Source organism: Dyella sp. 2YAF14 (genome assembly GCF_052114725.1).
GTDB lineage: Bacteria > Pseudomonadota > Gammaproteobacteria > Xanthomonadales > Rhodanobacteraceae > Dyella.
On the sequence record NZ_JBFRFH010000006.1, the window covers coordinates 1 to 55,221 of the forward strand.

58 protein-coding genes, 2 tRNA genes and 1 other RNA gene (1 of these 61 only partly in view) are annotated in these 55,221 nt (G+C 63.4%); 28 read left to right on the top strand and 33 right to left on the bottom strand.

The window, feature by feature from the left end:
• Positions 1-257: 257 nt before the first annotated feature.
• A complete protein-coding gene (locus AB4Y82_RS11155; RefSeq protein ID WP_430389347.1) occupies positions 258-557 on the bottom strand; it encodes a hypothetical protein in 300 nt (99 codons plus the stop codon).
• Positions 558-1,283 (bottom strand): RHS repeat-associated core domain-containing protein, encoded by a 726-nt coding sequence (locus AB4Y82_RS11160; RefSeq protein ID WP_441603999.1) that lies wholly within the window; start codon positions 1,281-1,283, stop codon positions 558-560.
• On the opposite strand from AB4Y82_RS11160, the gene AB4Y82_RS11165 reads away from it, so the two are divergent.
• The gene (locus AB4Y82_RS11165; RefSeq protein WP_441604000.1) at positions 1,212-1,751 is read left to right on the top strand and encodes a transposase; all 540 of its coding nucleotides are present in this window, start codon (positions 1,212-1,214) and stop codon (positions 1,749-1,751) included. The genes AB4Y82_RS11160 and AB4Y82_RS11165 overlap by 72 nt on opposite strands.
• Before the next feature lie 425 nt (positions 1,752-2,176).
• Here the strand turns inward: AB4Y82_RS11165 and AB4Y82_RS11170 are convergent, their stop codons facing one another.
• The 22 genes from AB4Y82_RS11170 to AB4Y82_RS11275 all read right to left on the bottom strand — a co-directional run bounded on the left by AB4Y82_RS11170 (position 2,177) and on the right by AB4Y82_RS11275 (position 24,959).
• The gene (locus AB4Y82_RS11170) at positions 2,177-6,766 is read right to left on the bottom strand and encodes an RHS repeat-associated core domain-containing protein (protein WP_441604001.1); all 4,590 of its coding nucleotides are present in this window, start codon (positions 6,764-6,766) and stop codon (positions 2,177-2,179) included.
• Positions 6,767-7,138: 372 nt separating this feature from the next.
• Positions 7,139-7,224, bottom strand: a tRNA-Leu gene (locus AB4Y82_RS11175).
• Between the two features lie 25 nt (positions 7,225-7,249).
• The gene (locus AB4Y82_RS11180) at positions 7,250-7,828 is read right to left on the bottom strand and encodes a cysteine dioxygenase (protein ID WP_121881108.1); all 579 of its coding nucleotides are present in this window, start codon (positions 7,826-7,828) and stop codon (positions 7,250-7,252) included.
• Between the two features lie 67 nt (positions 7,829-7,895).
• Complete coding sequence (gene metX, locus AB4Y82_RS11185) at positions 7,896-8,999, bottom strand: homoserine O-acetyltransferase MetX (protein ID WP_441604002.1); 1,104 nt, start codon at positions 8,997-8,999, stop codon at positions 7,896-7,898.
• The gene (locus tag AB4Y82_RS11190) at positions 8,996-10,045 is read right to left on the bottom strand and encodes a tetratricopeptide repeat protein (RefSeq protein WP_441604003.1); all 1,050 of its coding nucleotides are present in this window, start codon (positions 10,043-10,045) and stop codon (positions 8,996-8,998) included. The genes metX and AB4Y82_RS11190 overlap by 4 nt, the downstream gene beginning before the upstream one ends.
• Positions 10,042-10,533 carry a cytochrome c-type biogenesis protein gene (locus tag AB4Y82_RS11195; protein ID WP_441611276.1) on the bottom strand — a complete coding sequence of 164 codons (492 nt, stop codon included), beginning with the start codon at positions 10,531-10,533 and terminating at the stop codon, positions 10,042-10,044. The genes AB4Y82_RS11190 and AB4Y82_RS11195 overlap by 4 nt, the downstream gene beginning before the upstream one ends.
• Before the next feature lie 29 nt (positions 10,534-10,562).
• On the bottom strand, positions 10,563-11,105 hold the full coding sequence (locus AB4Y82_RS11200; protein ID WP_441604005.1) for a DsbE family thiol:disulfide interchange protein: 543 nt from the start codon (positions 11,103-11,105) through the stop codon (positions 10,563-10,565).
• Entirely contained in the window at positions 11,102-13,075 is a 1,974-nt protein-coding gene (locus AB4Y82_RS11205) for a heme lyase CcmF/NrfE family subunit (protein WP_441604006.1), read from the bottom strand. Before AB4Y82_RS11205 ends, AB4Y82_RS11200 begins: the two co-directional genes overlap by 4 nt.
• Positions 13,072-13,539, bottom strand: a complete 468-nt coding sequence (ccmE, locus tag AB4Y82_RS11210; protein WP_441604007.1) for a cytochrome c maturation protein CcmE — start codon at positions 13,537-13,539, stop codon at positions 13,072-13,074. The genes AB4Y82_RS11205 and ccmE overlap by 4 nt, the downstream gene beginning before the upstream one ends.
• A 21-nt stretch (positions 13,540-13,560) precedes the next feature.
• The gene (gene ccmD / locus AB4Y82_RS11215; RefSeq protein WP_441604008.1) at positions 13,561-13,746 is read right to left on the bottom strand and encodes a heme exporter protein CcmD; all 186 of its coding nucleotides are present in this window, start codon (positions 13,744-13,746) and stop codon (positions 13,561-13,563) included.
• Positions 13,743-14,501, bottom strand: coding sequence for a heme ABC transporter permease (locus tag AB4Y82_RS11220; RefSeq protein WP_441611277.1), 759 nt, complete (start codon positions 14,499-14,501; stop codon positions 13,743-13,745). The genes ccmD and AB4Y82_RS11220 overlap by 4 nt, the downstream gene beginning before the upstream one ends.
• A gap of 4 nt (positions 14,502-14,505) precedes the next feature.
• Complete coding sequence (ccmB, locus tag AB4Y82_RS11225; protein WP_441604010.1) at positions 14,506-15,192, bottom strand: heme exporter protein CcmB; 687 nt, start codon at positions 15,190-15,192, stop codon at positions 14,506-14,508.
• Positions 15,189-15,827: a cytochrome c biogenesis heme-transporting ATPase CcmA gene (gene ccmA / locus AB4Y82_RS11230; RefSeq protein WP_441604011.1), complete on the bottom strand. Its 639-nt coding sequence runs from the start codon at positions 15,825-15,827 to the stop codon at positions 15,189-15,191. The genes ccmB and ccmA overlap by 4 nt, the downstream gene beginning before the upstream one ends.
• Before the next feature lie 101 nt (positions 15,828-15,928).
• Positions 15,929-16,348, bottom strand: a complete 420-nt coding sequence (locus AB4Y82_RS11235; protein WP_441604012.1) for a DUF3293 domain-containing protein — start codon at positions 16,346-16,348, stop codon at positions 15,929-15,931.
• Positions 16,341-17,741 (bottom strand): FAD-dependent oxidoreductase, encoded by a 1,401-nt coding sequence (locus AB4Y82_RS11240; protein WP_441604013.1) that lies wholly within the window; start codon positions 17,739-17,741, stop codon positions 16,341-16,343. Before AB4Y82_RS11240 ends, AB4Y82_RS11235 begins: the two co-directional genes overlap by 8 nt.
• A gap of 96 nt (positions 17,742-17,837) precedes the next feature.
• Positions 17,838-18,599 carry an acetoacetyl-CoA reductase gene (phbB, locus tag AB4Y82_RS11245; protein WP_441604014.1) on the bottom strand — a complete coding sequence of 254 codons (762 nt, stop codon included), beginning with the start codon at positions 18,597-18,599 and terminating at the stop codon, positions 17,838-17,840.
• Positions 18,600-18,698: 99 nt separating this feature from the next.
• Positions 18,699-19,184: a polyhydroxyalkanoate synthesis repressor PhaR gene (gene phaR, locus AB4Y82_RS11250; RefSeq protein WP_046970103.1), complete on the bottom strand. Its 486-nt coding sequence runs from the start codon at positions 19,182-19,184 to the stop codon at positions 18,699-18,701.
• A gap of 147 nt (positions 19,185-19,331) precedes the next feature.
• A complete protein-coding gene (locus AB4Y82_RS11255) occupies positions 19,332-20,885 on the bottom strand; it encodes a DHA2 family efflux MFS transporter permease subunit (protein ID WP_441604015.1) in 1,554 nt (517 codons plus the stop codon).
• A gap of 12 nt (positions 20,886-20,897) precedes the next feature.
• Entirely contained in the window at positions 20,898-22,109 is a 1,212-nt protein-coding gene (locus AB4Y82_RS11260; RefSeq protein ID WP_441604016.1) for an HlyD family secretion protein, read from the bottom strand.
• Positions 22,096-23,601, bottom strand: a complete 1,506-nt coding sequence (locus AB4Y82_RS11265; RefSeq protein WP_441604017.1) for an efflux transporter outer membrane subunit — start codon at positions 23,599-23,601, stop codon at positions 22,096-22,098. The genes AB4Y82_RS11260 and AB4Y82_RS11265 overlap by 14 nt, the downstream gene beginning before the upstream one ends.
• Positions 23,598-24,116 carry a MarR family winged helix-turn-helix transcriptional regulator gene (locus AB4Y82_RS11270; RefSeq protein WP_441604018.1) on the bottom strand — a complete coding sequence of 173 codons (519 nt, stop codon included), beginning with the start codon at positions 24,114-24,116 and terminating at the stop codon, positions 23,598-23,600. Before AB4Y82_RS11270 ends, AB4Y82_RS11265 begins: the two co-directional genes overlap by 4 nt.
• Before the next feature lie 75 nt (positions 24,117-24,191).
• The gene (locus AB4Y82_RS11275; RefSeq protein WP_441604019.1) at positions 24,192-24,959 is read right to left on the bottom strand and encodes a TatD family hydrolase; all 768 of its coding nucleotides are present in this window, start codon (positions 24,957-24,959) and stop codon (positions 24,192-24,194) included.
• A 140-nt stretch (positions 24,960-25,099) separates the two neighbouring features.
• Between AB4Y82_RS11275 and AB4Y82_RS11280 the strand changes: the two genes are divergently transcribed.
• Complete coding sequence (locus AB4Y82_RS11280; protein ID WP_441604020.1) at positions 25,100-25,684, top strand: glycine zipper 2TM domain-containing protein; 585 nt, start codon at positions 25,100-25,102, stop codon at positions 25,682-25,684.
• 11 nt (positions 25,685-25,695) lie between these two features.
• Positions 25,696-26,148: a glycine zipper 2TM domain-containing protein gene (locus tag AB4Y82_RS11285; RefSeq protein ID WP_441604021.1), complete on the top strand. Its 453-nt coding sequence runs from the start codon at positions 25,696-25,698 to the stop codon at positions 26,146-26,148.
• A 78-nt stretch (positions 26,149-26,226) separates the two neighbouring features.
• Here AB4Y82_RS11285 and AB4Y82_RS11290 read toward each other — a convergent pair whose 3' ends face one another.
• Together AB4Y82_RS11290 and ygfZ are read right to left on the bottom strand one after the other, a co-directional pair.
• Positions 26,227-26,661: a cell wall hydrolase gene (locus AB4Y82_RS11290; protein WP_046970111.1), complete on the bottom strand. Its 435-nt coding sequence runs from the start codon at positions 26,659-26,661 to the stop codon at positions 26,227-26,229.
• Positions 26,662-27,125: 464 nt separating this feature from the next.
• Positions 27,126-27,896: a CAF17-like 4Fe-4S cluster assembly/insertion protein YgfZ gene (gene ygfZ / locus AB4Y82_RS11295; protein WP_441604022.1), complete on the bottom strand. Its 771-nt coding sequence runs from the start codon at positions 27,894-27,896 to the stop codon at positions 27,126-27,128.
• A 157-nt stretch (positions 27,897-28,053) separates the two neighbouring features.
• On the opposite strand from ygfZ, the gene AB4Y82_RS11300 reads away from it, so the two are divergent.
• The 14 genes from AB4Y82_RS11300 (at position 28,054) to lpxK (ending at position 40,977) form a co-directional block, all read left to right on the top strand.
• Positions 28,054-28,221 (top strand): DUF1674 domain-containing protein, encoded by a 168-nt coding sequence (locus AB4Y82_RS11300; RefSeq protein WP_204634504.1) that lies wholly within the window; start codon positions 28,054-28,056, stop codon positions 28,219-28,221.
• A gap of 82 nt (positions 28,222-28,303) precedes the next feature.
• A complete protein-coding gene (sdhC, locus tag AB4Y82_RS11305; RefSeq protein ID WP_441604023.1) occupies positions 28,304-28,699 on the top strand; it encodes a succinate dehydrogenase, cytochrome b556 subunit in 396 nt (131 codons plus the stop codon).
• The gene (gene sdhD / locus AB4Y82_RS11310) at positions 28,696-29,109 is read left to right on the top strand and encodes a succinate dehydrogenase, hydrophobic membrane anchor protein (RefSeq protein WP_441604024.1); all 414 of its coding nucleotides are present in this window, start codon (positions 28,696-28,698) and stop codon (positions 29,107-29,109) included. The genes sdhC and sdhD overlap by 4 nt, the downstream gene beginning before the upstream one ends.
• Before the next feature lie 4 nt (positions 29,110-29,113).
• Complete coding sequence (gene sdhA / locus AB4Y82_RS11315) at positions 29,114-30,901, top strand: succinate dehydrogenase flavoprotein subunit (RefSeq protein WP_441604025.1); 1,788 nt, start codon at positions 29,114-29,116, stop codon at positions 30,899-30,901.
• A gap of 21 nt (positions 30,902-30,922) precedes the next feature.
• Entirely contained in the window at positions 30,923-31,705 is a 783-nt protein-coding gene (locus AB4Y82_RS11320) for a succinate dehydrogenase iron-sulfur subunit (protein ID WP_109125947.1), read from the top strand.
• Positions 31,706-31,890: 185 nt separating this feature from the next.
• Complete coding sequence (locus tag AB4Y82_RS11325) at positions 31,891-32,139, top strand: FAD assembly factor SdhE (RefSeq protein WP_441604026.1); 249 nt, start codon at positions 31,891-31,893, stop codon at positions 32,137-32,139.
• On the top strand, positions 32,111-32,566 hold the full coding sequence (locus AB4Y82_RS11330; protein WP_441604027.1) for a protein YgfX: 456 nt from the start codon (positions 32,111-32,113) through the stop codon (positions 32,564-32,566). Before AB4Y82_RS11325 ends, AB4Y82_RS11330 begins: the two co-directional genes overlap by 29 nt.
• Positions 32,567-32,636: 70 nt before the next feature.
• Positions 32,637-33,884 (top strand): lipoprotein-releasing ABC transporter permease subunit, encoded by a 1,248-nt coding sequence (locus tag AB4Y82_RS11335; protein ID WP_441604028.1) that lies wholly within the window; start codon positions 32,637-32,639, stop codon positions 33,882-33,884.
• Positions 33,877-34,587 (top strand): lipoprotein-releasing ABC transporter ATP-binding protein LolD, encoded by a 711-nt coding sequence (lolD, locus tag AB4Y82_RS11340; RefSeq protein WP_441604029.1) that lies wholly within the window; start codon positions 33,877-33,879, stop codon positions 34,585-34,587. The genes AB4Y82_RS11335 and lolD overlap by 8 nt, the downstream gene beginning before the upstream one ends.
• A gap of 111 nt (positions 34,588-34,698) precedes the next feature.
• Positions 34,699-36,996, top strand: a complete 2,298-nt coding sequence (locus AB4Y82_RS11345) for a DNA internalization-related competence protein ComEC/Rec2 (protein WP_441604030.1) — start codon at positions 34,699-34,701, stop codon at positions 36,994-36,996.
• A gap of 148 nt (positions 36,997-37,144) precedes the next feature.
• On the top strand, positions 37,145-37,795 hold the full coding sequence (locus AB4Y82_RS11350) for a MotA/TolQ/ExbB proton channel family protein (RefSeq protein WP_441604162.1): 651 nt from the start codon (positions 37,145-37,147) through the stop codon (positions 37,793-37,795).
• Between the two features lie 3 nt (positions 37,796-37,798).
• A complete protein-coding gene (locus tag AB4Y82_RS11355) occupies positions 37,799-38,230 on the top strand; it encodes an ExbD/TolR family protein (RefSeq protein WP_121881045.1) in 432 nt (143 codons plus the stop codon).
• Positions 38,227-39,999, top strand: coding sequence for a lipid A export permease/ATP-binding protein MsbA (msbA, locus tag AB4Y82_RS11360; RefSeq protein WP_441604031.1), 1,773 nt, complete (start codon positions 38,227-38,229; stop codon positions 39,997-39,999). Before AB4Y82_RS11355 ends, msbA begins: the two co-directional genes overlap by 4 nt.
• Before the next feature lie 9 nt (positions 40,000-40,008).
• A complete protein-coding gene (gene lpxK, locus AB4Y82_RS11365; protein ID WP_441604032.1) occupies positions 40,009-40,977 on the top strand; it encodes a tetraacyldisaccharide 4'-kinase in 969 nt (322 codons plus the stop codon).
• Between the two features lie 71 nt (positions 40,978-41,048).
• Here lpxK and AB4Y82_RS11370 read toward each other — a convergent pair whose 3' ends face one another.
• Entirely contained in the window at positions 41,049-41,525 is a 477-nt protein-coding gene (locus AB4Y82_RS11370) for a glycine zipper 2TM domain-containing protein (RefSeq protein WP_441604033.1), read from the bottom strand.
• 165 nt (positions 41,526-41,690) lie between these two features.
• Between AB4Y82_RS11370 and AB4Y82_RS11375 the strand changes: the two genes are divergently transcribed.
• A complete protein-coding gene (locus AB4Y82_RS11375; protein WP_441604034.1) occupies positions 41,691-42,089 on the top strand; it encodes a DUF6165 family protein in 399 nt (132 codons plus the stop codon).
• A 152-nt stretch (positions 42,090-42,241) separates the two neighbouring features.
• On the opposite strand, the gene AB4Y82_RS11380 is transcribed toward AB4Y82_RS11375, so the two are convergent.
• The 3 genes from AB4Y82_RS11380 to AB4Y82_RS11390 form a co-directional block, all read right to left on the bottom strand.
• On the bottom strand, positions 42,242-43,861 hold the full coding sequence (locus AB4Y82_RS11380; RefSeq protein WP_441604035.1) for a hypothetical protein: 1,620 nt from the start codon (positions 43,859-43,861) through the stop codon (positions 42,242-42,244).
• 1 nt (position 43,862) lies between these two features.
• On the bottom strand, positions 43,863-44,798 hold the full coding sequence (locus AB4Y82_RS11385) for a glycosyltransferase family 2 protein (protein ID WP_441604036.1): 936 nt from the start codon (positions 44,796-44,798) through the stop codon (positions 43,863-43,865).
• Positions 44,799-45,093: 295 nt separating this feature from the next.
• The gene (locus tag AB4Y82_RS11390) at positions 45,094-46,137 is read right to left on the bottom strand and encodes a glycosyltransferase family 9 protein (RefSeq protein WP_441604037.1); all 1,044 of its coding nucleotides are present in this window, start codon (positions 46,135-46,137) and stop codon (positions 45,094-45,096) included.
• Positions 46,138-46,193: 56 nt separating this feature from the next.
• Between AB4Y82_RS11390 and AB4Y82_RS11395 the strand changes: the two genes are divergently transcribed.
• From AB4Y82_RS11395 to AB4Y82_RS11440, 10 genes are all read left to right on the top strand, one after another.
• On the top strand, positions 46,194-46,919 hold the full coding sequence (locus tag AB4Y82_RS11395; protein ID WP_441604038.1) for a 3-deoxy-D-manno-octulosonic acid kinase: 726 nt from the start codon (positions 46,194-46,196) through the stop codon (positions 46,917-46,919).
• Positions 46,916-47,674 (top strand): MBL fold metallo-hydrolase, encoded by a 759-nt coding sequence (locus tag AB4Y82_RS11400; protein ID WP_441604039.1) that lies wholly within the window; start codon positions 46,916-46,918, stop codon positions 47,672-47,674. The genes AB4Y82_RS11395 and AB4Y82_RS11400 overlap by 4 nt, the downstream gene beginning before the upstream one ends.
• Before the next feature lie 24 nt (positions 47,675-47,698).
• The gene (locus AB4Y82_RS11405) at positions 47,699-48,202 is read left to right on the top strand and encodes a DinB family protein (protein WP_441604040.1); all 504 of its coding nucleotides are present in this window, start codon (positions 47,699-47,701) and stop codon (positions 48,200-48,202) included.
• A gap of 101 nt (positions 48,203-48,303) precedes the next feature.
• Positions 48,304-48,396, top strand: a tRNA-Ser gene (locus AB4Y82_RS11410).
• A gap of 60 nt (positions 48,397-48,456) precedes the next feature.
• An RNA gene (gene ffs / locus AB4Y82_RS11415) (signal recognition particle sRNA small type) lies at positions 48,457-48,553 on the top strand.
• Positions 48,554-48,688: 135 nt separating this feature from the next.
• Positions 48,689-50,377, top strand: coding sequence for a DNA polymerase III subunit gamma/tau (gene dnaX / locus AB4Y82_RS11420; RefSeq protein WP_441604041.1), 1,689 nt, complete (start codon positions 48,689-48,691; stop codon positions 50,375-50,377).
• 20 nt (positions 50,378-50,397) lie between these two features.
• Positions 50,398-50,721: a YbaB/EbfC family nucleoid-associated protein gene (locus AB4Y82_RS11425; RefSeq protein ID WP_046970131.1), complete on the top strand. Its 324-nt coding sequence runs from the start codon at positions 50,398-50,400 to the stop codon at positions 50,719-50,721.
• A 136-nt stretch (positions 50,722-50,857) separates the two neighbouring features.
• Positions 50,858-51,451: a recombination mediator RecR gene (gene recR / locus AB4Y82_RS11430; protein ID WP_441604042.1), complete on the top strand. Its 594-nt coding sequence runs from the start codon at positions 50,858-50,860 to the stop codon at positions 51,449-51,451.
• A 4-nt stretch (positions 51,452-51,455) separates the two neighbouring features.
• Positions 51,456-51,863, top strand: a complete 408-nt coding sequence (locus tag AB4Y82_RS11435; protein ID WP_441604043.1) for a GNAT family N-acetyltransferase — start codon at positions 51,456-51,458, stop codon at positions 51,861-51,863.
• Positions 51,864-51,880: 17 nt separating this feature from the next.
• On the top strand, positions 51,881-52,225 hold the full coding sequence (locus AB4Y82_RS11440; RefSeq protein WP_441604044.1) for a histidine triad nucleotide-binding protein: 345 nt from the start codon (positions 51,881-51,883) through the stop codon (positions 52,223-52,225).
• A 61-nt stretch (positions 52,226-52,286) separates the two neighbouring features.
• Here AB4Y82_RS11440 and AB4Y82_RS11445 read toward each other — a convergent pair whose 3' ends face one another.
• The 3 genes in view from AB4Y82_RS11445 to AB4Y82_RS11455 are tightly spaced (at most 47 nt apart) and all read right to left on the bottom strand, a layout consistent with a single transcriptional unit that may run on beyond the window.
• Entirely contained in the window at positions 52,287-52,904 is a 618-nt protein-coding gene (locus tag AB4Y82_RS11445; protein WP_441604045.1) for a Slp family lipoprotein, read from the bottom strand.
• A gap of 47 nt (positions 52,905-52,951) precedes the next feature.
• The gene (locus AB4Y82_RS11450) at positions 52,952-54,919 is read right to left on the bottom strand and encodes a transglutaminase TgpA family protein (RefSeq protein ID WP_441604046.1); all 1,968 of its coding nucleotides are present in this window, start codon (positions 54,917-54,919) and stop codon (positions 52,952-52,954) included.
• On the bottom strand, positions 54,919-55,221 hold the 3' portion of the coding sequence (locus AB4Y82_RS11455) for a DUF58 domain-containing protein (protein ID WP_441604047.1). The gene runs 654 nt beyond the window's last position; the window shows 303 of its 957 coding nt (coding positions 655-957); the start codon falls outside the window, past its right edge; it ends in the stop codon at positions 54,919-54,921. The genes AB4Y82_RS11450 and AB4Y82_RS11455 overlap by 1 nt, the downstream gene beginning before the upstream one ends.

Sequence of the window (55,221 nt, forward strand, 5' to 3'; positions counted from 1 at the left end):
CGAGAACTCGACACATGGCCTGGATGCTGAACTCGTTCCTATGGGCTTCGATGAACTTGTATGCCTGTCTGACCTTACTTAGGGGCTTGCCTGGGGACATAGCCGAAACCCTCAGCGGATCGTGTGGATACTAGGACTTGTCCACTAAATCCTGGTAACTCCAGGCCATCTCAACCTGACCCCGTTACTGCGGCGCGTTACTGCGCTGACGTTGTAATTCAGCCCACTCTCGGCTTCGTAGTACTGGCCGGGAAGGCCTAGATTCCATCCTGAATTTCGATCTTCCCGCTAGCCTTTTTCATCGTGATAATCCAATGCGAACCCACGTTGGCCACTTCCGGCTTGGCCTCGACTCCAAAATAGACCTCATCGCCACAGTCTCTGCCGTGAGAGATTGTTACTTGATCGAGAGGGAGGCGATGCGCGTTGGCGAACGCCTCCTTTATGCGTGGCAATAGAGCGTCTTCTTGAGACTTTTGCATCGGAACGCAACCATCAACGTCAGCGTGACAACCGAAGCAGAAAAAACTAAGTAGAAAAAGGATAAGAATCTTCATTTACCACCCCCACGCATCACATTTATAGAGCTGAAGTTCTCGCTTGTCTCTCTTCACCTGTGCATCGGCGCCTGGGCATTTTGAATCGCACTGAAGAGACTTTCGGTAGGCCGAGCACTCACTCCGCTGCAGCGGATAGTTAGGCACAGTGGAGTTTGATTGTCTTGACATTCGGTCAAGATCGGCTCCCGGAGCATAGTTTTCAGGCGCACCTTTGCAGATATCTGGCGCCCATTTCTTGAAGTCATCGACATGACTTTGTTCGTGCTGCTGAGTGCATCCCCGTGTAGAGGTCTGATCGTTGTTAATGATCTTGAAGCCACCTTTGCCGTCGCAGAGAACTGTACCTACTGGATCAGCCAACCCTAATGCATCGATGTACGCCAGTGGATTGCCAGTCACATATCCATACGTGCTCATTCCACCATCAAGGCCGATGGGGTCGCTCTGGACGTAGCGCCCGGTTGCTGCTTCATAGTCACGATTGACGTTGTACGCGAGGCCACTTTCTGAATCAAAGTATTGGCCGGGGAACCGGGGGTTGTACGAAACTGGGGTCAGAGTGCACTTTTCCTTCGTGATCGGACGATCTGAGCCGGCATGCATGGTGCCTTGATTGGCTGACCATGAAAGCTCCGACTTATGGTGTCTGCCATGGCCCGACAACCTCGCATCGATCTGCCCGATATCCCGCAACACATCGTTCAGCGCGGTAACGATCGGCAACCATGCTTTTTCACAGAGCAAGACTACCAACGATATCTAATGGATCTTCGGGAGATCTGTTCTCGTGAAGGATGCCAAATCCATGCCTACGTGCTGATGACCAATCACGTGCATTTACTTGCCACGCCGTCTTTGCCGGGCCAGATCGCACGAATCATGCAGTCACTGGGGCGGCGCTATGTACGATATATCAACGACCAGTATCGCCGCAGCGGTACTTTGTGGGAGGGCCGGTACAAGTCGTGCCTCGTCGACAGCGATAGTTACCTCCTGCGTTGCTATCGCTATATCGAACTCAATCCAGTGCGGGCATGCATGGTCGCCACGCCCGCCGAGTATCGATGGTCCAGCTATCGGAGCAATGCCGAGGGGACGCAAAGCATCCTGCTACGCCCTCACGCCAACTATTTGGCACTTGGCGTGTCGCAGGAGGAACGGTGCGCCGCTTATCGCGCACTCGTAGCGTAGGCTCTCTCTGAGGATGACCTTGAGGCTATCCGCGGTCATGTTCAGCGACAGCATGCGCTCGGAACCCATCGATTCCGCGACGCAATCGAAGCGCAACTAGCGCGCCGCGTGGGACCGGCCAAGATGGGCCGGCCGCGCAAGGAGTCATGCTCCTAAATGTGTACTCTGACCCCAGTTTTGTTTCTTCGTTCTTGGGTTTTCCTAAAGCGCGAGAAGGTTCCGCGCCGTCGGTGAATCCATCAGCAAATCCTCACCGAGGCGCTGAGCAAGCCTAACCACATCATCAGTCCATCCGGGAGCATCACCCTTGGGAAGTTCTAGCTCGGTATAAAGAACTTTCTCTCCATCTGGCATGACGCGAAAAAGGCGCACGCATCGTTTATCTGGATCAATAGTTACTAGGTGGTCGTGAGCTGAGTTCATCGTTAGTTATTCCAAGTATTCAATGGGGGAATTGGCGCACCTCTCAAGCAAGCTGCGTAACGCTCCGATGCTGACGCATGACACGCTGCTCCAGCGGCTGCACCTCGCCTGCGCGATATGCCATTGCACGTCTGCGTATCGGTTGCATAGAGCGCATTGCATTTACTCTCATCGCCGCGTGGGCACTGCCCCGGAGGTGGATTCGGTTCATCCGCACATGAATCTGCCGTACTACGCGGAATGATGCACCCGGCAATTACGCATGCTGCACCAGAGAACGGGTTTGAGCCACAGAAGGTGGCGACCGCCGACATAACTCCAACGGGGCTCGGCACACGCGGCCCTGTAATCGGATCGGTGATTGGCACCGGACGTACACCGGGACTCATTGGCCCAGGCGAAGCAACTGGAACCGCAAACCCACCTTGTTGCGCAGTGGTTGCTTGTTGACCATCGGGATCGAAGTACAGCAACGGGTTGTTCAACCCGTAGACGTACAGTCCCATACCGCCATTGATGCCCGACGGATCAGGCTGCGGAAACTGTCCCGTCGTCGATTCGTAGTAGCGCGCGCCGTTGTAATTGAGGCCCGTCTCCACATCGAAGTACTGGCCGGGGAACCGCAGATTGTAGGAGTAGCCACTCGCACTTGAGGGCTGCTGCTCACCAAAGGCATTCCCTTGGTAGGCGAGCTGCCAGACAGAAGCCCCTGTTGCGTCCGCGACCGCTCTGGGCGTACTGAGTCCGTCAGCATGCACGTAGTTCACCGTGCTGACACCGCTGGTCGTGTCCACCACGGCGACAGGCAGATCACCGAGCCAAATATAGTCACGCGCGGTGCTACCGTACTCGCCAACTAGCTGACTGGCTTCGTCGTACGCAAAACGCTGGCTGCTAGCGGCAGGGAACGTCACCACCTTCGCCGTACGCTGCCCCAGCGCGTTGTACGTATACGTTCCCACCGTGCTGCCATCTCGCTGCACGACTGTCATGCGGTTACGACCGTTGTAGCCGTAACCAAACGTGCTGCCGCCGATCGCGCTGCCCGTGGTATTGCCATCGGCGTCATAAGCGCGCGAGGCGTTGCCGATGCTGGCCAGGTGATGTGTTCCGGTCTGATAGGTGTAGACGCCTGTTGCAAGGCCGCTGGCAGTCTTGCTCAAACGGTCGCCGGACTTTCTGTACGTATAGGCCTCTTCGACATTGCCGCTGCCATCGGTCAAGTCGGTGAGGCGATACAGCGGGTCGTAGTTGTAGGTCTCCAGGGGCGGATTGACGCCCGCGGCATTGCCGAGCGCCGTAATGTTGCCCATCGCGTCGCGGGCGAAATGCAGGTTCAGCGCCGGGCTTACGACGTCGGTGAGGGCGTAGTTGGCGTCGTAGGTGCGGGTGATGGTTTGGCCATTGCCCAGCGTGTAGCTGGCGATGGGGCCGAAGGGCAGGTAGCTGATGGCGGTGACTACGTTGCCGGCGCCCGCGCCGCTGGTGCCTGGGGGCAGGGTGGTGACGCCGCTGATACGGCCGGCTGCGTCGCGGCTGTACTGGATGGACGTGCCGGCGGGCGTCACCGTGCTGGCGAGGCGGTCGGCCAACGTGTAGCCGTAGCTGGTGACGTCGGTGACGGTGCCCTGCGTCTGGCTCTTGCGCGTGACGTTGCCGTGCGCGTCGTAGCAGTACACGGTGGTGACAGCTGTCTCGATGATGCGGGTGAGGCGACCGATCGGGTACGAGGCCGGGCAACCTGTGACGCTGTTGGGCTCGTCGTAACCATAGGCCACGTTGAGCGTGCCATCGGCATAGGTGGTGGCGGTGCGACGGTTGAGCGCGTCGTAGGTGCTGTTGCTTACCACGCCCTTGGCGTCCGTGCGCTGAGTGACGTTGCCCGCGGCATCGTAGACGTACGTGGTACCGCCCGTATCGGGGCTCTGCACGCCGGTCGCGTTGCCCAGGCCGTCGTAGCTGTAGGTGGTGTTGAGCCCGTCCGGATCGCCCACGCCTTCCAGGCGATCATTGGCGTCGTAGGCAAACACGCTTTGTGTGTTCTGCGTGGCGGTATCCGTGCCGTTGTAGTTGTCGATGGTGCTGACCAGGCGGTTCAGCCCGTCATAACCCTGTTTGCGCTGGACGCCCAGCGCATCGGCGGTGTGCACCAGGTTGCCGTTGGGGTCGTAGCTGTCGCTATAGGTGGCGTTGAACACGGCGTGGCTCAGGCCGTCCGTCACCTTGGTGAGCTGGCCCAGCGTGTTGTACGTGCGCGACAACATGCGACGTACCGTCCCACTGGGATCGAACGTCTGCTCCTGCGTCTTGTTGCCCGCTGCATCCAGCGTGTAGTGGATGCGATCGCCCAGGGCATCGGTGATGTCGGTGAGGCGATGGGCGGCGTCGTAGGTGTAGCTCACCTTGACTCCATCAGCATCGGTGATCGACGCTACTGAACCATAGGGCGTGTAGCCGATCGTGGTAAGCGCGTCGCTAGAGGAGGGCGTGCCATTAGTAGTGGCGCGAATTGTGCGCGTCAGCAGCCAGCCGCGCGGACTGTAGGTGAGGTCGGTGATGACGCCGTTGGCATCTGATTGGCGAATGATGCGCCCGTTCTTGTCGTAAGCCGCAAGTGTGGTGACTTGGCCCAGCGCGTTGGTTACCTGATACAGGTCACCGGCGCGATGGCAAGCGGCGCCAGGCGTGCCGCAGCCAGATTCGTCAGTGGCCAGGTAGTAGTTGTAGTTGGTGATGTCGGAGACATCGGTGCGCGGACCATCGACGGAGAGCGGCAGGCCGACGAGCGGACATTGCGTGGTGTCGACGGTGGCACAGTAGGTGTAGCGCCATTGGCGCACACCGGAAGGCGCATTGGCGCTGCTGCCGCAGGTGTAACTGGTAGCTCCGGCGATGGAAGGATCAGCCGTGCAACGGGCGGTGGCTTGACCCGCGTTGTTGTAGACCCATGCGTCGTAGGCGACGGTGTTGCCGTTGTTGTCAAGGACGCTGCGATTGAGTGGGACGCGGAGCGTCGCGTCCCAAGTGAAGTTAGTCGTACGCTGCGTATTCTGTCCTACGGCCTCGATCTGCTGAGACAACAATCCTGAGGAGCTGTAGGTGGTATTGGAGACGCCGTTGTTGAAGTCTGTTGTTGCCGCCGGATAGCCGTTAACGTCGAGAGTTTGGCTGCGGTAATTTTGGCCGCAGTTCTTTCCACAGAGCCCGCTGACTGTGTCCAAATGAGCTGTGCCCTGAGGGGCGCTGAAGTTGGTAACAATCGACTGACCAAGTGGATACGTCACAGTGGTCACGCCGGCGTTCCCGTAGTGCACTGACAATTGCTCTGCGCCTCCGGCGCGTGAGCTCGATATGGCCCGGCCGTCAGCCTGGTAGCTGTAGGTCGCAAAGCGAGCGTTCGCTTCGTCTACTATCCCTGTAAGCTTTCCGCCGCTTGATCCGGCGGCGCTATAAGCCGACTCATCGTAGACATATTGCCGCACGGACTGATCGGGAAACGTGATGTTGGAGATCAAGTTATTGGCGTTATAGCCGTAGTGAATGATCCCGCCATCGGGCTGCGTTGCAGAGGTAATGCGAAAATGGTTGTCATAGCCAAACGTCAGCGAACGGCCATTCGCATCGGTAGCCTTCCACAGCAAAGCAGGAGGCAAAGCGGTGCCGCTATCCGAAGTCTGGGATCCGTCCGTGTAGGTGAGACTCACCAGGATACGACTCTCGTCGCTTATCGTACGAAGAACGCCTGCGGCCGAGTACGCCTCATAGCGACGCACGTCTGCGTCAAAGTAGAGCCAAGATGCGACAGTTCCATTGCTGTTATCCGTTTCGATGAGAGATGCGGGGACATCTTTGTCGCTGACCCAAACGCCATTTGACTTTGAAAACGACAGTTCTTGCCCATCGGGGCGCGTCACCGTGACTTGGTTCGGCGAAGGGATTGTGCCGTTCGTCGAAGTGTTGCTGATGGTGATGCTTCTATCGAAGGTATTTAGCCAAGCGATTCCCATATGCGACGACCGTACTGATTGGTCGCTGTTGTAGTACCTCACGAAACTGAGATCACCTCTGGCGAAGTCCTCTTCAGCCTGATATTCACTGCCGGTAGCGATGTTGATCGGGTCGCCCGCGAAGTTTGGACCGTTTTTGTTGTTGCAAGGGCAACCCAAACTTTTGGGGTGAGAAAAGAAGTCGCAAGTTGCGCCTCCTGGTAGATTCGGATCGCCACACCAATAGGTTTTGAAGTAGTACAGCGACAGTACGTTCAGAGTTATGTAACCGGCGACCTCTTGTGGGTTGGGCACAAAGAACCAAGTTGTCTGGACAGTGAAGGCGTTTTCCCAATTGCCGGCGGAGACTTCGTAGCAGGCTTGTCCAGTGACGATGTAGCCTGCGTCTGGATGAGGAGCAGGGAAGTTAAAATATGCAATGGCCCAGGGTTTGTCGCCTTCGCAGGCTGCGGTGGCTGCTGCGCGGCTAGGATAGGTGGCTGTCGGATAGGGGGGGGAACCTTGAGCCGATGCTTCGATGTCTTTACTAGCCAGCCATACACAGCACAAGATCATCATTAGCATGGCGATGCGAAAGAGCTTCATGCATTTCCCCTGTAAGACTTCCAATCTGTCTTCGCTCGCGTTCTTTTGAACGCAGTCATTAGGGTTCTATCAAATTAAGTCGGATGCCCACCAGCTTGCTTGCGTGAGCAAGTTCACATTTTGCGCCGCAATACTCCTTAGGGATGATGGTGACATACACCTTAGATCCGGATTGCTCACGGCAAATGAACGGGGATGAGAATCCAGTAGGTCCCGCGAGGCCAGGTTGGTCACTCAGCGTGGTGCTGGCAAAACGGGGTCAGAGCGGACTTATGCCGTGATCGACAGATGTCCGAGAGGAAGTGGCCCGAGTAAACGCCGTAAAACAAAAAAAGGCCCGACATAGTCGGGCCTTTTCTTTGAAATCAAATCTGGTACCGGTGATAGGACTCGAACCTACACGACATCGCTGCCAGTGGATTTTGAGTCCACCGCGTCTACCATTCCGCCACACCGGCATTGCAGCGACGCATTATGCCGGGTTCAGTGGACCGGGTCGAGCCCCAGTTGGCGGTCGGAGCGCTGGTACTGGTTGTGGCCCAGGGGCTGGAACACGGCGCAGTGGGTCATGGCGCCCGAATAGATGTGCAGGCTCACGGCGACGGCGTCGTCGCTGGGGTTGCGGATGGTGTGGTACTCGTGGGGCGGGATCAGGCTGCCGGCGGAGCCGGGGCCGGCCTGGATGGAGCCCACGGGCTGGAAGCAGTAGTTGCCGTCTTCGTCGGCGAGGCGCTCGTACTGGACCACTTCCAGCGCGCCGCTCCAGACGCCTTCCACGCACCACATGCCGCAGTGGTCGTGGATCGGGGTGCCCTGGCCGGGCCCCCAGGTCATGGCGACCACGCAATAGCCGTGATCCTCGCTGCGGTAGAGCTCGCGGCGGGCGTAACGGCCCTCGGCGGTCTCGAAGACGCACTCGGGCAGCGTCACCTGCTGGCTGCGGATGAGGCTGCACAGGCTGTTGCGCAGGCTGTCGGTGACGGCGCGCGTGGTGTCCTGAGACACGGCCGCGTCGATGGCGTCGATGAGCTTGCGGGAGCCGGGGAAGTCCAGGGTAAGCATGGTGTTCTCGAGGTTCGTGCTACGCGGCCATCTTAGCAGCGCCGGCGGGGCGCCGCAGGCGGCTCGTTCAGAGTCCGCCGAGGAAGCCGCCTATGGCACGGCTGTAGTTGGGGATGTCAACCAGGAATGCATCATGTCCCTGCGGCGAATTGAGCGCCACGAATTCCACCGCGGCGCCGGCCGCGCGCAGGCCATCGGCGATCTGCTCCTGCTGTTCCAGCGGGAACAGGATGTCGGTGCTCACGCCGATCACCATGGCCTTTTCCACGCTGATGCGCTTGAGGCCTTCCATCACGTTGCCGTTGCCGTACTCGGCCATGTCGAACCAGTCGCTGGCGCGCGAGAGGTAGAGATAGCTGTTCGGATCGAAGGTGTGCACGAAGCGTTGAGCGTGGCCTTCGAGGTAGGACTCCACCTCGAATTCGAGACCGAACGGATTGTCGTCGCGCTGCTCGGGATCGAGCCGGATGCGTGCAAAGCGGCCGTTCCATTCCATCGCGGAGCGGTAGGTGATCACGCCGAGTTTGCGCGCGATGCTCATGCCGTCGACGGGATAGTCGTCATCGGCATAGCGACCGTTGTTCCAGTGTGGATCGAGCCGGATGGCTTCGCGCTGCAGCGAGCGGATGGCGATGGCGAACGGCTGCGCCTGCGGGGCGGTGTCCACGCTGATGTGCGCACGCACGCTGCCCGGGTGCAGCACCATGTACGCCAGCGCGCTCATGCCGCCCATCGAGCAGCCGATCAGACAGGCAAGCTGTTCGATGCCGAGGCTTTGCACGGCGACGTGCGCGGCGTTGGCCACGTCTTCCAGCGACAGCTCGGGAAAGTCCAGGCGATAGGCTTCGCCCGTGGCGGGATTGATCGATCGGGCGCAGGTGGAACCCTTGTCGCTGCCCAGCGAGTTCACGCAGATGACGAACCAGCGTGAGCTATCGATCGCCTTGCCCGGGCCGATCATCGCTTCCCACCAGCCGTCGGACGGATCTTCCGCGTTGGATGCGGCGTGCGCGCTGGGCGAGAGGCCGGTGAGGATGAGCACGGCGTTGTCGCGCGCGCTGTTCAACTCGCCCCAGGTTTCGTACGCCACGCGGGCCTCGCGCAATACTCCGCCTCGTTTCATCGCAAAGGGCGAGGGCAGGGCGCAGTAGCAGCGGGCGTCATGTGTCATTCGTGAACCTTGTCGATGCTGATCTTGATCGGCGACTGCGTGCTTACCGCGACCACGCCGGCATCGCCTTCCAGGTCGCCCGGCTGGGCGATGGCCTGGCCGCTCTTGCTGATGCGGGCGCCCACGAACACGCGCGGCACCGAGGATAGTTTGAGTTGCGGCGTCATGCCCATCGCATCGTTCAAGGTGACGGTGGCGGGCAGGGCGTTGGCGTCCAGCCTGGCCACCGCCAGCGGCATTGGCGGACCGTGCTCGGCGCGCGCGTAGACGAACAGCGTATCGCCCGCTGCAAGCTTGCTCTTGAGTGCCGGCGACAACGCCACTTGCACTTGCAGCGAGGGCTGCGCAGCGGCTGCGGCTGGCGTTTCCGCCGCGGTCTTGCCCGGGCTGTTGACGCGCGCATCGGCGACGGCGATCTGCTCGGCCACGGCCTTGGCCACGCTGGAATCCGGGTCCAGTTGCGGCTGCAGCTGGCGCCAGGTGGCTGCAGCTTCTGCGTACTTGTCGTGCTGGAACTGGCTGATGCCGAGCAGCCACAGGCCACGCTGGCTTTGCGGGTCGATCTTCACCGCGCGTTCGAGCAGTTCCTGAGCGCGGCCTTCGATGCGGTGATCCTCGCGCAGCAGCGAATCGGCTTCGGCCCAGCCGACCATCGCGACGCTGTTGTCGGGATCGATGCGCAGGGCTTCGTCGTACGCATGGCGCGCATCGGAGGCGCGGTGCATCACGCTATAGGTCTGGCCCAACAGCATCCAGCCCTGCAGGTCGTCGGGTTTCTGCACGAGGTGTGCGTTCAATTCGTCGACCGCCTGGTCGATGCTCATGCCAGCGTCGGACTTGGGCACTCCATCGAGCACGACGGGCGTGCCTACGGCGAGGTAGAGGCCGATGGCAGCCACGGGCAGACAGAAGGCCACGATCATGGAGAGTGCGAAGAGGCCACGTGGGCGGCCGAGTCGTCGTCCGTGACGGACCAGTGGCAGCAACACCAGCAACAGCGCCGCAACGATCATCGCCGCGGCGATCAGATAAAAAGCCAGCCTCACCAGTCGTCCCCTTCATCGGTCGGCTTGTCGTTGGCGACGGCGAGCGCAGCGCGACCGCGCCGGCGCACTGTCACCACCACCACGGCCGCACCGGCCAGCAAGATCACCAACGGTCCAAACCACAGCAGCAGCGTGCTGGTTTTCACCGGTGGGTCATACAACACGAAATCGGAATAGCGATCGACCAGGTATTGTTTGATCTCCTCGTCGCTCTTGCCCTGTTGCATCAGGTTGAAGACCTCGTGCCGCAGGTCGCGTGCGAGGTCGGCGTTGGAGTCGGCGAGGTTTTCGTTCTGGCAGACCAGGCAACGCAGTTCGCGCGTGAGGCTTTGGAAGCGCACTTCCTGGGCGTGGTCTTTGAAGGGCAGGGGGTCGATCGCCTGGGCAAAGGCGACCGTCGCCATGAAGAACAACAGCAACAGCAGAACCTGTGGGAGCGCACCCTGTGCGCGACGCCAGGCTGGCCGCTTCGTAGGATAGTCACGCACAGGGTGCGCTCCCACAAAAAGGCGGCGGATCATGGCTGTTCCTTGGACAACGCCGCAATGGCCGGCTTCAATTCCTTCGCAATCACCTCAGGCGTCAAGGGTCCAATCCGCTTGTAGCGAATCACGCCCTTGCCATCGACCAGAAAGCTTTCCGGTGCGCCATACACGCCAAAATCGATCGCGGTGCGACCTTCGCGATCGACGATGATCATGTCGTACGGGTTGCCGTGCTTGGCCAGCCAATCCTTGGCATCGTCCGGCGCGTCTTTGTAGTTATAGCCGACCACCGGCACGCCGATGGTCTTGCCTTCGGTCATCAGCACGGGGTGTTCCTCGCCACATGCGATGCACCAGCTGGCGAATACGTTGATCAGGTAGGGCTTGCCAAGCATGGCGTCGCGGCTGACGGTCTGCGCGGGATCGTCCAGCTTGGGCAGCACGAACGCCGGCGCCGGTTTGTTGATCAGCGGCGACGGCACTTCGCGCTGGTCGTGCTGGGTATTCCACCAGATGCCGAAGCCAAACAAGGCCACCAGCAGCAGGAAGCCGAAGAAGGGAATCAAGCGGCTCATGCGCGCGACTCCTGCAGCGCGGTGGCGGGAATCGCTGCAGTTTCGGCCACACGCTTGGTGCGGAAGCGACGATCGGCAGCTGCGAAGAAGCCGCCCAGCATCATCAACAGGCCACCCGCCCAGATCCAGCGCACGAACGGCTTGTCGTAAAGGCGAAGTGCCCACGCGCCTTCCGGCTGCTTGGCATCCATCGGCTCGCCGAGCGCCACATACAGATCACGGAACAGGCCGGGGTTGATTGCCGATTCCGTCTGCACCTGGCCGCGCAGGTAGGTGCGCTTCTGCGGGTGCATCACGGCGACGGTGCTGCCGCCGCGCGTCACGGTGACCGTGCCTTGATCACCTTGCCAGTTCGGGCCTTGCGTGTGCTGCACGCCGTCGAAGCGGAATTCGTAGCCGCCGATGCTTTCGGTCTGCCCCGGCGCCACGCGCACGTCACGCTCTACGCTCAGCGCGTTGGTGAGCAATACGCCGGCAAGGAACACGCCCGCGCCGAAATGGGCGAGCAGCATGCCGGCCATCTCGGCAGGATAACGTCGGCCGGCGGGCATCTCGCGCCAACGCTTGAACACGTAAAGCAGGGTGCCGAAGCAGCACCACACTGCCGCCGCAGTGCCGGCGATCGCCTTGCTCTCGCCGCTGGTGACAAATGCCGCGACGATGGCGCAGGCGATGGCCGCAAGACCTGCACGCCACATCACCTTCTTCAGTACCGGCACATCGCTCTTACCCCAGCGCAGGTACGGGCCGAACGGCAGCAGCAGCACCACAGGCAGCATCAGCAGGGTAAACAGGAAACCGAAATACGGCGGGCCCACCGAAATCTTGCCGAGATTCAGCGCATCGCCGAGCAAGGGGAACAACGTGCCCAGCAGCACCATGGCCGCGGCAACGGTAAACATCAGGTTGCCGATGAGGATGGCTGTTTCGCGCGACACCACGGCAAACGGCTTGCCGCCCGCCACTTTCGGTGCGCGTATCGCATAGAGCAGCAGCGAACCGCCCACCACAATGGCGAGGAAGCAGAGGATGAACAGGCCACGACGCGGATCCGAAGCAAACGCGTGCACCGAGGTGAGTACGCCCGAACGCACCAGGAAGGTACCCAGCAACGAAAGCGAGAACGCAAAGATGGAAAGCAGGATGGTCCACGCGCGCAGACCGCCGCGCTTCTCCGTCACCGCCTGCGCATGAATCAGCGCGGCGCCGACCAGCCACGGCATGAAGCTCGCGTTTTCCACCGGATCCCAGAACCACCAGCCGCCCCAGCCAAGCTCGGCATACGCCCACCAGCTGCCCGCGACGATGCCGGCGGTGAGAAAGCCCCACGCCACGTTCGTCCACGGACGCGCCCAGCGCACCCAGGCCTGTTCCAGTTCGCCACCAAGCAGCGCGGCGATGGAGAAGGCGAACGCGACGGAGAATCCGACGTAGCCCATATAGAGCACCGGCGGATGGAAGGTCATGCCTGGATCCTGCAGCACCGGATTGAGATCGCCGCCATCGGGCGGCATCGGCAACAGGCGCGCAAACGGATTGGACGTGAAGATGATGAAAGCGAGGAAGCCGACCGCCACCAGACCCAGCACGCCGAGCACGCGCGCCACGAACACTTCGGGTAGGTTGCGGCTAAGCACCGCGAGCGCGAGCGTCCACAGGTTGAGGATGAAGATCCACAGCAGCAGCGAACCTTCGTGCGCACCCCACACGGCGGCGACGCGGTAGTACCACGGCAAGGCGAGGTTGGAGTTGTCGGCGACGTACTGCACCGAAAAGTCGAACGACAGGAACGACCACACCAGCAGTCCGAACGCGAGCGACACGAACACGGCCTGTCCAGCTGCGGCCGGGCGTGCCACCGACATGAATGCGCGGCTGCCGCTCCAGGCGCCGATCAGCGGCAGAACACCCTGCGCGAGCGCGAGCAGCAGCGCGAGGATCAGCGCGAGTTGGCCAAGTTCGGGCGTCATTGCGGTTTGTCCTGTCCGGCTTCCTCGTTCACTTTCTTGCCTACATGGGCTTTGGCCATGGCGTCCTTCAGCTCTTTGGGCATATAGGTTTCGTCATGCTTGGCCAGCACTTCGGTGGCGATGAAGCGGGCGTTGTCCATGTGGCCGGTGGCGATCACGGATTGGTTGTCGCGAAACAGGTCGGGCAGGATGCCGGTGTATTCCACTGGCATCGAGCCGCTTGCATCGACCACGGTGAAGGTGACCTTCAGCGATTCCTTGCTGCGCTGGATCGACCCGGATTTGACCATGCCGCCAAGGCGGAAGGTCTTGTAGCTGGTGGCTTGTCCGGTCTGCACCTGGCTCGGCGTGAACAGGTAGTTCATGTTCTGCTGCAGGGCGAACACGATCAGCGCCACCGCCACCACGGCGGCGGCTATCACGAGTAGAACAATGGTAAGCCTGCGCTTGCGTGTGGGGTTCATGCTCATTCGCGTAGGTGCGTCTTAGGGCGCTGAAGGGTTGCGTTGCTGGCGTGCCGCCTGGCGCGCCATGCGGCCGCGCAGCTCGCGCAGGTTGCGGCGGCGGCGCAGCCACGGATTGATGTAGTCGGCGATCAGCACGATGAAGAACACCGCGTAGGCAGGCCATACGTACATGGCGTAGCCGCCCATGGCGAAGAACGCGCTCATGCCTGTCCCTCGCGTTGTGCGATCTGCTTCACCCAGTCCTTGCCGCTCTCCATCGACAGCAGGTCGGTACGCACGCGACCGAACAGGCTGGCGACGTAATAGAACTTGGTGGCGGCCATCATGGTGAGCAGCGGCCACAGCATGGCGGTGCTGATCTTGGACGGACCGAGAATGCGAATCGTGGAACCCTGGTGCAGCGTGTTCCACCAGTTCACCGAGAAATGCACGATCGGCACATTGATGATGCCGATGATGGCGAGGAAAGCTGCGGCGCGCGCGCCCTGGCGACGATCTTCGAAGGAGTGATACAGGCCGATCACACCCAGATAAAGAAACAGCAGCACGAGCTCGGAGGTGAGGCGTGCATCCCAGGTCCACCAGGTGCCCCACATGGGCTTGCCCCACAGCGAACCGGTGACCAGCGTGATGAAAGTGAAGGCTGCGCCGATCGGCGCCGATTCCATCGCCACCACTTCGGCCAGCTTGATGCGCCATACCAGCAAAATAAACGAGGCCACCGCCATCAGTCCATAGATGAACAGGCTCATCCACGCGCAGGGCACATGGATGAAGATGATGCGGTAGGCGTCACCTTGCTGATAGTCGGCGGGCGCGAGCACCAGGCCGCCGTATAGCGCAACTGCACCCGTCAACAGGGCGAGGCCCAGGGCCCAGGGTCGCAGCGTGCCGGCAAACCGATAGAAGTTCGGTGGCGAGCTGAGCTTGTGTACCCACAAGGGTATCCAGTTGGCCATTGTCTTAAGCGTCCAGAGCTATGCGGAGGGCGGTGGCGCACGCCAGGGGGGCAAGCACCAGGGCCATGACCAGCGCGGCGCCCAGCCAGGCGATGGGCGCGAGCCACGGCAGCCCTTGTTGAGCCGCGGCGACAGCGCCGGCGGCAAAGATCACCACGGGTACGCACAGCGGCAGCAGCATCAGCGCCAGCAGCATACCAGAGCGCCTGCTGCCGGCCGTGAGCGCCACCAGCACGGCGCCGAGCAGGCTCAGCAGTGGTGTGGAGAGCAGCAGCGCGTAGACCAGCACGGGCATCACCGCGGTCGGCAGATGCAGCATGCCCGCCAGTAAAGGCGCGATGACGATGAGCGGCAAAGCCGTGGTGATCCAGTGCGCAAGAATTTTCATGCCAAGCATGAGTGCCAGCGGCTGGGGTGAAAGGATGAGTTGTTCGAGCGATCCGTCTTCGATATCGCTGCGGAACATGGCATCGAGCGCCAGCAGCATGGCCAGCAGCATGGTCACCAGCACCGCGCCGCCGGCAATACGCTGCAGCAGCGCCTCCTCCGGTCCCAGCGCGAAGGGAAACAATGTGATGACGATCAGCGCATACAGCACCGGCATGACGATGTCGCCACGACGACGCCAGGCCAGGGTGAGATCGCGGCGCAGGACGGCGACGCAGGCGGGACCGAGCGGCGCGTGATTCATGCGTGCATGCGCACCCGTTTCGGCTCGCCGTTGAGAAAGCTCACCGCGCCATGACTGGTGACAAGCGCGGCGCCGCCTTCGGCAGCGTGCTGGGTGAGCAGGCGATTTACCAGTTCGATGCCGGTGCGATCGAGGTTGGCGTACGGCTCGTCCAGCAGCCACAGGGTGGCCGGCAGCAACAGCAGGCGCGCGAGCGCCGCGCGTTTCTTCTGACCGGCGGAAAGTCGGCGCACGGGTTCGTCTTCATAGCCGGCGAGGCCGATGTCGGCGAGCACGCCATCAACGCTGCGTCCATCGCGGGCGCCGTACAGGCCGGCCGCCACGGCGAGATTCTCCCGTGCGCTGAGATCAGACTTCAGGCCCAGGTGGTGGCCGAGGAACTGCGTGTCGCCCAGGTGTTCGTCGCGTCGCCAAGCCTGGCCGCGCCACTCCAGCGAACCTTCGTCGATATGCAGCAATCCGGCGAGGATGCGCAGCAAGGTGGTCTTGCCGCTGCCGTTGTCGCCCTCCACCAAGGCCACTTCACCCTCGTGGAGGCAGAAGTCCAGCGGGCCGAACACGGGTTCGTCCTGGCGGTAAAACGAGAGCGCCCGGGCCTCGAGCAGAGGCGGGGCGACGGCGGTGGAAGCGGTCATCCCTCGATTGTCCGCAATGCCCGGCAGGCTTGTCCATGCGGCGGGGTGACGCCAGCCAAATCAGCGATATCAGGGTGCATTTCTGGCGTGGCGGGCATGGCTCAGGCCGGCGGTGTGAGACGGAGCTGAGCCATCGTCGCGCCTCCGCCGTGGACGTAGCCCATTTGTCCAAATCGCCGGGCCAGCGTGTCGAGTGCCGGGACGCCCGGTCCGACCACCCAGAGGCTGGCCTCCTTCCACAGACCATCGGGGCTCGCGCCCGTTCCGGCGCGAATGACCACGATTTCGGGCAGCGCGCGCAACTCGAACAGCAGGGCGCGCTGCGCGATCCGGTTGTCCGGGCGAGGCACCCGCTTGGAAAATGGATGCCATGCCGTGATGAAACCCCATGGCAAGTTCCGCGCGAGATCGCGCAGTTCCGCTGGCAAGGATTGATCGATATGGATGGTCACCCAGCCGCCACGTGCCAGGCGCACCCGATAATCGGTGGCCCGGTACGCGGCAAGCAGTGCCTCATCCATGCCGCAGATCGGGCAGGGCGGGAAGCGTGGCGCGCAGGGCGGCGACGGCGGCGTTCAGATCGACCGATGCTGCGTCAGCCGAGCCACGCAGCAGCTGGTCCAGCAGCACGTCCTGCGCTCGACCGCGCTCATAGGCATATGCGTACGGCAGATGGGTGAAGGTGACCATGCGATAGCGCGCCATGAAATGTTCCGGTGCGCGCTCGGCCAGCAAGGCGCCCAGCGCGCGCTTGGCGAGATAGTGCGGATCGGCCACCGAGTCGCGCATTTCCACGTAGTTTTCCAGCGCCATCGCCGCGATGGCGTCGCTGTTTGGCTGGCGGATGCGCTGGAATTCGGCGAACACCTCGCCCGTGTCGTCCGGCGATTGGGCCAGCAACGAGGCGAGCACCACGGTGTCTTCAAAGCCGCAATTCATGCCCTGGCCGTGGAAGGGCACGATGGCGTGCGCAGCATCGCCGATCAGCAGCGCGCGACCGTCCAGATGCCAGCGTTGCAGGTAGAGCGTGGACAGCGTGCCGACTGGGTGGCCGTCGTAATCGTTGGCGAAATCCGGGATCAGCGGCAGCAGGTCGGGGAAGTCTTCCTCGAAGAAGGCTCGCGCATGATGAGCGTCGCCCAGCGTGGCGAAGCTCGGATGCGGGCCTTGCGCCGGCAGGAACAAGGTCACGGTGAAGCTGCCTTCGGTATTGGGCAGCGCGATGCACATATAGCCGCCGCGCGGCCAGATATGCAGCGCATGCGGCTCCAGGGCGAACTGGTCGTGACCGCCGCTGCGGTTGATCAGTTCGGCGCTGAGTCCGCCGGCGGAGGGGATTTCCAGCTCCTTATAGGCGTGACCCAGCGATTCCACCCGCTCGCCCAGCGGCGAGTACGCGTTCATCGCGGCACGCAGCGAGGAACCCGCGCCGTCGGCGCCGATCACGATCGGGGCATCTAGCTCGCGCGATACGCCTTGTTCGTCGACCAACTGCAGGCGCTGCCGATCAAAATCGGCATTGGCCAGCGACTGTCCGAAATGGAATTTGACGCCCGCGGCTTCGGCAGCATCCAGCAGCAACATATTGAGCGCGCCGCGAGAGACGGACCAGATCACTTCGCTGTCGTCGACGCCGTAGCGTTGCAGGCCGGAGCGACCGTCGGTGGTGTGCACCATGCGGCCGCGCATCATCACCGCACGCTGCAGCACGTCGTCGGCGAGGCCGGCCTTGCGCAGCGCCTGCAGGCCACGCTCGGCCAGCGCGAGATTGATCGAGCGACCACCGGTGAAGCCGGCGATTCGTGGGTCAGGGCGTTTTTCGAAGACGTCGACGACGAAACCGCGTCCCGCCAATTGCTGCGCCAGCAAGGCGCCGACCAGGCCGCCGCCGATAAGAGTGAGGTGCTTCGCCATGGAGTCCCGCTGTCAGGTCGCAACGCTTAAAGGGCTGAGAGTAGCGTGTCGCGTTCGGGTGGGCGATGCGCAGTGCGGCAAGGCGGTGGCGACCCCTCAGAAACTCATGAAATACCCGCCGTTGACCGGCAGGTTCGCGCCCGTGATATAGCCGGCGTCGTCGGCGGTCAGGAAGGCCACCGCGCGGGCAATGTCCCCCGGCGAACCAAGCCGGCCCACCGGAATATCCGAGATGATCTGCTCGCGGATATCCTGCGGCACAGCGGCCACGAGCGCTGTATCGCAATAGCCCGGCGATACCGTATTCACCGTCACGCCCTTGCGCGCCGTCTCGCGCGCCAGCGCCATGCCGAAGCCGTGCACGCCAGCCTTGGCAGCGGAATAGTTGGTCTGGCCGAACTGCCCGGTCTGCCCGTTGACCGAGCTCAGGTTCACGATGCGGCCAAAACCGCGTGTGGTCATGCCTTCCACCACGTTGCGGCACATATTGAAGACGCCATCCAGGTTCACGCGCATCAACTCATGCCATTGCTGCGGCGTCATCTTGCGCAGGCTGGTGTCACGGGTGATGCCGGCGGCGTTGACCAGGATGTCGACGCTGCCGTGTTGCCGTTCCACCCGCCCAATCAACTCGGCGCACCCGTCGAAATGGCTGACGTCGGCAGGCTCGAATTTCACCGCACCATTGAGGTCGGCCAGCTCAGTCTGGAATGCGTGCAGCCGTTCCTCGCGCCCTGCCAGGTCGACGGCAATGACCTGTCGACCTGCCTGAGCCAGCTGTCGGCAGATTTCGGTGCCGAGCCCGCCAATGCCGCCAGTGACGATGGCAACGCGTGAGTTGCGAGTGTGGGAATTCATGTGAAGGACTCGTGCACATGCCGCAGGGCAGCACGTGTTGTGCTGCAGCGGCGAATGAGACGGCAGGAAGGTCGGCGCGTCGGCGCCGACCGCAGCGGATTAACCGGGCTTCTTGGTGCCGCTGCGCGGCGGCTGGCCCTGCGTGGCGGCGTCGATCAGGCCGCGCTGCATGTTGCGCCAGGCATCCATGTTGCGCTCGGTCAGGTCATTGAGCATGGACCAGGGCGTCTGGCCCAGCAGGCTGTTCAGCTGGGTGCGGAACTGCTGCTGCTGGTCGAGGAAGACCTGCAGGCTGCGCTCCAGGTAAGGCCCCATGAAACCCTGCAGCGAGTCGCCGTAGAAGCGGATGATCTGGCTGAGCAGCTGAGGAGAGAGCATCGGCTGCCCCTTTTCCTCATGCTCAGAGATGATCTGCAACAGCACCGAGCGGGTGAGATCCTCGCCGCTCTTGGCGTCACGGACTTCGAAGGTTTCGTTGTCGAGCACGAGCTGACGGACTTCCTCCAGCGTGATGTAGCTGGAGATTTCCGTGTCGTAGAGTCGACGGTTCGGATACTTCTTAATGGTGCGCATCGTTTGTGCCATGCACACAAACTAACAGAAGGTATTGCGGCGCACCAGTCGCCCAAGTGGTATTAATTGCTGCACTGGCCAGTCGCAGCAATTCCTGTTAGATCAAATACCTGCTGGTTGTTGCAGGTTTGTGCCGGATTAAGAACGTTCCGGCACCGGTTAATGCCCGCCAGGGCCTCCTGCCGAGCCAAACGGCGGCTTGGCCAGCCATATCACCGGGATCAGCACCAGGAACAGGACGGCGCAGAGCAGGAAGATGTCGTTCACCGCCAGGGTGAGGGCTTCGCGGTTAACCAGCTGATCGACGATGCCCAGCGCCTGGGTCTGGCTGTTGCCGGCATGGGTGAGCTGCGACAGGACCTGGGTGGCCGGCTGGCTGGCGCTGGTCACGTTCTCGCTCAGCGTGGCGTGATGCAGGATGCCGCGGTGCTGCCACAGCGTCACCGTCACCGCCGTGGACACGCTCGAGCCCAGTGTGCGGAAGAAGTTGGCCAGGCCGCTGGCGCTGGCGATTTCATTTGCCGGCAGTCCCGCCAGATAAATCTGGTTGAGCGGGATGAAGAAGCAGGGGATGGCAATACCCATCACGAAGCGCGGCCACACCAGCGAGTTGAACGACGCCGAGCTGTCGTAGGTGGAAAACCAGTACGAGGTGGCGGCGAACACCACGAAGGCGAAGGTCACCACCGCCCGCAGTTCCAGCTTGTGCATATTGCGGCCCAGGATGGGCGAGAGCAGGAAGGCCAGGATGCCCACCGGCGCCGTGGCCAGGCCGGCCCACGTGGCGGTGTAGCCCAGGGTGGTCTGCAGCCACAGCGGAAACACCACGTTGATGCCGAAGAACGCGAACATGCCCAGCGACAACGCCACCACGCCCGCGGTGAAATTGCGCTCCTTGAACAGGCTCAGTTCCACCACCGGGTGTTTGGCGTGCAGTTCCCACACCACCAGGAAGACCAGGCAGATCAGCGCGATCAGGCCCAGCGTGGTGATCATGGGCGAGGAGAACCAGTCGTGGTCATTGCCGTTGTCCAGCATGAACTGCAATGAGCCCACGCCGACCACCAGCAGCACCAGGCCGATCACATCGATCGGCGACTGGTAGGTCTTGGTCTCGCGCTTGCGCAGCAGTGCCCAGGTGATCACACCGGCGAGGATGCCCACCGGCAGGTTGATGTAGAAAATCCACGGCCACGAGAAGTTGTCGGTGATCCAGCCGCCCAGGATCGGTCCGAAGATCGGCGCCACCACCACGGTCATCGCCCATAGCGCGAGCGCGACGCCTTGCTTGGTCTTGGGATAACTCGCCAGCAGCAACGTGAGCGACAACGCCACCATCGGGCCGGAGCCGGCGCCCTGCATCAGGCGCGCAAACACCAGCATCGGCATCGAAGTGGCCAGGCCGCACAACATGGAGAACACCACGAACAGGCCGACCGATACGACAAAGGTCTTCACCTCGCCGAAGCGGCGGGCGATCCAGCCGGTCAGCGGCTGCATGATGGCGCTGGCCAGTGAGTACGAACTGATCGTCCAGGTGCCTTCGCTCGCGCTCACGCCAAGGCTGCCTGCGATATGCGGCACAGCCACGTTGACGATGGTCATGTCCAGCACTTCCATGAAGGTGCTGAAGGCGACGGCGATGGTCAGCAAGACCAGCGCGGTACCGTGCAAAGGCGGTAGCGGCTTGTCTTCGGAGGGGTTGGCGGCCATGTGGGTGCTTTGTCAGTTCGCGTCTTGCTGGCCGAGGTTGGCCTTGATGATCTTCTCGGCCTCTTCGTCGGCCTTGCTGGCCATCTGGTCATACACGGAAGTTGCCGCGATCGGCTGACCGTTGCCGAGCGCCGCATTCATGGCGCCCTTGTCATCGCTGATATTGACGGTGACATCGGTGGACAGGCCTACGCGCAGCGGATGCTGGTCGAGTTCCTTGTCGTCCAACGCAATGCGCACAGGCACGCGCTGCACTACCTTGATCCAGTTGCCGGTGGCGTTCTGCGCCGGCAGCAGGGAGAACACGCTGCCGGTACCCGCGCCCAGTCCGATCACCTTGCCGTGGAATTCGACGCTGCCGCCGTAGACGTCTGCCTCGACCTTCGCCGGCTGACCCACGCGGATATGGCGAAGCTGGTTTTCCTTGAAGTTCGCGTCCACCCACAGGTCGTGCAGTGGCACCACCGCCATCAGCTGCTGGCCCGGCTGCACGCTGTTGCCCACCTGAACGCTGCGCTGGGCGACGTAGCCGGTGACCGGCGCGTAGATGTTGTTGCGCTGTGCAGCGATCCAGGCCGAACGGTAATTGGCGCGCGCCTGCTCCACCGCCGGATTGGTGGCGATGCGGGTGCCTTCGATGGCGGCGTGCGAAGCCGCGGCCTGTGCCTGCGCCGCGTCGAGCGAGGCCTGCGCCTGGTCGACGGCATCGCGCAGGTGCTGCACCGTTTCCGGCGCTTCGGCCTGGGCGGCCACCAGCGGTGCGCGACGGGCAAGATCCGCCTGCGCCTTCTTGAGATCGACGCGGGCCTTGGCCACCTGGGCGTCGGCGCTGGTCGCCGACTCGGTCTGCTGGCGCACCTGGCGCACGGCCTGCGCGAGCGCGCTGCTGGTCTGCTGCAGGCGCACGTCGGCGTCGGTGTTGTCGAGCTTCACCAGCACCTGGCCGGCTTCGACGCGCTGCGTGTCGTCAGCCAGGATCGCCACCACGATGCCGGGCACCTGCGCTGAAATCGCCACCTGGTTGCCGCCGACATAGGCGTTGTCGGTCTTCTCGCGGGTGGAGAACACGAACAGCCACAGCAGCAGCCATGCAACGGCGCCCAGCACAAAGACCGCGGCGACGATGAACAACGCGCGACGGCGCTTGGCGGGATCCTTTGCCGCCATGCCGCTGTCGTTGTCGTCGTTGTTGTTCTTCTTGACGTCGGAATCAGTGGCGCTCATTCGGGGCGTCTCCGGAAAGGTTCAAAGGGGAAGAGGGGCGATCGCTGGATGCCTGTGCCGGCAGGCTGGCGCGGTAACCGCCGCCCAGCGCCTTGATCAGCGAGATATCGGTGGAAAGCGCCTGGCCTTGCAGGGTCACGTCGCTGTCCTGCTGTTGCAGAAGGTCTGCCTGCGCACTCAGCGATTCGCGGCTGTCGCTCACGCCACGCTTGACGCGCGATTGCGCGTTGGCGAGCAGCTGCTGGTTGGCGGCGATTTCGCGGGCCTGTTCCTTGCGGCGATTCTGGATCTGATCCGCGGTCAGGCTTTGCGTGGCGACGTCGCGCGCAGCGCTCAGCACCGTGCTGTTGTATTGAGCCGCGGACGCTTCAAGCTGAGCCTTGCTCACCCCGTAGTTCGCCTCCAGCAGACCGCCGGTGAAGATCGGCAGGTGCAGGGCCGGGGTCAGGCCGAACACGCGGCTGCCGGCGTTGAACATCTTGTCGAGATCGATACTGGACAGGCCCGCCATCGCGCTGATGCTGATGTCGGGAAAGAATTCCGCACGTGCCACATCGGTCTGGCGCAGCGCCGATTCCACCTGCCAGAGACTGGCGGCGATATCCGGACGGCGCGCGATCAGGTCGACGCCGACGTTGTCCGGCAGTCCGGTGGTGACCTCCGGCAGCGCACGCGGCTGCAGGGCCGGCAATTGCGCGGGAGACACGCCACACAGGCTGGCGAGCGCGGCCTCACGAATGCGCGCGGAGCTTTCGAGCACCACCAGCATCTGCCGTGCGGACGCGGTCTGCGCCTTGGCCGACTGCACCGTGTCCGGACGATCCACGCCTTGCTTCACGCGCAGCTGCGCGATCTGCTCGAGCTGTTCGGCCGTCTTTACGGTTTGCCTGGCCAGGGCGATGCGGCTCTGATCGGCGAGCCAGCCGAAGTACGTGTCAGCGACGTTGCTTTGGATGGCGAGTGCCGCCGCGCTGTGCTGCGCTTCGGCTGCATGCGCCTGATCCACCGCCGACTCGATGGTGTTGCGTTTCTTGCCCCACCAGTCGAAGTCGTACTGCGCCTGCACGCCGATATCGCCCTGGTTGTACCAGGTGAAACCGAGGAATTTCGGCGGGATCAGGCCGGTTTCGCTGAGGCGCTGACGTTCCACCTGCGCGCTGCCGTTCACGCTGAGTCCGGCCTGTGCCGTGGCTGCACGGATATTCTGCTGCGCCGAATCGACGCGCGACTTGGCCTGGGCCAGATCCGGCGAATCCTGCATCGCCAGGTCGATCAGCTGATCGAGTTGCGGATCGTTGTACTGCTTCCACCACGCGGCATCGGGCCAGCCGGCGCGATGGCCGGTTTGAAGGCCGGCCAGCGGAACGTCGTCGCGCACCGGTGGGCGATTCAATTTGGCAGGGATGGAGCAGCCCGCAACAGCAACAGCGATCGCGCAGGCAAGCAGCGCGCGACGGCCGAGTCCGTGGCGTAAGAGGGAGTGAGGAGTCATGGACCAGCGTCCGGCTGAGTGAGCGAATCGATGTTGACGGCGATCTGGCGCAGCAGGCGGTCGAGCGTGCGCTTGTCGGCGGCACTGAGCGAGGCGAAAGCGCCATGAACGTTGGGGAAGAGCGGAGGGAGAATCTTTCGCACGAGACGCTTGCCGGCCGTGGTGATGCTGAGCACGACGCGGCGGCGATCTTCTGCGCTGGTGGCCCGCGTGATCAGGCCGCCCTTGACCAGCACGTTGGCGATGCGCGTCATATTGGTGGCGCCTTGCTGCGCGTACTCGCACAACTCGGTGGGCGTCGCGCTGCCGGTCGGGCTGCTGTAGATCATCATCAGCGTGCGGAAATCGCTGTCGTTCAAGCCGTGCGGCTTGAGTTTGCTTTCCAGCTCGCCGAGCAGGGTGCCGCCGACTAGCAGCAACAGGCGCGTGAGTACCACTTCCTGGACGGGAAGGTCCGGGAAGATCTCGCTGACGCGACCAATTCCCTCGTCCATATGGTCGAGGCATTCATGCATGCGCTTCATTTCACCAAAGAATAGTTCGCCAGTGAAGTAATTAGGCTAGCACTGGGTTCGAGCGACCCGCAAGGGTCAATCGAACCGGAACAGATTCCGGGCGTTGCGGGTGGTGGCTTCGGCGATGGCCTCGGGGCTGACGCCGCGGAGGTCGGCGATCACGTGCAGCACTTCGACCATGTTCGACGGCTCGTTGCGCTCGCCGCGATGGCAGGCGCCGGGCTGGTCGGGTGCGTCCGTTTCCAGCAGCAAGCGTTCGACGGGCATGGTCGCGACGATCTGACGAAGTCGTTGTGCGCGTTCATACGTAACCGGCCCGCCGATGCCCAGGTAGAAGCCCAGCTCCCATAGCCGCTCTGCCTGTTGCTGGCTGCCGGAGAAACTGTGAACCACGCCACGTAATCCGCCCATGCGGCGCATGGTGGAGGTGACTTCATCCATGGCGCGGCGCGCATGGACGATCACCGGCAGATCGAACTCGCGCGCTATCTGCAACTGCTGCTGGAAGTAAAACCGCTGCTGCTCGACGTCGAGTTCGGGCAGGAAATAGTCCAGTCCGATTTCGCCCACGGCCACAGCACGATGCGTCTTCAGCCAAGTGCTCAGCTCATCGAGATGCTCGGGACGATGTTCGTCGAGATAGATCGGATGCATGCCATACGCGGGGAGTACGCAGGTTTGGTCGGCCGCCAGCGAGGCAATGCGCGGCCATGATGTATGGTCGATCGCCGGAACCACGATGTGCCTGATGCCGGCGTCGCGGGCACGCTGGAACATGGCGTCCCGGTCGGATGCAAAACTCGCATCATCGATGTGCGCATGGCTGTCGGTGAGTTCGAGCACAGTACGGGGCTTCCTGAATTTGAAACAATGCGCGGCTTCGGTCTAAGCGAGCATTCAGTGACCCAGAGGTTCAATGATTGCGCTGGGATCGAATTCAAGCAGGAGCGGGGGCGCTCCGCTGGTCCCACTAGGAGAGCATTATGAACAGGTTGGTCGTTTCGGCGCTGCATGTCGGTTTCGCCGGTGTATTGGTGTTGGGTCTTTCGGCGTGTAATCGGGACGCGAATGCTGACGGTGGCGTGGGCGCCGCTGCGCAGCAGCAAGGGGCTGCCGATGGTGCCAAGTACGCGCGCGTGACGAGCGTGACGCCGGTCCGTGAGGCCGCGAGTGCGCCGCAGCAGGTATGTCATGACGAGGTGGTGACCACGCACAAGCCGGTGCAGGACACCCACCAGATTGCTGGTACGGCCATTGGTGCCGTGGCGGGTGGCTTGCTCGGCAACCAGGTCGGCGGCGGCAAGGGCCGCACCTTGGCAACGGTGGCGGGCGCGGTCGGTGGTGGCTATGCAGGCCATGAAATCCAGGCCAATCACCAGGCAAACGCCACCCAGCAAACCACGCAGCGTAAATGCACCACAGTGGCCGGCAGCGGTGGCGACAAGGTGGTGGCATACGATGTGAGTTACGAGTACAACGGCGTGACCCGCACTGTACGAATGGATCACGATCCGGGTGACAGGCTGCAGGTACAGGAAGGTGTGGTAGCCGTTTCCGACGCTCACTGAGGATTCACGCCATGCAAACACTGCTTAGACATTTGGCTGTCGTAGGACTTGTTTCCGCTGTTGCGCTGCTTTCCGGTTGCCAGACGCCACCGCAGCGCCAGGTGGCTTACAGCGGCGCTTCCAACCGTTGCGAGCAGTGTGGCGTGGTCAGTGACGTGCGGCAGATCCAGACCCAGAAGGAATCGTCGCCGCTGGGCATGGTCATCGGCGGCATCGCTGGCGGCGTGATCGGCAACCAGTTCGGTGGCGGCAGCGGCAAGGCCCTGACCACCGTGGCTGGTGCGGTGGCGGGCGGCGCCATCGGCAATCAGGTCGGCAAGAACAATAGCGGTCCCGATGTCGCATGGCAGGTCACCGTCAAGCTCGACGACGGTCGCTATGCCACGGTGACGCAGGCAGCTGATCCGCAGGTTCGCCCCGGCGACTACGTGCAGATCCGCAACAACCTCGTGTATCGGCTCTGACGTAAAGACGTCTGGACGTCCAAATGAAAAGGCCCTCGCGAGAGGGCCTTTTTTTATTCTCTATGGGGTGGGGTGTGTTTAGTTGCTGACGGCGTAGAACGCATGTTCGCCGATGGTCTTGACGCGTTTCGTCGACCACGCGGTGGTGACGGCAAGCGTGGCGAAGTGATCTGCTTGCGGCACGTACACGGTGCGCTCTCCCTTTGGCAGGCTCCAATTGCTGATCGAATCACCAGCAATCTTCCACGCCTTGGTCCAGGAGTTCAGATCGGTCACTTCGAACGTGCTTGCGGTGGTTGTCAATGCGAATTGCCGCGGCGACTTGACCACCTCACAAACATTGTCGCCCCACGTACCGCGGTCGCGACGACGAAGAGCAACTTCGGCCACGGCGTACTGGCCGAGGGTCGATTCACTGCGTGCCTCGAGATACACCGTCGTGGCCAGGCAGGTCTGGTCCGCGAGGGGCTGGGGTAGCACGGACGCTAACCACAACAGCATGGAAAGTTTCATTGAGTCTGCCTCCAACGTGCTGTACGCGTGAGGTCGGTACTGCTGACTTCACGCGCCGTTGCGGTGGACGGGCGGGCAGGCCGTTCCACCTGGATTGATCGCCGCGACCGAAACTTGTGGTCAGGCGGTTTGCCACGGGATTGTGGCCAGTCGAGCGGCTGTTCCGGTGCCGCTCAAAACTTGTGGTGCTGCAAGGGCATAGATCGGGTACTAAGGACCGCGTTGCCTGCAACGTCAGCCGCGCCAAGGGGCGGCATTGGATACACCGACATCTCTGTCGGGTCGCGCTGATCCGGACCCCTCCGGTTCGTCGCGTATGTGGACACCCAGGGCAGTGGGTGTCTATCGAATTGGTTGGCGAGACTAGTGGCCGATTTCTGATCTGGCAAGTGCCTCGCAGTTCAGGTTCACGTCACACTCACATTGTCGTCTCGCTTCGTGAATCTTTGCGCCTGTTTGTTTCATCATGCAGACCAACTCTGCACGACATGCAAACGAATGCCTTCGTCAGTGTCGATACGCGATGCATCATCAAGCGAATTCATTAGACCATCGTCTATGACTGCAAGCGCTCGAAAGGTTGCATCGTCATTGGCCACATCCAGCAATTGAATGCTGTTGTCACCGTTACGGTGCAGCACGGTGCCCCCGCTCACAAACTGCGACAATACGACGCAATGCATATGCCGCTTGTGTCCACCGCGGTAGTGCAGGCGCGCCACGATCTCCTGGCCGGGATAACAGCCTTTGTCGAATGCAACCGCTTGCAGACGCTCGAGCGAAATAGCAGGCGGCAGCAATGCGCTTAGTGCTTCATTTGGCAACCACGGCCAGCCCGCGCGTACCTGCAACACTCGCCACGCATCGTCGGCAGTTGCAGCGCCGACGATTACGCTGTGATCACCGCAACCGAACACGTACGCATCACCTTCACGATGCACGGCGTACGTCGTGAGTGCTGCGCCGGTGGCAAGTGCGCGCGGTTCGGGCACGCTCAGTTTGAGCTTGGAGCGAAACACGAAACGTTGCAGCGATGCCGCCATCGACGATGCATCGCCGCCGCGCAACAGCAGCAGCAACGAGTCATCGGCGATACGTGCGAGCTGGAACAAGGCAAGCACGCGGCCCTGGGCATCGAGCCACGCGCTGAACTGCCAGTGGCCGACGGCAAGCGACTGGACATCGCTGGTGAACTGGGCTTGCGCAAAGGCCGCGGCGTCGGTGCCTTCGATCAACAGGGTCTGGGCGGAGAGGTCGGTAGGCATAAGAAAGGGAGGTAAGGGCGGGCAGGGGAAGTCACAAGGGCCGCTGCCCTACTGGCAGAGCAGCGCACCGTCGTCAAGGTTGTGCTGCATTAACGCAGGTATTACGCTTTTACGGCTTTCAAACACCATGTCCGATACCTCCTCCCAAACTGAGTCCAAGCCCGCGTCCGCTCCGGTGGAGCAGGTTCCCGTGCCCGCGGTTCCGGCCACGGACAAGACTTCGACGGAGCGAGCGGCCCCCGATCCCACCCGCTACGGCGATTGGGAAAAGAACGGGCGCTGTATCGACTTCTGATTCGCCGCGCCGGCTCGGGTCGGCGTCGTCGGAGCGGGAAGGGCGGTAAAGGGCATCAGCGATTCCACCCAGGATAGCCGCCATGGCAGACACGCAACGACCGCTCTCTCCCCACATGGGCATATATAAGTGGCAAGTGCAGATGGTGACCTCCATCGTGCACCGCGCTACCGGTATCGCCCTTTCCGTCGGAACCTTGCTCGTGTTGTGGGGTGTGTTCTCCCTCGCCAGCGGCGAAGACAGCTATAACCAGTTCAAGACCTGCATCGGCAGCCCGATCGGCATGATCCTGCTGATCGGCTGGAGCTGGGCGCTGTTTTTCCACCTGCTCAACGGCATCCGCCACCTGATCCAGGACGGCGGCATGGGCTACGCCATTCCGCAGTTCGTCCGTTCCAGCTGGCTTTCGATCATTGGCAGCGTGGTGCTGACCATCATCGTGTGGGCTTACGTGCTGACTGCCGGAGGTGCCGCATGAGCGCCAACGGTCCGCAGTACGACGTGCGCAAGCAATTGCGCACCCCCTTGAAGCGCGCCCGCGGCCTCGGCTCGGCGCAATCCGGTGTCGGTCATTGGTGGACACAGCGCATCACCGCCGCGGCGCTGGTGTTCCTCGGCATCTGGTTTGTGGTGACGGTGCTGGGCGCCTTGCACGCCGACTACGCCACCGCCCGCGCCATGATCGCCAAGCCGTGGAACGCCCTGCTGCTGGTCGCCTTCGTGCTGGCCATGTGCTGGCACGCGGTGCTCGGCCTGCAGGTGGTGATCGAAGATTACGTCCATACCCGCTGGGTGGAGGTGTCCCTCCTGGTGCTGGTGAAGTTCATTGCAGTGCTCGGCACGTTGGCCACGTTGATGGCCGTGCTGCGCGTGGCGCTGGGAGCCTGATTCGATGGAAAGCTACAAGATCCAACAGCATAAGTACGACGTGATCGTGGTCGGCGCCGGCGGCGCTGGCCTGCGCGCCACCTTCGGCCTGGCCGAGAAGGGCCTCAAGGCCGCGTGCATCACCAAGGTGTTCCCGACCCGTTCGCACACCGTGGCGGCGCAGGGCGGCATCTCGGCCGCGCTCGGCAACATGGGCGAGGACGACTGGCGCTTCCACTTCTACGACACGATCAAGGGTTCGGACTGGCTCGGCGACCAGGACGCGATCGAATACATGTGCCGCGAGGCGATTCCGGCCATCATCGAGCTGGAACACTACGGCGTGCCGTTCTCGCGCACCGAGGAAGGCAAGATCTACCAGCGTCCGTTCGGCGGCATGACCACGCACTACGGCAAGGGCACCGCGCAGCGCACCTGCGCCGCGGCCGACCGTACCGGCCACGCCATCCTGCACACGCTGTACCAGCAGGCGCTGGCGCATGACGCCACGTTCTTCATCGAGTACTTCGCCATCGACCTCATCTTCGATGAAGAAGGTGTGTGCCGCGGCGTGCTTGCGCTGGACATGAACGAAGGCACCTTGCACTTCTTCCGCGGTCACGCGGTGGTGCTGGCAACCGGCGGTTACGGCCGCGCCTACTTCAGCGCCACCTCGGCGCATACCTGCACCGGCGACGGTGGCGGCATGGTGCTGCGCGCGGGTCTCGCGCTGCAGGACATGGAGTTCGTGCAGTTCCACCCGACCGGCATCTACGGTTCGGGCTGCCTGATCACCGAAGGCGTGCGTGGCGAAGGTGGCTACCTCACCAACTCCAACGGCGAGCGTTTCATGGAGCGCTATGCGCCCAACGCGAAGGATCTCGCTTCGCGTGACGTGGTCAGCCGCGCCATGACGATGGAAATCCGTGAAGGCCGCGGCGTGGGCGAACACAAGGACCACATCCACATCAACCTGATGCACCTGGGCGCGAACGTGATCCACGAACGCCTGCCCGGCATCGCCGAATCGGCGCGCATCTTTGCCGGCGTGGACGTGACCAAGGAACCGATCCCGGTGATCCCGACCGTGCACTACAACATGGGCGGCATCCCCACCAACTATCACGGCGAAGTGGTGCAGAAGCGCGGCGACGACGTCGATGCGGTGGTGCCGGGCCTGTTCGCCATCGGCGAAGCGGCTTGCGTATCCGTGCATGGCGCCAACCGCCTGGGCTCCAACTCGCTGCTCGACCTGGTGGTGTTTGGTCGCGCGGTGTCGCATCGCTGCGCCGAGATCATCAAGCCGGACACGGCCCACAAGGACCTGCCGGCCAGCGTGCTGGACAAGGCCTTGGCCCGTTTCGACGGCCTGCGCAACGCCAAGGGCAGCCTGCCGACCGCGAAGATCCGCGCTGAAATGCAGCGCACCATGCAGTCCGATGCGGCCGTGTTCCGCACCGGTGAGTCGCTCAAGGAAGGTTGCGAGAAGATCTCCAAGGTGCGCGAGTCGTTCAAGGACGTGGGCGTCAGCGATCGTTCGCTGGTGTGGAACTCCGACCTGATCGAAACGCTGGAACTGGCCAACCTGCTCGACCAGGCCGTGGCCACCATGTATTCGGCCGAGCAGCGTCACGAGAGCCGCGGCGCGCATGCCCGCGAGGACTTCCCCGATCGCGACGACCATGTGTGGCAGAAGCACACGATGGTGTCGGTCGATGAAGCTGGCAAGACCAACTTCGATTTCCGTCCGGTGCACATGTACACCATGACGAAAGACGTCGACGTCGTGCCGCCGAAAAAGCGCACTTACTGATACCCGGACTGGAGAGCCACTGTGGCTGAGTTTTCGCTTCCCAAAAATTCCAAGGTCCAGCCGGGCAAGCACTTTCCCGCGAAGGACGCCAAGAAGCCGCGCACGTTCCGCATCTATCGCTGGAGCCCGGACGACGGCCAGAACCCGCGCATCGATACGTATGAAGTCGACATGGCTTCGTGCGGCCCGATGGTTCTGGACGCGCTGCTGAAGATCAAGAACGAGATCGACTCGACGCTCACCCTGCGCCGTTCGTGCCGTGAAGGCATCTGCGGTTCGTGCGCGATGAACATCGACGGCACCAACACGCTGGCCTGCACCAAGGCGATCGAGGATTGCGCTTCGGGCGACGTGAAGATCTATCCGCTGCCGCATATGCCGGTGGTGAAGGATCTGGTGCCCGACCTCACGCACTTCTACGCCCAGTTCGCCTCGATCAAGCCGTGGCTGCGCACGCAGAGCCCGGCACCGGCCGACAAGGAGCGCCTGCAGTCGCCGGAAGACCGCAAGAAGCTCGACGGCTTGTACGAGTGCATCCTGTGCGCCTGCTGCTCGACCAGCTGCCCGAGCTACTGGTGGAACGGCGACCGCTACCTCGGTCCGGCCATCCTGCTGCAGGCCTATCGCTGGATCATCGACAGCCGCGATGAGGACACCGGTGCGCGTCTGGACGATCTGGAAGATCCGTTCAAGCTGTATCGCTGCCACACGATCATGAATTGCGCCCGCACCTGCCCCAAGGGTCTGAACCCGGCGAAGGCGATTGCGGAGATCAAGAAGTTGATCGTCGAGCGTCGGACCTGATGCTTTTGTTCCCTCTCCCCGACGGGGAGAGGGCTAGGGTGAGGGGCGGGTGCTCGCGGAAGAACCTCCAATCTGGCTCTAGATAAACTGGGCCAAGATTGACTCCTCACCTCAATCCTCTCTCCCACAGGGACTACCTTCTGGTCGCCCGGAGGGGAGAGGAAGTAACTAGGAGGCGTGTTGCAATGGACGAAGCCCGCATCAAACGCCTCCGCTGGCGCACGCGCCGCGGCACCCGCGAGCTCGACGCGCTGTTCGGTGGCTGGCTCGACGAACGCTTCGCCAGCGCCGACGAAGCCCAGCGCCAGGCCTTCGATGAACTGCTCGACGTGCAGGACCCGGACCTTTGGGACTGGGTGATGGGGCACGCCAAGGCGACGCGTCCGGACTGGCAGGCGATCATCGATGACATCCGCTCCCGCCATCGGCTTTGAATACCGGCCCTCGCGCTGGCTGGGGCGGCTTCTCTGGTTCCTCTGTGCCCTCGCCACACTGGCCGTGTGGATGTGCGCCGCGCCGTGGCCGGCCAGGCTCGCCATCAGCTTCGCCATTGGCCTTGCCCTCTGGCGCACGCTTGCGCGCTGGTCCGACGCACCGCTGCAGGCGGCTGGCTGGGGGCGTGATGGCGGCTGGAGCCTGAGATTGCGGGGTGAGCAGGACGGGGCGGCGACCCTGGCATCGTTTCGGGTGATCGGCGAGCAGCTCGTTTGGTTGCGGCTGTCGCTGGCCGACGGGGGCCACGCCAACCTGCTGCTGGCGCCGGACAACAGCGACGCCGATATCCGCCGCCGGCTGCGCATGCGGCTGGCCCAGGTCGAGGCATCGGGCACTTACGCCTCTGGCCGCGGTCCTACGGTTTAGCCGCGTTACAGGCGATAATCGTCAGCATTCGGGCGGCCAGCCCCTTCGATACCCACAAGCGACCGCCCTAATGTTCCGACCGCTAGAGCTTTTTATTGGCCTGCGTTACACCCGCGCCAAGCGTCGCAATCAATTCATCTCCTTCATCTCGACCGTCTCCATCGTCTGCATCGCCATCAGCGTGACCGCGCTGATCACGGTGATGTCGGTGATGAACGGCTTCGACGACGAGCTGCGCTCGCGCATCCTCGGTGCCATTTCTCATGCCACGGTTTCCGGCATGCCGGGCGAAGCCGTGCAGGACTGGCCGCGGGCGGTGAAGATCGCTGGCGCCAACAAGCATGTGCTCGGCGCCGCGCCTTACGTGGAGAGCGAAGCCTTCCTGCAGGCACGCCGTTCCACCGGCGGCTTGCTGCGCGGCATCGAACCGGCGCAGGAGCCCAAAGTCTCCGACCTCGATCAGCACATGGTGGAAGGCAAGCTCACCGAGCTGACGCCGGGCAGCTGGCACATCGTGCTCGGTCGCGAACTGGCCATGCAGCTGGGCGTGTCGGTGGGCGACAAGGTCATCGTGGCCGTGCCGGCATTCCAGTCTTCGCCGATCACCGGCAGCGTGCCGAACCTGCGCACGTTCACGGTGTCGGGCGTGTTCGAAATGGGCATGCAGGAATTCGATTCGGGTCTTGCGCTGGTCAACATGACCGACGCCGAGCGACTCAATCGTTTGGGCGGTCCCACCGGCATCCGTTTGAAGCTCGACGACATGTTCAACGCGCGCGAAGTGGCACGCGAACTTGCCGATCAGCTGGGCCAGGTCTACCGCGTGGATACCTGGATGGACAGCCACGCCAACTTCTTCTCCGCCATCTCGATGGAGAAAAAGGTGATGTTCATCATCCTCTCGCTGATCATCCTGGTGGCCGTGATCAACCTCATCTCGATGTTGATGATGCTGGTGACGGATAAGCAGGCCGATATCGCCATCCTGCGCACGCTCGGATCCACTCCGCGCAGCATCATGGGCATGTTCATGGTGCAAGGCGTGCTGGTCGGCTTTGTCGGCATCGGTTTCGGCGTGGGCCTGGGTTCGCTGCTGTCGTGGAAGCTGCCTGGCATCGTGAAGTGGATCGAACATGTCACCGGCGTCACCTTCCTCTCGCCGGACGTCTATTACATCAGCGAGCTGCCGAGCAAACTGCTGGCGAGCGACGTGGGCTGGGTGGCGCTGATCACCTTCCTGTTCTCCTTGCTGGCCACCCTCTATCCCGCTTGGCGTGCGTCGCGCACCCAGCCCGCGCAGGCGCTGCGTTATGAATAAGCCGATGAACTCCGCCAATGACGTGGTGATGCGCGCAAGCCATATCGCCAAGACGTATGAAGAAGGCGATCTGAAAACCGACGTGCTGTCCGACGTGAGCTTCACCCTGAAGCGCAGCGAGACGCTGGCCATCGTGGGTGCTTCGGGCTCGGGCAAGAGCACGTTGTTGCACATCCTCGGCGGCCTGGACACGTTGACGCGTGGCGACGTGGAAGTGGAGGGACGCAACCTGTCCAGCCTTTCCGACGCCGAGCGCGGCCGTGTGCGCAATCGCTCGATGGGTTTCATCTACCAGTTCCACCATCTGTTGCCGGAATTCACCGCGCTGGAAAACGTGTGCATGCCGCTGTTGATCCGCGGCGTGGCCATCAGTGAAGCGGAACGCCAGGCGGCGTCGTTGCTGGGTCGGGTGGGACTGGGCCAGCGCTTGAATCACAAACCGTCCGAACTCTCGGGCGGCGAGCGCCAGCGCAGTGCGGTGGCGCGCGCCCTGGTGACGCGTCCGGCCGTGGTGCTGGGCGACGAACCCACCGGCAATCTCGACGAAACCAATGCGGCGCAGGTCTACGACTTGATGATCGAGCTCAACCGCGAGATCGGCACCAGCTTCATCCTGGTCACTCACGATAACCGCCTCGCCAAGCGCATGGATCGCACGCTTGAGCTGCACAACGGCAGCCTGGTGGAGAAGATCCACGCATGACGACCGAGGCCGCCGCAAGGCGGCCTTCGTGTTTGAGGCCTACAGGTTTTTCGGCGCCGTCGTTGCCTCGCACGCATTAACCTGATCCCTTCCGCAGGAAAGGGGACGGCATTGCGCAAGGACGGCGCGCTGGTACCGGCGATCATGTTGCTGCTCGGCGTGCTGGTCGTGCAGTGGCTGGTGGTGTTGCCGTCGGCCTGGTTCTGCGGCGCACTCGCCGTACTTGCATGCATCGTGCTTCGTCTGGGCGCCTATGGGCGTGCACTGGCCTGGTGCCTGTTCGGCATCGCCTGGGCGTGCTGGCGTGGCGGCGCCGCGATGGACGCGCGTCTGCCGCGCGAGCGGGAAGGGCAGGACATCACCGTCGTGGGTCGTGTCGACGATCTGCCAATCGTCGGCAACGACGCCACCGGCTTTTTGCTCAACATCGAACATGCCGCATTCGGCGATACGCCGTTGCCCTTGCACGGACGCGTGCGCGTGAATTGGTATCGCGACGCTCCCCAGATACCACCATGCAGCCGCTGGCAGCTCAGCTTGCGCCTCAAGCGTCCACGCGGGTTGGTTAATCCCGGCGGCGCCGACGGCGAACGCAGCGCACTCGAGCGCCACATCGTGGCGGTGGGTTACGTGCGTGACGGCGAGGATAATCGGCCACTCGAAAGTCCAGGTTTCTGCATCAACCGCGTTCGCGCTGCGATCAGTCGCGGGATCGCTGCGCGTGTGAGCGATCCACACGATGTGGCCTTGCTGCAGACATTCTCCGTGGGTGATACGCGAGGTTTGAGCCAGCACGATTGGGAAGTGGCTCGTGCAAACGGCATTCCACACCTCATCGCTATCTCAGGTTTTCATGTCGGCGTATCGGCGTTGTTTGGCGTGTGGTTCGCGCGCCTGATCTATCTGCTGGTGCCGCGTTGCGGATGGCGACTTCCGAGAGTGCAGGCGCAGGCCATGGCCGCGCTGGCAGCGGCAGGGGTGTACAGCGCATTGGCGGGGTTTGGCCTGCCGACGGTGCGCACCTTGTTGATGATCGCCATCGTGGCGCTGGCGCGATGTTCCCGGCGTCATCCGACGGGCGCGCAGACACTCTCGCTCGCGCTGTTGGCCGTGTTGCTGATGGATCCCTTGTCGGTATTGTCGGCAGGCTTCTGGTTGTCGTTTATCGGCGTGGCGTTCCTGATGGTGAGCCTGTCGATACACGGCAAAGGACTGCGCGGCTTCCTGCACGAGCTGTCCGCCGGTCAGTTGGTGATGACGCTGTCACTGTTGCCTTTGACGATGTGGTTCTTCGGCGAATCGTCGCTCGTTGGTGCATTCTCGAACCTGATCGCCGTGCCCTTCGTGAGCTTCGTCATCGTGCCCGCCGCGCTGATTGGCATGATCATGTTGGGGATCTGCCCCCCGCTGGCGCAGCCCGTGTTCCGCTGCGCGGCGTGGATGGCGCATGGGCAATGGTGGCTGCTGGAGCGGATGGCAACCTGGCCGGGCGCCCATTGGTATCTGCCCGAAGTCAGCGCATGGGCGCTGGTGCTGGCGACCTTGGGCGCGCTGTGGCTGTTCGCGCCGCGAGGCTTGCCCATGCGATGGCTCGCCGGTCTGTTGTTCCTGCCACTGTTGTTTCCGCAGCGAACGCTGCCCACGCAGGGCGGCTTCCAGCTGTGGATGCTGGACGTGGGGCAGGGCCTGTCGGTGGTGATTCGCACCGAGCACCACGTACTCGTCTATGACGCGGGTGCGCGCTATCCGTCGGATTTCGACCTGGGCGAGGCGGCGGTGCTTCCTTCATTGCACGCGCTCGGCATCAGGCACCTCGACTTGATCGTTGCCAGTCATGCCGACAACGACCACGCAGGCGGCATTCCAGCCGTTGCCGCTGCATTTCCCGCAGCGGAACGCATCTCGGGTGAGCCTGAGCGATCGCCTGTGCCGATGGCGGCATGCGAGGTTGGCAGGCGCTGGCAGTGGGACGGCGTGAGCCTGCGTGTATTGCCCTCGGGCGGGAGCGGTGGCCCGGCCAATGACCGCTCCTGCGTCCTGCTCGTGGAAGGGGCGGCCGGCCGGGCGCTGCTGACCGGCGACATCACGGCAGCCGTCGAGCCCACAGTGGCCTTGTCACTGCGGCCGGGACCTCCTTTGGTGATGACGGTGCCGCACCACGGCAGCAAGACTTCATCCAGTGCGAGCTTCATTCAGGCGATCTCGCCCGAGCTGGCGCTGGTCTCGGCGGGCTGGCGCAATCGCTTCCACCATCCCAGCCCGGTCGTGATCAAGCGCTACGACGAGGCCGGCGTGCCATGGATGAACACGGCGACCGCCGGGGCCATCCAGGTCGATGCGCCGCCGGATCGACCGCCCCATGTCGCGGCCACCTGGCGGCAGCGCCAGTCTCGCTACTGGCGCGAATGAGCCCGGGACCTTGCCGGACGTCACCGGAGGCCCCAAAAAGGCGACTTTCGCAACTGCCACCGGTGCCGCGGAACGGCCGGACGAGACTGTTATGATGCGTCCCTCCTGACTGGCGAAGTGGCTCGGAGTCGTTGTGCTGGATATCTTGATGGCTGGTGGCTGGGCGATGCTGCCCATCCTGATCTGTTCGGCGGTCGCCCTGGCGATCGTGCTGGAGCGTTGCTGGACCCTGCGCCGCAAGTCGGTGCTGCCGCCCGGCCTGGGCGAGGAAGTACGCAACTGGGCCCGCTCGGGCCAGCTCGATCCGAGCCATCTCACCACCCTCGCCAACGGTTCGCCGCTGGGCGAGCTGCTGGCCTCGGCGCTGGCTGTGCGCAACCGTCCGCGTGAACTCATCAAGGAGCGCATCGAGGACACCGGTCGCCATGTGGTCCATCGCATGGAGCGCTATCTCAATACGCTGGGCACGATCGCACTGATCGGCCCGCTGCTCGGCCTGCTCGGCACGGTGATCGGCCTGATCCGCATGTTCATGGAAGTGCTGCACGGTGGCGTGGGTGATCCCATGAAGATGGCCGGCGGCATCGGCGAAGCGCTGATCTGTACCGCCACTGGCCTGATCGTCGCCATTCCCGCGTACGTGCTGCATCGCTATTTCCGCTCCAAGGTCGCTGGCTACTGCGTTGAAATGGAAAAGCAGGCCACCGAACTGCTCGACGAGCTCACCATCAACCAACCGGCTCCTGCGCCCCGCACGCGTGCGCCGCGCGCTGCCGCTGCCGAGTCGAGCGCGAGCTGACGCATGCGTATCGGCAACGACCGTCGGCAAGACGACTTCGAGATCAACGTGATCTCGCTGATCGACGTGCTGCTTACCCTGCTGATGTTTTTCGTGTTGACCACCACGTTTATCCAGCACTCGCGGCTGCAGGTGACCCTGCCCAAGGCCAGCGCGGAAGAACGCGACATGCAGGCACCCGCGCTCACCGTGGTGGTGGACCGCGACGGCCACTTCTTCGTGGGCAGCGATGAAGTGCACGGCGAAGGCGTCGAGCCGCTCAAGCAGGCCATCGGCAACGTGGCCGGCGACGATCGCGAGCGCCAGGTCACCATCCGCGCGGATGCCATGACCCCGCATCAGAACGTGGTCACCGCCATGGACGCGCTGGGCCAGCTCGGCTTCACCAAGTTGTCCATCGCCACGACCCCCAGCCAGGCGGATAGCGCTCAGTGAGCAACGGCAAGGTCAAGATCTGGGACGCGCACACGCGCCAGATCTACAAGCGCCTGTTCGGCTACACCCGGCGCTTCTGGGTGGTGGGCGTGATCGCCATCGTCGGCATGATCGTTGACGGCGGCGGCTTGGCCGTGTTCACCAAGCTGCTGAAGCCGATGATCGACAAGCTGTTTGTCGATAAGGATCCGGTGCTGATTTTCTGGATGCCGATCTGGATCGTGCTGATCTTCCTGGTGCGCGGTGTTGGCACCTTCGCCAGCAGTTACGGCGTGTCCTACATCGGCCGCAACGTCGTCAACGCGATGCAGCGCGACGTGTTTGGCGCCTATCTGCGCCTGCCGGCGACGTTCTTCGGCCAGGAGCATTCCGGGCACCAGGTTTCGCGCATCACCTATACCAGTGAACAGGTCGCATCCGCCTCGACCGACTCGGTGAAGGTGGTGGTGACCGAAGGCGTCACCGTGATCGGCTTCATCTACGTGATGCTGAGCACCAGTGCGTACCTCACGCTGGCCTTGTTCGTGATGGTGCCGCTGATCATGCTGATCGCTGGCATCGTCAGCCGTCGCTATCGTTCGATCAGTCGCCGCATCCAGGGCATGATGGGTTCGGTCACCGGTACGGTGGAAGAATCGGTCGAGGCGCATCGCGAAATCCGCATCTACGGTGGCCAGGAGCAGGCGGCTGCGCGCTTCAGGGACGTCACCGACAGCACGCGACGACTGAACCTCAAGATTGCCTCCACCAATGCGCAGTCGAGCACGGCGATCCAGACCGTGGCCGCGCTGGCGCTTGCGGTGATGGTGTTTCTGGCGACGCGGCCATTCGAAATCCAGCATATGTCGGCCGGTGTGTTCATCACCGTGCTGACCGCCATGGGCGGCATGATGCCGTCGCTGAAGCGGCTGGCGAATATCCAGTCGAATATCCAGAGCGGCATTTCCGCGGCCGAAAACCTGTTCGAGATCATCGATACGGCGCCCGAGGTGGACGCGGGCACGCGTGTGCTGGAACGCACCCAGGGCGATATCCGTTTCGAAAACGTGGGACTGGTATATCCGCGCGGCGAGTTCGAAGCCTTGCGCGGCATCAACCTGCACTGCGCGCCGGGCACGGTCACCGCCTTGGTGGGGCGATCGGGCAGCGGCAAGAGCAGCCTGGTCAGCCTGCTGCCTCGCTTCAATGCGCCCACGACGGGGCGCATCCTCCTTGATGGCGCTGACTACGAGAGCATCACGCTGGCGTCGTTGCGCCGGCAGATTGCCTGGGTGGGGCAGAGCGTGGTCTTGTTCGACGGCACCGTCGCGGAAAACATCGCGTACGGCGAACTTGCCGGTGCAAGCGAGGCCGACATCATCGCGGCCGCGCAGGCCGCCAATGCGTGGGAATTCATCCAGAAAATGCCGCAAGGCATTCATAGCGTGATCGGGCAGGGCGGCAATCTGCTTTCCGGCGGTCAGCGTCAGCGCCTGGCCATCGCCCGTGCGATCCTCAAGAACGCACCCATCCTCGTGCTGGACGAAGCGACCAGCGCGCTGGATACCGAATCCGAGCGATTGATCCAGCAAGCGCTGCAGGGCCTGATGAAGGACCGCACCACGCTGGTGATCGCGCATCGCCTGTCCACCATCGAACACGCCGACCAGATTGCCGTGATGGACCAGGGCCGCATCGTCGAGCGCGGCACGCACGCCGACCTGCTGGCCTTGAACGGCCACTATGCAGCGCTGCATCGCATGCAGTTCCACAGCCAGGCCAGTGACTGAGGCCATGGCATGACGACGGCCGAACGTCTCCAATCGGCTTGGTACGGCGGAGCGCCTGCGCCATGGTGGACGGGGCCGCTGTCATGGCTCTATGGCGCGATCACCGCGTTGCGGCGTGCGTTGTATCGCGCGGGCATTCTGCGCAGCACACGGTTGACTGTGCCGGTGATCGTGATCGGCAATCTGAGCGTAGGCGGTACCGGCAAGACGCCGTTGACGATCGCTCTGGCCGAAGGGCTGCGCGAGCGCGGCTACACGCCTGGCGTGGTCAGTCGCGGCTACGGCGGCACGCAAAAACTTCCCCTCTTGTTGGATGCATCGGCCGAGCCGTCGCAAGTCGGCGATGAGCCCTGCCTGATCCGCACCAGCGGCGTGCCGGTGGCGGTAGGTCGCGATCGACCCGCAGCGGCGAAGCTGCTGATCGACGCCGGTTGCGACATCGTGATCGCCGATGACGGCCTGCAGCACTATGCGTTGGCGCGCGACCTGGAGATCTGCGTGATCGACGGCGTGCGCCGCTTCGGCAACGGCCGCCTGTTGCCGGCCGGTCCTTTGCGCGAGCCGATGTCGCGTCTGCAGCAGGTCGACTATCGCGTCTGCAACGGTGGTGCCGTGGCGCCCGGCGATATCGCAATGGAATTGCGCGGCGGCATGGCACGCGCATTGGTCGACGATCACGCGCAGCCACTGGCGGATTTCGCCGACCAGACCGTGCATGCCGTCGCCGCGATCGGAAACCCGGCGCGATTTTTTGCAAGCCTGCGTGCGCAGGGCCTGCAGGTGATCGAGCATCCGTTTCCCGATCACCACGCCTTTGTGCCAAACGATTTTCCGTTCGACGGCAAGCCAGTCCTGATGACGGAAAAGGATGCCGTGAAATGCCGGACCTTCGCGCAGGCCCATTGGTGGTCGGTGCCGGTGCGGGCGGTATTGCCCAAAGCCTTCTTCGACGACATCGACGCGCGCCTGCGCCGCTGACCTTACTGACGTCAGCCAAGAAAAAAGCCGGCCTTCGCAGGCCGGCTTTCTTGTTTGAATCGTGCAGCGACTTACTGGATGCGCGTGATATTGCCTTGCGGATCGATCTGCACCAGATCGCCGGTGCGGATCGCGCTGGCATCGGGCACCGTCACATTGGCGTAGGAGCCATTGCCCATGCGGATGCGCAAGCTGTAGCTGGCGTTCGGACGGCCGCTGTTGGCGCCGATGCGGTTGCCCGCGTAGCCGCCGCCGACGGCGCCGGCCACCGTGGCCAGGGTGTTGCCCTTGCCCTTGCCGACCTGGTTGCCCAGCACGCCGCCGGCGATGCCGCCGATGATGGTGCCGGCCATGCTGTGGTCGTTGCCCTGGGTGATGCTCTGGTCGATCGACTCCACCGTGCCGCACTGGTCACAGCGGATATAGATGCCGTCGTTGCGAACCAGCACGCCGTTGCGCGCCGGCTGCTGGGACTGGGCACTGGCGGCAAACGGGCTGATAGCCAGCAGGGCTGCCAGGGACAACACGGCGATACGGGGGGTGAACATGGACTCTCTCTCTCCATTGGGTGGGCGTTGCGTCACCAGTCTAGCGAGGCAGGCTGAATGGCGAACTGAATGATCCGACAAAGACCCTCTATCATGTGCACTTTTCCGGCCGACTGCCGTGACCCCTGCGGCACGTTGCGAAAGCCCTGCACCCTCGGAGCTGTCATGAGCCTTATCCAAGTCCCGGTTTCTTACGGCGAGCTGATCGACAAGATCACCATCCTGGAAATCAAATCCAAGCAGATCACCGACGCGGCCAAGCTGGCCAACGTGCGCACGGAGCTGGACCTGCTCAACACCACCTGGGCCAGCCATCCAGCCTCGCAGACCGACATCACCGCCGAACGCGCCCGCCTTCTGGCCGTGAACGAGTCGCTGTGGGACATCGAAGATCGCATCCGCCTGAAGGAAAAAGCCCAGGCCTTCGACGCCGAGTTCATCGAACTGGCCCGCGCGGTGTACTTTCAGAACGACGACCGCGCTGCAGTGAAGCGTGAGATCAACCTCAAGCTGGGCTCACAGCTGGTGGAAGAAAAGTCGTACCAGGATTACAAGGCGAAATAATCCGCCTCCGCCTTGTTGTAGGAGCGCACCCTGTGCGCGACCGGCCCGCTGCGCCGCGCCGCTCGCCCGCAGCTGTCGCGCACAGGGTGCGCTCCTACATCTGCCTAATGCCACCGGGGTTCGCACCTCTCCTATCGCTTAAGGCGCTGGCTTCATCCCCGAATCAGCCGACACAAGCGCAGCCCCTGGGCGTAGCTGTTCCCCTTACGACCCATCTCCAGGTTCGACGGGATATCCCTGCAGTCGGCGATGCGATAGTCCGGAAGCATCTCCACTATCAAAGCCTCCTCCAGCGTGTTCGAAGGGTCGTCGCGAAGCACGACATAGCGTGGACCCGGGTGATCGCGAAGCCGTTGCTGAACCCGGCTCCACAAGCCATATCCCTGTGATGTGCGGACAAACCAACTGAGCCCCACAAAGCTGATCGTTTCGTTCCCCGGGAACATGGGGGCGAGATAAGCGTCCGGCGTTCCCGCCAGGATGATCTGGCTATTCGGCTCGACCGTGCCGGTATCGACTTCCAGTACATGCTGGGCATAGGCGGTGCGCCACCAGTTCGGGTATGTCGTCATGGCGAGGATGGCCAGGAGGAGTGGCAATCCTGCCGCAGGGTGGAGCGCCATCCTGCGGCTTCCCGCAGGGCGCCAGGACCACATGGCGCTGAGCATCAGGATGCCGGTGAGCGCCTCGATGGGGATCGCATAGCGAAGTATGGAAAACGAAGCTAGCCAGAGGACATAACTTGCGCTGGTGAAGGTGATCAGCAGATGCAGGCCGCGATCGTGTTGTTTTGAACGAAGTGATCGACGAAACCAGCGGGCAAGGCCGATGGCAAGCAGCGCAAGCATGGCAAGTGCATAACGCGGGTCGGCGAAGGCAGCTTCCGTCACGATATCGCGCTGCTTCTTTAGCCAGAAGAACGGATAGAACAGCCATTGCAGCAGGGTGCGCGGTCGAAATCGTCCGTCGGTCCCGTCGCTTGCAGCCGTCAGTGCCGAATGAAACAGCTGATTGAACATGGGGAAAGTGGGATTTCCGGTCTCCCGATAAAGGTGTAGACCCCAGGGGCCATAAGCGACCAGGAAGGCGGCAACGACGCCTGCACCAAAGACGACCGTGACTTGCCAGGCCACTCGAGACCGGACACCCAGCGTGACCAACAGTGCCAATGCCAGCGCCGGTGGATACACCATCGCCGTAGGCTTGAGGCCCGCGGCCACGCCGCAGCAAAGGCCCGCGAACAACGCCGGTTTTAGACGAACCGCGTTTTCGCACTGCGGCAGTGCCCGGATGAGTACATACAAACCCAGCAGCACCAACACCGCCAACTGGATTTCGTTGGTGGTGCTGCCTGCCTGCGACACCGCCATCGTGCCTGTGGCGCCGATCAGTGCGGCACAGATGTCTGCCAGGCCGAACGGCCTTTCCTGCAACCGCGCAAGCTGACGGGCGATTCCAGCAATCAGATAAACCAAGGCGCCAAACCAAAGGCCTTGTACGGCAGCAAGCGTCCGCGGCCAGGCGTGGAGGGGGCCTTGAGCCAGCCAAAAATAAGGCAGATCAGCGAGCGGATTGAAGTAGCTCTGCATGCTCGCCGGGGCAATGTCCTGGGCATAGCGGTCGTGAAGGAAGGCCCAGGCGTTGTACAGGTGATAGTTCTTGGTGTCCCAGAGAGCATCCTGGCCGAGGCCAACCGAAAGGCCTGCGCCAAAGGCCAGGCACAAGGCGAAAACGAGCAGCTGACGCCGCCCTCGATTCAGCAGGGCGGCCATCTCAGCGCGGCTCTTCCTTACCAAGGGGCGACGGATAGGCAAGATACGTCAAGTGCTTCCGCTCCCGTCGACCCAGCGTCACCGTATCAAGGATGAGCCCACAGACGAGTAGGCCACCGGCCAGCAACGCCAGTGCAGCGCATAGCACGGCCGTCGGAAAACGAGGGACCAAGCCGGTTTCAAGAAATGTTCTGAACAGTGGAATGGCCAGACCCAACGACAGCGCGGCACAGGCGACAGCGCCTATCGAAAAGAAGGCCAATGGTTTGCCGTTCTTGGTGAGCTTTACGATGGTCCAAAGGATGCGACCACCATCCATCCAGGTACTAAGCTTGCTTTGCGATCCATCCATGCGCGACACGTAGCGGGTCGGATGCTCGGCCACGGGCATATGTTGCTCAAGCGCATGAACCGTCAGCTCGGTCTCCACTTCAAATCCGCTGGCGTGAGCTGGATAAGATTTCACGAAGCGCCGCGAGAACACCCGGTAACCCGAAAGCATGTCGGTGAAAGTGCGCCCGAAGATGTGTCCTGTCAGCTGGGTCAGTAGCCAGTTGCCGAAGCGATGTCCGCGCCGATAGGCCTCCAGTTCATCGCTCACGCGCGAACCCACGATCATGTCGAGCTGCTCGTCGCATAAACGCCGGATCATGACGGGCGCATCAGCAGCGTCATAGGTGGCATCGCCGTCGACCAGCACGTAGATATCGGCGTCCACATCGGCAAACATGCGGCGGATGACATGTCCCTTGCCCTGCAGGTCCTGTTGCCGGACGACAGCATTGGCTGCACGCGCGGCGGCCCATGTGCCGTCGGTGGAGTTGTTGTCGTAAACGTAGATGCGGGCTTCGGGCAACGCGGCTTGGAAGTCGCGTATCACGACGGGGACGGAGAGGACTTCGTTGTAGCAGGGGATCAAAACAGCGATGCGGGACATCCGTGTGCGACTCGTCCATACGGTGAGGTGCCCTGGCTAGGTGCAGAGCACCTCTGGAATGAGGTGTGCAGGCAGCTTCAGGTTGGGCGGCTACATCCTTGTCTGCCTCGACCGTACGGCGCCATCAGTCATTTCCGGCGGATCTGCCGGAGAATGCCCCGGATCCGCCACGCCAATGGATCGCACATCACCCCTTGTAGGAGCGCACCCTGTGCGCGACCGCTGCGGGCAGACCGCCGGGCGCGATCGGGCCGTCGCGCACAGGGTGCGCTCTTACAAGGGAGGGGCGGGTTCCTCAGGACAGGCGAAGGTGCTCTGTACACGCCTCGAATCGATCGATCACCTCATCGACGGCGATCAGATCCATCACGCCGGGTTTCTCGATCTTGGTGCCCCAGGGTATGTCGCTGGCGGGCTTGCCGAGAAAGGCGAGCGAGGCTTCGTTGTATTTGTCCACGCACCATCGGCGGTCGGAATAAGGCCCCGAACGGTTCGGGTTGCTGGCGGCGTGCAGGCCCAGCACTTTGCAGCCGACTGCATTGGCCATGTGCATGGGGCCGGAGTCGGGAGTCAGCAGGATCGGTGCGCGCACCAGCATGGCCATCATCTTTTTCAGCGTGTCCTTGCCGGTGAGGTCGAGGGGGGCATGGCGGCAGGCCGCGAGCACGGCGTCGGCCATGCTGCGCTCGAGAGCAGATGGCCCGCCTACCAGCACTACGCGCCAGTTTTTCGCCGCGGCGTGGTCCATCACGGCGGCGTAGCGCTCGGGGCGCCAGTTGCGCACCGTATGGCTGGAAGTGGGGCTGACCAGCAGGGTTGGTTGATCGCCGGGCAGTTGTTCGGCGGCCCAGGCATGGGCTTCCTCGGGGATGGGAATATCCCAGCGCACTTGGGTCTGCTTGAGGCCCAGGGGTTCGCAGAAGCTGCCCATCGCGTCCAGCACGTGTTCGCCGGTGCGAGCGGGTATGCGTTCGCCGATCACCAGGCCGTGACCATCCTTGGCGCGGGCGTGGTCATAGCCGATGCGGCGACCGGCCTTGATGAACAGGCTCAGCAGGTTGGAGCGCAGCGCCACCTGCATCTGCAGCAGGGCGTCAAAGCGTTGCCCCTTCAGAGCCGCGCCGACGGCCCTCATGCCGGCCAGGCCTGCGCCCTTGTCGAAGGTGACGAAGTTGACGCCGGGCAGGTCGCCCACCAGCTTGCGTTCGAGCTTGCCCACGATCCAGCTCAGCTCGGCCTGGGGCCACGCCGCCTGGAGGGTGCGCACCAGCGGCACGACGTGGGTGACGTCGCCGATGGCGGAGGTGCGGAGCAGGCAGATCGAGGCAGGCGTGGGCATTAGGCTAGAATCATCGGACTTAGGGCTCGGGGCGGGCGTCTGAAGCGCAGAGGGCGATGCAGGAACGAATTCGCGAGAACGCCGCTGGTGTGATTCTGTTCGACGCCGCGGTGTCCCCACAAGTCGAAGACGATTGGTTCGAGCCCGAAGCATGGCGCGAACGCGGTGGCTTGCGCCAGCAATCAGGTGGTCGCGGCGGCGTGGCCATCATCGAGACCTCGGCGGGTGAGTGCGTGCTGCGGCACTATCGGCGCGGCGGCATGGTGGCCAAGCTGATGGGCGACCGCTACTTCTGGCGCGGCGCGCAGCACACGCGTTGCTTCGCGGAATTCCGCCTGCTGGGCTTCATTGCCTCGCGCGGACTGCCTAGCGCGCAGCCGGTCGCCTGCCGTTACCAGCGTCATGGCTGGTTCTATACCGCCGACCTGATCACCCGCCGCATCGCCCATGCGCAAACGCTGGCCGAGTGTCTGGCAGCTGGGCAACTGGACGGTGAAATGGCCGAGCTGGTCGGCGCGCTGGTGGCGCGTTTTCATCGCGCCGGCATCTGGCATGCCGACCTCAATGCCCACAATGTGCTGGTGACGAGCGATGAGCTGTACCTGATCGACTTCGACCGCGGCTGTCTGCGCGAGCCCGCCGAGAGCTGGCAGCAGGCCAATCTGCAACGCCTGCGCCGTTCGCTGCTGAAGCTGGGCGCGGCCGCACAAGGCGAGGCCGCGTTCGACGAGCAGTTGTGGAAACCCCTGATCTATCGCTACGAGCGTACGCTGAGAGCATGAACTGGTCCCTGCATTTCCTGGGTGTGGGTGCGGCGCACGCCGTGGAACTGGGTTCCTCGGCCGTCGTGCTTGAGCGCGACGGCAAGCCGCTGCTGCTGATCGACTGCGGTCCGGACACGCTGGATCGCTACGTCGCCGCGTATGGCGAGCCGCCGCGTGCGCTCTACATCACGCATACGCATATGGATCACATCGGCGGCATGGAGCGGCTGTTCTTCCGCCTGTGGTTCGACGAGCAGTGGCGGGGACGCACGCAGGTGTTCGTGCATGCCGCATTGCTGCCCTGGCTGCAGGCGCGCGTGGCGGATTATCCGAACGTGCTGGCCGAAGGCGGCGTCAATTTCTGGGAGGCTTTCCGGCTGGTTCCGTGCACGCGCGGCTTCTGGCTGGATGGGCTGTGGTTCGATGTGTTTGGCACGCGCCACCACATGGCTGGCACGTCCTACGGCGTGGCGCTGGCGGGCAGTTTTGCCTATACGGGTGATACGCGTCCGATTCCCGAGGTGCTTGCTCGCGTTGCGGCCGGCACTGAACTCATTGCCCACGATTGCGGTCTAGTAGGCAACCCCTCCCATACCGGCATCGACGACATCGAGCGCGAATATCCACAAGCATGGCAAGCGCGGTTGCGGTTGTATCACTACGGCAGCGAGGCCGATGGACAGGCACTGGCTGCACGGGGATACACCGTGGCTCGTACAGGCGAGCGAGTCGCCCTGCCTGCGCCGATGCCACCGCGTCCCGAAGCCGGTTGACCCCACTGCAGGACTTTCCGATCCATGTCCACGCCACACCTGCGCAAGCTGCTGCGTTATCGAGCCTGGGCCGACGAGCTGATCTATGACGCCGTGGCCGCACTGCCGGAAGGCGCCTCCACCGCGCCCCGCGCCACCATTTTCGGGAACATGTTGCGCACGCTCAGTCATAGCTGGGTGGTTGACGACATCTTCCAGGCCCACCTGCAGGGGCGTCCGCACGGCTACACCAGTCGCAACACGCCCGAGCCGCTGCCGTTCGACGAGCTGCGGGCGCGCCAGCAGGCCATGAATGCCTGGTATCTGGAGTACGCCAGTTCGCTCACGCCGGCGCAAGCCGCCGAGGTCGTCACTTTTGAGTTCATTGGTGGCGTGCAAGGGCGCATGAGCCGCGAGGACATGGTGCTGCACGTGGTCAATCACGCCACCTATCACCGCGGTTTTGTGGCGGATATGTTCTACCAGGTGCCCGTGAAGCCGCCGGCGACCGACTTGCCCGTTTTCTTCCGGGATGTGCCCCAGGAATGAACCTGGCGGTGGGTCGATATCTTGTATGAACGGCCCGGCCCCGCTATCCTCTCGCTTCTTTGCCGGGGCCCAAGGGTGCTGGCAAGGGGTTTCACCATTGCGGAGAGGTGTCCGAGTGGTTGAAGGAGCACGCCTGGAAAGTGTGTATACGGCTTATCCCCGTATCGCGGGTTCGAATCCCGCCCTCTCCGCCAGTGAGTGAAACCTGGCGCCGGCCTTGAGCCGACGCACAATGTACGTCTCTATGGTGGCCCTGTCGGTCCCCCCGCGACGATAGTTCGTAAATTCCGCCAGGCCCGGAAGGGAGCAACGGTAGCGAATGATTCGGGTGCCGGGGTGTGGCTGGCAGGGCCGCCGCCTTTTCAGGCCCATCGATCTTTCAGTCCCCTTCGATCCCGTCGCGTCATACTGCTGGATGAGCCGGCCGTTACTGACTTGCTGTCCGCGACTTGGCACAATCGACTTTCGCCCAAAGATAGGCACGGTATGTCTTATCAGGTACTCGCTCGCAAGTGGCGCCCCCGCAAGTTCGCCGAACTGGTCGGGCAGGAGCATGTGGTGCGCGCGCTCACCAATGCGCTCGACACCGGTCGCATGCACCACGCCTATCTGTTCACCGGCACCCGCGGCGTGGGCAAGACCACGATTGCACGCATTTTCGCCAAGTCGCTGAACTGCGAGCGCGGCGAATCGGCCGATCCCTGCGGCGAGTGCGCGGTCTGCACGGCGGTAGACCAGGGCCGCTTCGTGGATCTGCTGGAAATCGACGCGGCCAGCAACACCGGCGTGGACGATGTGCGCGAAGTGATCGAGAACGCGCAGTACGCACCGGCGCGCGGTCGCTTCAAGGTTTACCTGGTCGACGAAGTGCACATGCTCTCCAAGCCGGCTTTCAACGCCTTGCTGAAGACGCTGGAAGAGCCGCCGCCGCACGTCAAATTCCTGCTCGCCACCACCGACCCGCAGAAGCTGCCGGTGACGGTGCTGTCGCGCTGCCTGAAGTTCAATCTCAAGCGCCTGCTGCCGGAACAGATCTCCGGCCAGATGCGCCACATCCTCGGCGCGGAAAACATCGCGTACGAAGACGCAGCCATTGTCGAACTCGCGCGCGGCGCGGATGGTTCACTGCGCGACGGTCTGTCGCTGCTCGACCAGGCCATCGCCTACGGTGGCGGTTCGCTGCGCATCGACGACGTGCGCGCCATGCTGGGCAGCGTTGCGCGCGGACAGGTGCTTGGCCTGCTGCAGGCGCTGGCTGCCGGTGATGGCGACACGCTGATGGCCGAGTGCACGCGCATCGCCTCGTTCTCGCCGGATTTCGGCGGCGTGCTGGACGATCTCGCCAGCGTCTTGCATCGCATCCAGCTGGTCCAGCTGGTGCCGGGTTATCGTCCGGAAGAGAACGGCAACGACGACAGCGCGCTGGTCGATCTGGCCCAGCAGCTGGCGCCGGAAGACGTGCAGCTGTACTACCAGATCGCCACCAGCGGTCGCCGCGACCTGGCCTTGGCGCCCGACGCGCGTACCGGTTTTGAAATGTCCCTGCTGCGCATGCTGGCGTTTCGTCCGGCCGATGGCGGTGGCGCACCGGCTGAACGGCCTTCGGCGGGCGCCGCGGCGCGCGTGGCCACGCCGCCGCCGCGTGCCGCCGCACCGGTGGCCAACGAACGCATGCACATGGCMAGCGTGGCCGAGCCGTCGCCCGCGCGCGCTGCGCCGGCGCCGCCCGTGGCTGCACCGGTTGCCGCTGCGCCCGCGCCGCGTGCCCCGGTGGCCGTCGATGCACGCGGATTGCCGCATTGGGAAAGCCTGATCGAACAGGCCAACCTGCGCGGACCGTTGGGGCAGCTTGCCCAGAATGCCGTGCTGCGCGACCGCGAGGGCCACACCCTGGTGCTGGCCTTGCAGCCCATGCATATGCATCTTGCCGTCGAGCCGATGATTGGCCAGATGGAAGATCGTGTCGGCCAGGCGCTGGGCGAACGCATCAAGCTGCGTTTCGTCGAAGAACACGGCGCCGCCGGCCAGACCCCTGCGGCACGCGCCGCCACCGCCCGCGTCGCAGCCCAGTCGGCTGCCGAGCAGGCCATCGAGGAAGATCCCCTGGTGCAGTCGCTCAAGCGCGAATTCGGCGCGCGAGTGGTGCCACAGTCGATCAAGCCGTTTGAACACTGAACGAGATAGCGGAGTTACCCATGAGAGGACAGATCGGTCAGCTGATGCAGCAGGCCCAGCGCATGCAGGAAGAAATGAAGCGTGCGCAGGAAGAGATCGCCAAGCTCGAAGTCACCGGCAGCGCCGGCGGTGGCCTGGTCACCGTGCTGATGACGGGCGTGCATGAGGTGCGCCGCGTGCAGATCGACCGCAAGCTGTTTGCCGATGATCCGGAAATGGCCGAAGACCTGGTCGCTGCGGCGATCAACGACGCGGTGAACAAGGTGGCGGATGTCAGCAAGAACAAGCTCGGTGGCGTGACCTCGGGCATGAATCTGCCGCCCGGCTTCAAGATGCCGTTCTAACGCACTCTTCTGTGGGAGCGCACCCTGTGCGCGACAGCCTACGGAGCTGGGATGCCGTTGCGAAAGCCGATGACTGGTTTTGCGCATCATCGCCGCGGTCGCGCACAGGGTGCGCTCCCACAATGACTTTGGAATCATGAGCAAGCTACTCACCGATCTCATCGAAGCGCTGCGTTGCCTGCCTGGCGTGGGCGGCAAGAGTGCGCAGCGTATGGCCTTCCATTTGCTGGAGCGCGACCGCGAACGTGGCCAGCGTCTCGCCCAGGTGATGGAACAGGCCATGCGTGAGATCGGCAACTGCTCGCGCTGCCGCAATTTCAGCGAGACGCCGGTGTGCAACCTGTGCTCCAGCAGCAGCCGCGATCGCCAGGTGTTGTGCGTGGTGGAGTCGCCCACCGAGTTGGCCGCCATCGAACAGGCTACCGGCTATCGCGGGCAGTACTTTGTGCTGCTGGGTCGTTTGTCGCCGCTCGACGGCCTGGGTCCCGAAGAGCTCGGTCTGGATCGCCTGGCCGAACGCCTGGGCGAAGGCGAGATCGAAGAGCTGATCATCGCTACCAATCCCACCGTCGAAGGCGAAGCCACCGCGCACTATCTGGCGCAGCTTGCGCGTGCGGCAAACGTGCGGCCGACGCGACTGGCCCATGGCGTGCCGCTGGGTGGCGAGCTGGAGTACGTCGATCGCGGCACGCTGGCCCACGCTTTCGGCAGTCGCCAGCAGCTGGATTGAGGCGATGACGCCCACGCTCAGCCTGGAGATTCCCGGCAACCAGGAATACCGGGCGCTCCGCAGCGCAGCCGGCCTGAGCATGATGTCCGAAGAAGGTGCGGCGATCGGTCTACCGGCCAGCTGGTGCTCGGTGGGCGTGCGTCACGAGGGCGAGCTGATCGGTATGGGGCGCGTCGTGGGCGATGGCGGCCTGTTCCTGTTCGTGGTCGATATCGCGGTAGCGCCGGCTTGGCAGGGCAAGGGCCTGGGGCGGCGCATCATGCAGGCACTGATGGATGAAGTGCATGCGCGCGCTCCGCTGCGCACCATGGTGGCCCTCATCGCTGATGGCACGGCGCACGAGCTCTACGCCAAGTTCGGATTCAAGCTGGTGGCGCCAGGCGCACAGGGTATGCTGTTGCGGCTGTCATAAAAGCTAAGGAACCAGTCATGGGCGACACCATCTTCGGCAAGATCATCCGTCGTGAAATTCCCGCCGATATCGTCTATGAGGACGATGACGTGCTGGCATTCCGCGATCTCAATCCGCAGGCGCCGGTGCATGTGCTGTTCGTGCCCAAGAAGCCGATCGCCACGCTCGATGGCGCCACGGCGGCCGATGCGGAACTGCTGGGAAAACTGCTGCTGGCTGCCGCCGCGTATGCGCGTCACGAGGGCCTGGCCGATGAGGGCTATCGCACGGTGATCAATTGCAACGAGCATGGCGGCCAGACGGTGTTCCATCTGCACGTGCACCTGCTGGGCGGACGTCGGATGCATTGGCCGCCGGGCTGAACCTGCGCGGTTGCGGGCACAAAAAAACGCCGGCTTGCGCCGGCGTTTTCTCTGGACGCGATCAGTGGTGCGGCGGCGGAGGCGGACGCACGATCACGCGCGTGCGGTAGTAGCCGCCGTAGTAACCACCGTAACCGCCGTAATAACCACCCCAGCCACCCCACGGGCCCCAGCCCGGACCCCAGTAGGGACCCCAGAACGGGTCGTAGTAGCCCGGGCCGTAGTTCACGATCACGCGCTTGGGCCACAGGTACACCACGTTGGCTTCGATGCGCGGATAGGCGTAGTTGTACTCGCCGATCTTCTCCGACATCGTGCCCTGGATGACGCCGGTGACGGTGATGTCGCGACCAGCGGTAAACACTTCCGGATCGTAGAAACCGGCTCGGCACGCTACGAAGCGGCCCTGCGTTTGGCCGTCCGTGCTCGCCGATTCCGGGCGGGCCTGGTCATCCAGCGGGCGCTGCAGTACGTAGAAGCAGGTTTCCTGCGGACCGGGTTTGGTCTCGATGATCTGGCCGCCCCAGCGAACCTGGGCGCCGGCGGCGCCATTGCCTTCCTGCTGGGCGGCAACGGAGTTGACCTGGGTGAACGTGCCCTGCAGCGGTTGCGGCACCGTTGCGCAGGCCGCCAGCGTGGCCACGGCGGTCGCGAGAATCAACGGCTTGTACATGGACATGACGCTTCTCCATCGTGTGGTGGATGCGGCGCATCCACGGTTCAATATCATTTGACCACGCGACGCGGTCGAAAGTCCCGCGCAGCCTGTCGAAAGTTTTTAAGCAAGTCAGCTGGCGGTTCGTCGTGCGCGTAACGCAGTTCCAGATACGTCCTCTTCAAGTGTTCCAGCTGGTCGCGTTGGCTGGGGAGGGCCCGCGCGGCGCGGCTGAAGTAGTGCTGCGGTCCTTCGCTGTGGCGACGGGTCACGCCCGCCGCGGCCAGTCGTTTCTCCAACAACCGCATGCTTGTATGTGCTCGATCCGCTTCCGGACGTTGCCACATGGCCCATAGCAAACCGCCTACAGCAAATAGCGAACCGCCGATGGCGAGCAACAAACCCAGCATGCCGACATTGGTGTCCTGCACACCGAACGGCGTCAGCAGGCCGCGCTGCCGCAGCGTGTCAAAGCCGATAACGCCTTGGATCCACCACTGGTTGACGATGTCCCAACGGTTGCGCCATGACAGCCACCACTGGTTGGGTGCCCAGTCAGCTGCCGTGGCATTGGCTGCCGCGGACCCCTGGCTCACGCGTTCCGGACGCACGGCCGCGGTGGGATCCATGCGTACCCAGCCACGCTCGGGCAGCCAGACTTCGCTCCATGCGTGGGCATCGGCTTGGCGCACCAGCAGGTAGTTGCCCATGCTGTTCCAGTAGCCGCCCTGGTAACCGGTGACGACCCGGGCGGGAATGCCGGCCGCACGCATCAGCACCACGAAGGACGAGGCATAGTGCTCGCAGAATCCTTCGTGCGTGCCGAACAGGAAATCATCGACCGTGTTGTGTCCCAGCGGGGTGGGCGTCAGCGTGTAACTGAAGCCGCCGTCATGGAACAGCGTCATCGCGGCCTGGACGATCGCGGCATCGTTGCTGCCGTATTGGCCGCGCCATCGTTGCCCCAGTGCCCGCGCCTGCGGATCGAAACCCGGCGGCAATTGCAGGGCCCGTCGCCGATCGCGTTCGCTGAGCTGCCCCTGCATGCGGTAGCTGGGCGCCGAGCGCAGCGAGTAGACGAGGGGATCGTTGACCGGACGATCGGCACGCATTTCGCGGTCCGCGCTCATGCTTGCCTGGGCCGGCGCTTCCAGCGGCACGTCGAGCGCAGGCAACACGCGTTGACCGGTCGCTTCCAAGGTCACGGTGTACTGGGTGACTGGGCCGTGTTCGACGGTTGCCGGACTGCCGTTGCGCTCGCTGCCGTTCCAGGTGCGACCGTCGTAATTCCACAGCACATACGCACGGAAGTAGCGCTGCTGATTGGGCGGCGGCGTACCGGCGAAGGCCACGCGCATGGCGGGTCGCTCATCCTCGAACAGTGCGGCGAAGTCCCCGGGCGACATGTCAGCACTCAGGCCAGTGCGGCCCTGCGTGCTACCGGGGGCTCCCCATAACGGCGAACTCAGGCGCGGAACGAAGACAAAGGCCAGCAAGGCGAGCGGCAACGATGCGGCGAGCAGTTTGAGCGCGGGCAGCAGTTCGCGCGGAAGACTGCTTGCCGGCCTTGCGGGCTGCAGTGCGCGCAGCGTCGCCAAGGCGGGCAGCAAGCCTAGCGCCACCAGCACCGTGGCCACCATGCCTTGATCGAACAGCAGCGCCGTCATCAATGCAAAACAGGAGAATGCCGCACCGACGCGCGCGTCGCGCGGTGTCTCCGTTTCGAACAGCTTGAGCACCAGCAGGCCCGCCACCAGCGCCGCACCAGGCTCGCGCCCGAACAAGGTGCTGTATTGGGAGATTACCGCCGCGGTCAGCAGCGCCAGCAGCGACAGTTTCAGATAGGCCGGCGCGCGTCCCGGTCGCTGGCGGCGTTGCCACCAGCGCAGTCCAAGCATCACTGCCAGCGCGAGCGTGAACCACGCCGGCAGATGGGGAGCATGTACGCCGAGCACCACGGTGACGGTGATGCACAACAGGTCGAACGGGCGTCGCTCCAGCGGCGCCTGGTGTTTGTGCCGGAACAGGGAAAGACGCATCACGGCATCCGGGCCAACGCATTCATGCAGTGGCTGTAGTGGCTGCGGCCATGCCCCAGGCCGATGTCTTCGATGGGCAGCCACAAACTGGTGGGCCGTCCCACCGTCTCCGCTTCGCCCAGCCAGCGGGCCAGGCGTTCGATGCGTGCTTCGGGACTGAGCTGGGCGAGCTGGCGCCAGTCCAGATGCCACTCCTCCTGCGCCTCGGGTTGCTCGAAATCCTTCACCAGCAAGCTGTCGTGGCGTGCGCTGTGCTTCCACGAGATATGCCGCTGGGGATCGCCGGCGCGATAGGCGCGCAA

Bases quoted from the DNA above. Each gene is read 5' to 3' on its own strand.
- AB4Y82_RS11155 (WP_430389347.1), bottom strand. From the start codon at position 557: ATGAAGATTCTTATCCTTTTTCTACTTAGTTTTTTCTGCTTCGGTTGT.
- AB4Y82_RS11165 (WP_441604000.1), top strand. From the start codon at position 1,212: ATGGCCCGACAACCTCGCATCGATCTGCCCGATATCCCGCAACACATC.
- AB4Y82_RS11170 (WP_441604001.1), bottom strand. From the start codon at position 6,766: ATGAAGCTCTTTCGCATCGCCATGCTAATGATGATCTTGTGCTGTGTA.
- AB4Y82_RS11180 (WP_121881108.1), bottom strand. From the start codon at position 7,828: ATGCTTACCCTGGACTTCCCCGGCTCCCGCAAGCTCATCGACGCCATC.
- metX (WP_441604002.1), bottom strand. From the start codon at position 8,999: ATGACACATGACGCCCGCTGCTACTGCGCCCTGCCCTCGCCCTTTGCG.
- AB4Y82_RS11200 (WP_441604005.1), bottom strand. From the start codon at position 11,105: ATGAGCCGCTTGATTCCCTTCTTCGGCTTCCTGCTGCTGGTGGCCTTG.
- AB4Y82_RS11205 (WP_441604006.1), bottom strand. From the start codon at position 13,075: ATGACGCCCGAACTTGGCCAACTCGCGCTGATCCTCGCGCTGCTGCTC.
- ccmE (WP_441604007.1), bottom strand. From the start codon at position 13,539: ATGAACCCCACACGCAAGCGCAGGCTTACCATTGTTCTACTCGTGATA.
- ccmD (WP_441604008.1), bottom strand. From the start codon at position 13,746: ATGAGCGCGTTCTTCGCCATGGGCGGCTACGCCATGTACGTATGGCCT.
- AB4Y82_RS11220 (WP_441611277.1), bottom strand. From the start codon at position 14,501: ATGGCCAACTGGATACCCTTGTGGGTACACAAGCTCAGCTCGCCACCG.
- ccmB (WP_441604010.1), bottom strand. From the start codon at position 15,192: ATGAATCACGCGCCGCTCGGTCCCGCCTGCGTCGCCGTCCTGCGCCGC.
- ccmA (WP_441604011.1), bottom strand. From the start codon at position 15,827: ATGACCGCTTCCACCGCCGTCGCCCCGCCTCTGCTCGAGGCCCGGGCG.
- AB4Y82_RS11235 (WP_441604012.1), bottom strand. From the start codon at position 16,348: ATGGATGAGGCACTGCTTGCCGCGTACCGGGCCACCGATTATCGGGTG.
- AB4Y82_RS11240 (WP_441604013.1), bottom strand. From the start codon at position 17,741: ATGGCGAAGCACCTCACTCTTATCGGCGGCGGCCTGGTCGGCGCCTTG.
- phbB (WP_441604014.1), bottom strand. From the start codon at position 18,599: ATGAATTCCCACACTCGCAACTCACGCGTTGCCATCGTCACTGGCGGC.
- phaR (WP_046970103.1), bottom strand. From the start codon at position 19,184: ATGGCACAAACGATGCGCACCATTAAGAAGTATCCGAACCGTCGACTC.
- AB4Y82_RS11255 (WP_441604015.1), bottom strand. From the start codon at position 20,885: ATGGCCGCCAACCCCTCCGAAGACAAGCCGCTACCGCCTTTGCACGGT.
- AB4Y82_RS11260 (WP_441604016.1), bottom strand. From the start codon at position 22,109: ATGAGCGCCACTGATTCCGACGTCAAGAAGAACAACAACGACGACAAC.
- AB4Y82_RS11265 (WP_441604017.1), bottom strand. From the start codon at position 23,601: ATGACTCCTCACTCCCTCTTACGCCACGGACTCGGCCGTCGCGCGCTG.
- AB4Y82_RS11270 (WP_441604018.1), bottom strand. From the start codon at position 24,116: ATGCATGAATGCCTCGACCATATGGACGAGGGAATTGGTCGCGTCAGC.
- AB4Y82_RS11280 (WP_441604020.1), top strand. From the start codon at position 25,100: ATGAACAGGTTGGTCGTTTCGGCGCTGCATGTCGGTTTCGCCGGTGTA.
- AB4Y82_RS11285 (WP_441604021.1), top strand. From the start codon at position 25,696: ATGCAAACACTGCTTAGACATTTGGCTGTCGTAGGACTTGTTTCCGCT.
- AB4Y82_RS11290 (WP_046970111.1), bottom strand. From the start codon at position 26,661: ATGAAACTTTCCATGCTGTTGTGGTTAGCGTCCGTGCTACCCCAGCCC.
- AB4Y82_RS11300 (WP_204634504.1), top strand. From the start codon at position 28,054: ATGTCCGATACCTCCTCCCAAACTGAGTCCAAGCCCGCGTCCGCTCCG.
- sdhC (WP_441604023.1), top strand. From the start codon at position 28,304: ATGGCAGACACGCAACGACCGCTCTCTCCCCACATGGGCATATATAAG.
- sdhD (WP_441604024.1), top strand. From the start codon at position 28,696: ATGAGCGCCAACGGTCCGCAGTACGACGTGCGCAAGCAATTGCGCACC.
- sdhA (WP_441604025.1), top strand. From the start codon at position 29,114: ATGGAAAGCTACAAGATCCAACAGCATAAGTACGACGTGATCGTGGTC.
- AB4Y82_RS11325 (WP_441604026.1), top strand. From the start codon at position 31,891: ATGGACGAAGCCCGCATCAAACGCCTCCGCTGGCGCACGCGCCGCGGC.
- AB4Y82_RS11330 (WP_441604027.1), top strand. From the start codon at position 32,111: ATGACATCCGCTCCCGCCATCGGCTTTGAATACCGGCCCTCGCGCTGG.
- AB4Y82_RS11335 (WP_441604028.1), top strand. From the start codon at position 32,637: ATGTTCCGACCGCTAGAGCTTTTTATTGGCCTGCGTTACACCCGCGCC.
- lolD (WP_441604029.1), top strand. From the start codon at position 33,877: ATGAATAAGCCGATGAACTCCGCCAATGACGTGGTGATGCGCGCAAGC.
- AB4Y82_RS11350 (WP_441604162.1), top strand. From the start codon at position 37,145: ATGGCTGGTGGCTGGGCGATGCTGCCCATCCTGATCTGTTCGGCGGTC.
- AB4Y82_RS11355 (WP_121881045.1), top strand. From the start codon at position 37,799: ATGCGTATCGGCAACGACCGTCGGCAAGACGACTTCGAGATCAACGTG.
- lpxK (WP_441604032.1), top strand. From the start codon at position 40,009: ATGACGACGGCCGAACGTCTCCAATCGGCTTGGTACGGCGGAGCGCCT.
- AB4Y82_RS11370 (WP_441604033.1), bottom strand. From the start codon at position 41,525: ATGTTCACCCCCCGTATCGCCGTGTTGTCCCTGGCAGCCCTGCTGGCT.
- AB4Y82_RS11375 (WP_441604034.1), top strand. From the start codon at position 41,691: ATGAGCCTTATCCAAGTCCCGGTTTCTTACGGCGAGCTGATCGACAAG.
- AB4Y82_RS11380 (WP_441604035.1), bottom strand. From the start codon at position 43,861: ATGGCCGCCCTGCTGAATCGAGGGCGGCGTCAGCTGCTCGTTTTCGCC.
- AB4Y82_RS11385 (WP_441604036.1), bottom strand. From the start codon at position 44,798: ATGTCCCGCATCGCTGTTTTGATCCCCTGCTACAACGAAGTCCTCTCC.
- AB4Y82_RS11390 (WP_441604037.1), bottom strand. From the start codon at position 46,137: ATGCCCACGCCTGCCTCGATCTGCCTGCTCCGCACCTCCGCCATCGGC.
- AB4Y82_RS11395 (WP_441604038.1), top strand. From the start codon at position 46,194: ATGCAGGAACGAATTCGCGAGAACGCCGCTGGTGTGATTCTGTTCGAC.
- AB4Y82_RS11400 (WP_441604039.1), top strand. From the start codon at position 46,916: ATGAACTGGTCCCTGCATTTCCTGGGTGTGGGTGCGGCGCACGCCGTG.
- AB4Y82_RS11405 (WP_441604040.1), top strand. From the start codon at position 47,699: ATGTCCACGCCACACCTGCGCAAGCTGCTGCGTTATCGAGCCTGGGCC.
- AB4Y82_RS11425 (WP_046970131.1), top strand. From the start codon at position 50,398: ATGAGAGGACAGATCGGTCAGCTGATGCAGCAGGCCCAGCGCATGCAG.
- recR (WP_441604042.1), top strand. From the start codon at position 50,858: ATGAGCAAGCTACTCACCGATCTCATCGAAGCGCTGCGTTGCCTGCCT.
- AB4Y82_RS11435 (WP_441604043.1), top strand. From the start codon at position 51,456: ATGACGCCCACGCTCAGCCTGGAGATTCCCGGCAACCAGGAATACCGG.
- AB4Y82_RS11440 (WP_441604044.1), top strand. From the start codon at position 51,881: ATGGGCGACACCATCTTCGGCAAGATCATCCGTCGTGAAATTCCCGCC.
- AB4Y82_RS11445 (WP_441604045.1), bottom strand. From the start codon at position 52,904: ATGTCCATGTACAAGCCGTTGATTCTCGCGACCGCCGTGGCCACGCTG.
- AB4Y82_RS11450 (WP_441604046.1), bottom strand. From the start codon at position 54,919: ATGCGTCTTTCCCTGTTCCGGCACAAACACCAGGCGCCGCTGGAGCGA.